This is a genomic window from Kineosporia mesophila (assembly GCF_021129235.1).
GTDB classification, from domain to species: domain Bacteria; phylum Actinomycetota; class Actinomycetes; order Actinomycetales; family Kineosporiaceae; genus Kineosporia; species Kineosporia mesophila.
The window spans coordinates 1-54499 of sequence record NZ_JAJOMA010000036.1; the positions used below are offsets into that span (position 1 = coordinate 1).

Here is a 54499-nt window from a genome sequence, read left to right on the forward strand (position 1 = left end):
CGGGGTGGACAGCCTGGCGGTGGCGATCGGTACGTACCACGGCCTGTACCCGCCGACCCTGAAGCCGGAGCTGAAGCTTGACCTGCTGAAGAAGATCAAGGCGGCGGTCGGGATCCCGCTGGTGCTGCACGGTGGCTCGGGCAATCCCGACGACGAGATCGCGCAGGCCGTGAAGCTGGGCGTCAACAAGATCAACATCTCCAGCGACATCAAGGTCGTCTACCACAACAAGATGCGGGAAGTGCTGCTGGAGAAGGGGCTTCGGGAGCCCAACAGCATCCAGCCGCCGTGCATCGACGCCCTGAAGGAGGTGGCCGCGCACAAGATCGAGCTGTTCGACGCGGCCGGCAAGGCGAAGCTGTACTGAGATGACCTCCCGAGTCGTTCTGGGCCTGGGGGGCTGTGTGGACTACGAGATCAGGCTCACCTCCCGTGGCCTGGAGCGGCTCGTGCGGGAGCACGGGGTGCGGGTCGCGGACCTGGAGCATCAGGGGTATCCGGAGCATCAGGATCAGGGGACGCCGGTGGTCGCCTCGATCACGGATGAGCGGGACCTGCTGGTGTCGGTGCTGCGGTACCTCCGGCGTGGCGGCGGAGGGGAGCACTTCGTGGCCTCACCCGCGGCGCTGGAGAGTTTCGCGGCCCGTTTCCCCCGCTGTGTGGCGCTGGGCGGCACGTCGGTGCGGGCCGGGTTCACCCTCGATCGTCTGGGCCTGGCCTCGACGCTGCACCTGGTGACGATGAACGAGCATTTCCGCCGGCTGTTGCCGGCGAGCACCGATTACGTGTGCAGTTCCCCGCACGACAGCCTCTACCCGCACCTGATCGTGCAGTACGAGGCCGGGCTGCGGGTGCGGGCCGGGGACATCGACCTGGTGGCGCCGTTCCCGAACCGGCTGATCTACGTGAACGACGTGGCCAACGAGGAACTGCTGCTCAGCGACGAGCTCGGGGCGTTGCTGGCCGATGCGCGGTTGTTCCTCATCAGCGGGTTCAACGCGGTGCGCGAGGCCGATCTGCTGGATGCGCGCCTGGGCACGATGCACCGGGACATGGAACGGCTGCCGACCGGCGCGTTCGTCTACTACGAGGACGCCGCGTTCCACGAGCCGGTGTTCCGGGCCCGGGTGCGGGAGGCGGTACTGGGCCGGGTCGACGTGTACGGCCTGAACGAGGACGAGATGCAGGCCTACCTGGGGCGTGCGGTGGATCTGCAGTCCGCGCCCGAGGTCGGTGCCGCGCTGGGCGAGCTGCACCGGCTGATCCCGGCACCGGTGCTGGTGGTGCACACGAAGTACTGGTCGGCGGCGCTGGGGTCACAGGCCCCGCAGTACGTGGGCGCGCTGGAGGCCGGGATGCTGATGGCCAGTGTGCGCTACCTGCACGGTGACACGTTCACCGACGAGCAGATGTCGGCCGTGGCCGCACTGCCCCGGCGGGAACGGTCGGCCTCGTTCGCGAATGAGCTGGAGGCGCTGGCGGCCCTGTCGGGTGCGGTGCTGCGCTGTCGTGCCGCCTGGGCGCTGGAGACCGGGGTGCCGACCACGGTCGGTCTGGGCGACACTTTCGTGGGTGGGTTCCTGTCGGCGGTTCTCCGGGAGAGAGCGAACGTATGGACGTCGTAGAGCTTCCCTCGAACCGGCCCCCCGAGCGCTTCTACCGCGGCGGGGCGGGCATCGTCTCCTTCCGGGGTGAGCCCGGCCCCGCCCCCGCGCGCGAACCGGAAGACTGGGTGGCCTCCACCACCACGTTGTTCGGGGAACCCGCCCTGGGCCGCAGCACGCTGCCGGACGGGCGCTCGCTGGCGGGGGCGGTGGCGGCCGACCCGCTCGGATGGCTGGGCCCGGCGCACGTGCAGGCGTTCGGTGCCGACACGAAACTGCTGGTCAAGCTTTTGGACGCCGGTCAGCGGCTCCCGGTGCACGCCCACCCTCACGGGTCGTTCGCGGCCGGTCATCTGGGACGCGCGCACGGCAAGGCGGAGGCCTGGTACATCCTGACCGGCGGCGTGGTGCACCTGGGACTGCGCGAGGACATCGGCGCCGACGAGCTGGCCGCGCTGGTGCGGGGACAGGACACCGAGGCCCTGCTGGAATTGCTGCACCGGGTCGAGGTGCACCGCGGGGACGTGGTGTATGTGCCGCCGGGAGTGCTGCACGCGATCGGTGAGGGCGTGTTCCTGGTCGAGGTCCAGGAACCCGAAGACCTGTCGATCCTGCTGGAATGGAAGGGTTTCGAGCTCGACGGTGCTCGCGACGGGCATCTGGGCCTGGGCTTTGCGGTGGCTCTGCGGGCGGTGGAACGCACGGCCCGCACGATCGAGGAGATCGCGCTGCTGGTGGGTCCGGCCGGGGTCGGTGAGCAGGTGCTGCCGGAGGCGGCGGGGGAGTACTTCGTCATCGAGCGCGTGCGGGTGGCGGGTTCGGCCGTGCTGAGCCCGGGATTCGCGGTGCTGGTGGTGCTGTCGGGGGCGGTGGATCTCTCGGCCGGGACGATGACGCGACTGGTGGCGGGCAGCACCACGGTCGTGCCGTACGCGGCGGGGGAGCTGCGGGTGCAGGGCGAGGCCGAGCTCCTGGTGTGCCGGCCCCCGTCCTGAGGTCATCGTGGGCAGGCCGTGCCGTCCTGGCGCACGGCCTGCCCACGATGGTGAGGGCAGACGAGGGCCATGGCCGCGATCCGGACGGGTCGACCGCCTCGGTGCCCACCGCGGGACCGGGCGGTCGGGCGTCCACCATTCGCTGTCTGACACCATGTCCGGCGTGGCTGAACTGGTGATATCGCTGGACGACCTCTCCGATCCGCAGGTGATCGCACTGCTGGAGGGGCATGTGGCGCAGATGCGGGAGGTGTCACCGCCCGAGAGCGTGCACGCGCTGGACGTCGAGGCGTTGCGGGCGCCCGCGATCTCGTTCTGGGCAGCGCGGGACGGCGACGAGGTGGTCGGGTGCGTGGCGCTGAAGCGCCTGGACGACGACCACGTGGAGCTGAAGTCGATGCGAACGCTGCCGGCACGCTTGCGGCAGGGGATTGCCGGGCAGCTGCTGCGGCACGCCGTGAACGAGGCGCGGGAGGCCGGGTACAAGCGCATCAGCCTCGAGACCGGCAGCGAGGACTTCTTCGAGCCGGCCCGCAGCCTGTACGCGCGGTACGGGTTCGTGCAGGCCGACCCGTTCGCCGACTACACGAACGACCCGAACAGCGCGTACTTCAGCCTGCAACTCTAGACAGCCGGAAGCGCGCAAGAGCCCCGGCCGTCCCTGGAGGGTAGGGACGACCGGGGCCTACGGTGCGAGGGGTCAGCTCGCGAGTTCGTAGTTCTGGTTCAGCGCCGCGCCGCGCTCGGGCTTGTAGAGGTCGAAACCGCGCGGGTCGCACTGCAGTCCACCGTTGATGCAGTGCTTGACCAGGGCGGACAGGGTGGGGGCGTCCCAGCCGTTGAAGAAGTCGTAGTGCCAGCTCCAGTCGGTGCCGCTGGACAGGTGCACCTTACTCATGTCACCGGAGACATTGAAGGCCATCTTGAACTCGACCATCGGCACGGCGACCGGGTGCGAGGACGGGCAGACCTTGCGGTAGTTCTCGTACACCGGGTAGGCCATGTGGCTCTTGTGGTCGGCCGAATCCAGGTGCACGCCGTCCCAGCAGCTGGGGGCCTGCATCCGGATGTTCAGATAGCTGCCCTCGGCGCAGTGGTCAGGAATCTCGAAGTTGTCGGCGCTGTCGCCGCACTCCCAGCCCTCCACCGTGCCCGGGTGGTTCTCGAACTCTTCCCTGGTCTGGGTCGGGCTGCCCACCACGTACCGCAGGCCCCGGGGAAACGCCTGCACCGTGCGGTAGTCCGAGACCCCGGACTTGTAGTAGATCGTCTGCTTGTACGCGGTCGTCACGAGCTTGTCGCCGTTGAGGACCGAGGGGTGCCAGTACCCGGACTTGTCGCCCGGGGTGATGCAGCTGGTCTTGCCCGACTGCAGCGACGTCGTCGTGGTGTCCGCGTCCGTGGTGCTGGAACCCATGAACGTGTGCAGGTGCGAGGCCCCGGTCATCCCCGGGAACACGATCGGGTCGTTGGCCGCGTGATGACTCATGTAGCAGTTGGCCTGGAACTCGTGGTGCGTGGAGACATCCGGGCCCGGATTGAAGCTCTGCTGCGGCGCGATGCCCTTCACCGCCGGGGAGACCGTGTCGGACTCACCCGGGTCGAGGTTCGGCCCGTACGCCGGCTGCGCGGTCATACCGGGCATGTTGTGGTCGTTCGGGGCATCCGGCGTCGCCGTGGGCGCGGACGGGTCGGCGCTCGCCGTCGCGTCCGGCCCGTCGTCATCACTCACGCCGGGGGGAGCCTGGTCGGCGGGCTTCGTCGCGGTGGGCTCCGTCGCGGTGGGCTCCGCCGGGACCGGGGCGGCGGAGGTCGTGGCGGTCGCCGCGCTGTGGTGGCCCTTCATCCCGGCCATGCCGTTCACCGAGTGGTGCCCGGAGGTGTTCTGGGCGCTGAACGCGGGAACGCCGCTGGACACGGCGACCAGCACTCCCACGAGCGCGGCCCCGGCCACACTCCCCGCCACCGTATAGCGTCGTTTCACTGTTCGCGGTTCCCTTCGAGACGCCTTCGTGCGGACGCTCCGAAGTCTGGCTGTGCAGCAGCTGCGCGCTCGCCGGTCCCGGGTCCCACATGAAGGACGACCCGGGCCCAGTTCCGTAGGCCCCCTCAGACCTCTCCCTGCCAGCGGGCCACGGCCTCGGTACGGTGCCGCACCCCGAGCTTCGCGTACACATGGTTCAGATGGTTCTTCACCGTCTTCTCCGACAGCACCAGGTACGCGGCGATCTCCCCGTTCGTCATGCCCTTGATCAGCAGGTCCATCAGCTCGCGCTCGCGGCGGGTGAGATCGAAGCGGATGCGGGCGGCGGACTCCCGTTCGGCGCGCCCGCGCAGCTGGCGCACGGCGACGGCGGCCGCGACCGGGGCCAGCCAGCCCTCACCGGCGGCCACGGCGCGCACGGCGCGCAGGAGTTCGTCGCCGCCCAGGGAGTTGTGGCTGAGGAACCCGCTGGCGCCCTGGGCCAGGGCCGCTGCGATGACGGCGTCGCTGTCGTCGGAGGTCAGCAGCAGCACCCGGGTCAGGTCAGCCAGGTGGGAGAGCACCTGCAGGCCGTCGGCGACCGGCATCCGGTGATCCAGCAGGGTGACGTCGGGCCGGTAACGGGTCACGACCTCCACCGCGGCACGCCCGTCACCGGCCTCCGCGATCACGTCGAGGCCGCCGAGCTCGAGCATGGCCCGCAGGCCCGCGCGCACCATCGGGTTGTCGTCGACCACCGCGACCCGGATCGTCATGTGCGGACCCTGTCAGACATCGGTGCCATCGCTCCAGCCGGTGCCCACAACACCACCTGAGTACCACCGACGGCCCCCAGGTCGTCGCCGGAGAAGACCCGCAGGCGCCCACCGATCTGCCGGGCCCGCTCCGCCATGCCGACCACGCCGTAGTGCCCGGCGGCCGACAGATGGTTCAGATCACCGGGAACGGTGAACCCGTGACCGTCGTCGCGAATCGTCAGACGCAGAGTGCTGCCCTCCCGCACCAGGTCGATCCAGGCGTGGGCGGCACCGGAGTGGCGGGCCACATTGCCCAGGGCCTCCCGCACGATCCGCAGCACCTCGTGCCGCACCGGCAGGGCCGCCTCGACGTCAGCCAGATCGGTGTCGGCCCGCAGACCGGTCCTGACCGCCCACTCCTGACAGGCCCGCTCGATGGCCTGAGCCAGGCTGGCGTCCAGATCGTCGGCGCGCAGCATGCCCAGCAGCTCCCGCGCCTCGTCCGCCGCCGTGCGCGCCCCCTCGGCCACCGTCCGGGCCAGCTCCGCGGCCAGCTGCGGACGCTGCTGCACCGCCTGGGGCAGCGACGTGGCCGCGAACGACAGCCCCCGCAGGGTCTTCTCGACCGAGTCGTGCAGTTCCCGCGCCACCCGCGTGCGCTCGGCCGCGACCGCGGAACGCTCGATCGCCTCCAGCGCCGAACGCGCCAGGTTCACGTGCCGGATCACGGCGGCCCGGGCGGTCGCAGAAGCCAGACCGACCAGGACGTAGAGCGTGGGGACGCCGGTCAGGTACACCGCCAGCGTGGCGGGAACGTCGTCGGCGCGGATGATCCAGGCCACCACCGCGTACGCGGCGACCGTCTGCACCACCCAGACCGGCCAGGCCCGCAACCCGGCAGCCACCCCGAACACGGCCGCCGACCCGCAGGAGAACGAGAAGAACACCGGCCCACCCTCCATCAGCCCGGCGATCGCCGCGCCGGCCACCAGCTCCACCAGCACGAACACCGGCCACCGCACGACCGCCACCGGGTGCCGCACCAGAACAGCCAGCTCGGCGGCGGTTACCGTGCCCGCGACCAGCGTGCCCAGCAGCAGGGTCCGCGGATCGGGCTCGATCAGGACAGCCGCCACGACCAGCATCAGCGTGGCACCCAGCCGCAGCAGCAGCACGAACTGGCAGAGCCCCGCCACACTCTCGGTCGCACCACTGACCCAGTGCTGCGGCTCCACGAGCTCACGGGCCCGGCGACGGGAGGGGGACAGGCCGTTCATGCGGGCAGCATAGGGTGACGCGCCGGTAGTGCCCCACGCCCGTGAACCCCCCTGGCCCGATCACGAACCAGCAAGGGGACGCAACGGGTCGCGACGCAGATGCGTGACACAGACGCCGGGCACTGAGCTCGAACGGGAGGAACAGGGGATGCGGGTGCCAGGTGGCTGGGGCGAATGGAGCGCGCGCCAGATGGCGATCGCGGTCGTCCTGCTGGCGATCTTCGTGGGCGTGGCCGCCGTCGTGCCCGTACTCATCCAGCCCGGACACGACCCCGCACCCCAGGCAACACCGACCCCGCAGGCGAGAAGCACGTCCACCATCTCGCCCACACCCACCACCCCGGCAACCCCCACACCGACCCCGCCCCCGACCCACACCCCCACCCCCTACCTCGTGCGCCCCGCCGTGAAGGCCCGCCCGCCACACACCCCACCCCGCGCCGTCTACCAGGAATTCCCCAGCGTCTGCGCCCCCGTACGCACCACCACCCACGCCCCCGTCACCGGACTGGCCCCCACCGGCACCCACTACGACGTGTTCGGCAGCACCGCCACAGCACCCGCAGCCCCGGGAAAGGTCCCGACAGCAGCGTCCTCGTGCCTGAACCCCGGCGACCGCTCGACCTACTGGGTACCGTCCCTGCTACAGAGCGGCCGGCGCATCGAACCGGAATCGTTCCAGGTCCTCCACAAGGGCGTGGTGCGCGACTACACCAGCGTGCAGCTCATCCCGGCCGGACTACGGATCCTCGCCGGAGGCACCGGCGCCGCCCCCTCCTCAGCGGCCGACAGCTCGGTCACCTGGGCCTGCACCGACTACGACGCACCCGCCCCACCAAAAGCCTCCACCTGCCACGACGGCGACAAACTGATCGCCTGGATCGCCGCCCCCGGATGCTGGGACGGACGCCACCTGGACGTCCCCGGACACCGCTCACACCTGGCCTGGGCCTCCGGGGAAGGATGCCCCGCCAGCCATCCCGTCGTCATCCCGACCCTGCTGGTACGCGTCGTCTACCCGATCGACGTGACCGCGCCCGTACGGATCTCAGGCGGCGACTACGGATTCGGGGTCGTCAGCGGATGGCAGCCCAAGGTCCTCAGAGCCCTCGTCCGCGACTGCATCAACGCAGGAGAGCACTGCGGGGAGAACGGCACACCGAACTGACCCCCCGCCGGCACGACCAGGCCGGCCGTGGCGAGCAGAAGGACGCGCTCGCGGTGCGCGGAGGCCCAGATCGGCCTTCCCCGAAATTGAGTGGCGATATGAGCATCACACAGTGCAATCTTTACATCGATTGCTGCAATCTCTTGATCGCTGTGGGAAATGGTCGGCCCACTGATCGTCACGACACCTCGACTGAACGGCTGAACTGGGCTTTTTCGTGGAATGGAGGCTATCTTTCGTAGCTGTCGAGAGGTGGCGGTATCCGCGTCACCGGCGCTGCGGATACTGACCGATTAACTACGAGGAGTAACGGGATGGATATCGACATCGTCACCACCACCGGGGAGCAGTCCGTCGTGACCCTTTCCCGCAGCGGTGACGGCTCGAGCGTCGATGTCTGGTACTGCGATGTGCGGCACGCGCACATCCCGGTCGAGGAACTGCGGGGCTGGCTGGCCCGCCGGGGTTCCCTACGGGAGCCGGGCCGGTGGGGACGGGTGGAATTCACCGTTCAGCAAGGGCGGACACTGCTCACCGTCCGCCCGGAGGTCGTCGACCAGCCTCTCGTACTCACAGATCTGTCGCACCTCACCCGGAACTGAATGCGCGACCGGGTGTCTTACCGCCCGGCTGTCCCGATCGACGAGAACGGGCGGCCACCAGGACCACCGATGAACCGATTGATGGGAGAGCGGTCATGTCCGCAACCGAGGTCAACCTGCTGAGTAACGACGACGATTCCCTGGACTGGAGGAAGTCCTCGTTCAGCGCCGTGAACGGCAACTGCGTCGAGATCGCGTTCCGCGCCGGCGGTGGCGTGGCCGTGCGCGACACCAAGGCCAAGGGGCTCGGGCCGGTGCTCAGCTTCGGCAACGACGAATGGTCGGCGTTCCTCGACGGCATCGCAGCCGGCGAGATGCGGGGAGCCTGAACCGCTTCCGTCGTACCCGGGGTTCTCGCGAGCCCTGGCACCACCTCAGTAGGTGACGAGTACCTGGTCTGCACGCATCGCCGGGACGGGGCGAGGCGCGGAGGCGAGGCGGACGGCCGCGTGCCCTGAACGCACACCGACCGCCCAGGCCGAGTACTCCGAACCGGAAACACCCGAACATGCACACTCACGGGGTGTGCCAAGAAGAATTTCGTGCTGCCCGCTGCCGGGCGGGAACCCGGTCTCCTGGAAGGCCACCCGCCCGGCACGGCCCACCCGGGGCGTGACGTCGAACGGGAAACCTGGCATCTGTCGAGGCTAGAAGCGTCGACGCCCGGTGTCCGGCAGTTGACCAAATCGTGACCTGGATCCAGGCATCCTTTTCCGGGTCTCAAACGTCAGAGCGGTTTCGCCGTAGGGTCGTTCCCGTGTTCACGCTCCGGAAAGCCACCCCCGACGACGTGCCCGCCCTGCTCGAGTTCTGGCGTACCGCCGCTGAGAACGCCGCCCGGCCGGACGATTCCGGCACGGCCGTGCAGAACCTCATCACCCGCGACCCGGATGCCCTGATCCTTGCCGTGGATGCCCACGACCATCTCGTCGGCACGGTCGTCGCCGGCTTCGACGGCTGGCGCTGCCACCTCTACCGCCTGGCCGTTGCTCCCACCCACCGCCGCCAGGGCCTTGCGACCGCCCTCATCGACGCGGCCGAGCAGCGCTTCCGCGCCCTGGGCGGTACCCGCTCCGACGCGATGGTGCTCGATGACAACATCCCTGCCCAGAGTGCCTGGTGGGCAAGGGGTTACCGACTGCAGGAGGAATGGTCGCGCTGGGTGCGGCCGCTCTAGCTCTCCCGCAGGTGACGGGCCGCGGCCACCCGCAGTACCTGGGCCACGAGCACCAGCCCGACCACCAGCGCCGCCAGGCCGGCCCAGCCCCCGGCGGCGAAGAACATCCCGCCGGCCCATCCGACCACGCTCGACCCCAGGTAGTAGAAGAGGTTGTACAACGAGGCCGCCTGAGCCCGCCCGGTCCGGGCCCGGGCGCCCACCCAGCCCGAGGCGATCGCGTGCGCACCGAAGAACCCACCGGTCAGCGTCACCAGCCCGACGATGATCACCGCCAGGTTCCCCGCCAGCGTCAGCAGCACTCCCACCGCCATCACCCCGGACATGAACGCCAGCACCCGGCCCCGGCCGAACCGCCCCACGATCCGCCCGGCCTGCCGCGAGCACACCGTGCCCGACAGATAGGCCAGGAACAGCAACGACGTCACCGCCGCGCTCAGCCCGAAAGGCGCCGCCTGCAACCGGAAACCCAGATAGTTGTAGACCGCGACGAACCCGCCCATCAGCAGGAACGCCTGCGCGTACAACGTCACCATCCCCGGGTCACGCAGATTCACCCGCACGTGATGCGCGACATCCCGCACCCGCGTGTGCGTGTCCCGCACGAAACCCCGCGCCGGGGGCGCCAGCACCACGAACAGCACCGACGCCAGCGCCGCCACCACCCAGGCCAGCCCCACACCCCAGCGCCATCCCCACAGCTCACCGGCCGGCCCCGAGATGATCCGCCCGCTGATGCCCCCGAGCGTCGTGCCCGAGACGTACGTGGCCGCTGCCACCGCCGCCTGCGACGGCCGGATCTCGTCGTGCAGATACGTGATCGCCAGCCCCGGGATCCCACCCAGCGCCACCCCCTGCAGCACCCGCAGCACGATCATCCCCTCGAACGAGGGAAACACCGTCCACGCCAGCCCGAACACCGCCGCCGCCAGCATCGCCACCCGCATCGCGGTCAGCCGCCCGATCCGGTCCGCCACCCACGACCAGGGCAGTACCCCGATCGCCAGACCGATCGTCCCCGACGACACCAGCAACGCCGAGCGCGCCTCCGAGATGTGCAGATCCGCCGCCACCAGCGGCAGGGCACCCTGCGGCGCGTACAACGCGGCGAAGCACGCCACCCCCGCCGACAACAGGGCCAGAAGGATGCGCCGGTACTCCCGGGAACCCTCCGCGTGACCCTCCCAGAACTCGGTGATCAGAACGCTCGACGGTCCATCCATCAGCACGCCGGCAGGAGAAGTCTTCACGCTCCGGACGCTATGGGCGGCCCTGACCTAGCTCAAATGCATGAATGAGCGCAACGCATAGCATCAATGCATGCATCATCTCGATGAGCCGCCACCCGACCCCGCGCAGCTCCGCCGGATCCTCGCCGCCCTGCCCCTGCTCACCGCCCTGGTCGACACCGGCGGCATCTCCGCGGCCGCCGACGAACTCGGCGTCCCCCAGTCCACGGTCAGCCGCGGCCTCGCCCGTCTCGAGCACCACCTCGGCTGCGCCCTCATCGACCGGGACGGGCGCGGCGTCCGCCTCACCGCCGCCGGTGCCGAATTCGCCACCACCACCCGTCGCGCCCTCGACCTCGTCACCGAAGCCGTCACCCAGATCCGCGACGACGAAGCCCGCCGCGCCAACCGCGTCTCGATCGTCTTCCAGAACTCCCTCGGTCGCGCCGTGGTCCCCGCCCTCGTCAAGACCCTCGTCGACCGCCGCCCCGGCACCCGCGTCGACCTGCGCCAGGGAGGTCGCGCCTACTGCCTCGCCGAATTCGACGCCGGAGCCGACCTCGTCCTGGTCTCCCCACCTCCCGACCCCACCGAAAACGTCCTCACCGTCAGCCTCTACACCGAACACCTCGTCCTCGCGGTCGCCCCCAACCACCGCTACGCCCACCGAAAAACCATCCGCCTGGCCGAACTCGACGGCGAAACCACCCTCGCCCTGGCCCCCGCCTACGGACTGCGCGCCATCACCGACACCCTCCTGCGCGAGGCCGGAGTGCGGGTGGCCACCGCCTTCGAAGGCGAAGACGTTCTCACCCTCCGCGGGCTCGTCGCCGCCGGCCTCGGCGTCGCCATCGTCCCCCCACTCGGACCCACCCCCGACCTCATCGAGATCCCCATCGACGACCACCGCGCCACCCGCGAACTCACCGCCTCCTGGCGCGCCACCGGCCCCCGAAGCCCCGCCCTCGCAGCCCTCATCGACGTCGTCGCCTGGGACCGCACCTGGCTGCCCGAACACCCGGCCTAGGAAAACCTTCAGAACGCAGACACGCCCCTCTGCCGCTCCCGGCGGGCCAGTGCACCGATCACCGCCGACTGACCGTGCCGGCGGGCCGCCAGACGGGCCAGCAGCTCCACCACCGGCTCGAACACCCCCGCCGTGAACTCCGGCGTCGCCACCCCGATGCTCAGCGCCAGGTCATCGGCATGTACCACCACCTCCAGCATGCGCGTCAGCAGAAATGCGTCCCGCCGCAGCGCCCACCCCTGCCACGGCAGGCCCGCCAGCTCGCCTACGGCATCGCCCGTCAGCAGGGTGGTCACCTCGCGGGCGGCGGTCGCGGTGGTCTCCCTCAAATGGTGGACGCCCCAACGCGCCTCTTCGTCGTAACTGCTGCGGTCGTTCTCGGGGTCGTCGGGAGAGGTCGTCGTCACCCACACCGCCCGCGCGTAGTGCTCATCGGCGCCACCGCTCAGTACCGGGAAGCCGGTGGGCGTGGTCAGGAGCTGATGCGCGACCGTCACCTGCCGGTTCAGGTGACAGGCCAGTGCCCCCACCGACATCTTGGCCAGCGCGCTCTCCTGGTCCCAGCGGTCGGCGAGCGCCGGCTCGGCGATCAGCTGGGCCACCGGGGGCAGGGCATCGAGGAAGGTGGTGTCGTAACGGTTCACGATGTCAGTCACGAAGCTCCATGCTGGCAGCGACGAGGGCGTGGCAACAGCCATTAATCGTTTGCCGCCACCGCTGCCGTGAACTATCCAGGAGCGTGCACATCCGTTCCGCCACCCCGGCCGACCTCGACGCCCTGCTCGCCTTTCCCCCCGATCCCGCCGTCGCCACCATCGGCCCCCAGCGTCTGCGGGACGAACTCGCCGCCGGGCGCCTGCGATGGCCCTGGATCCGGCTCGTGCTCGACCAGGACGGCACGCTGCTCGGCCGTGCCCTCTGGTGGGGACGTTCCGACAGCCCGGCACCCCTGGCCCTGGACTGCCTACACCTGCTGGAACGCGTTCCGGATCGCGCCGGTGTCGCGGCTGACCTGCTGGTATCGGCGCATCGCGAGCTCGTCGGGTCAGCCCCGCCCCCCGCTTACCAGCTGACCCTGCCCGCACACTGGCGTAATGATCCGGCTGTGCGGGACGCCGTCGACTGGCGTCTGCACGCAGCCGCCGCGGCCGCCCTGACCGAACCGGTGGAACGATTCCGCTACGTCTGGGAGCCTGCCGCCGGTCAACCCGCTCCGACTCCTCGTCTGCGCATGCGCCCCGGTACCGACCAGGAGTTCCTCGACCTCTTCGAACGGGCGGCGGTCGGCAGCCTCGACATCGGTACCCGCCGGGCGCTGGCCGTCATGACGCCGGCCGCCCAGGCCCGCGACGACTTCGAGTTCTACGTCGGGTGCCCCGGTGAACGGGACTGGTGGCGCGCTGCCACCACCGCCGCGGGGGAGCCGGTGGGCTTCATCGTGCCCTCGGCGACGCCCTACCACCGCAATGTCGGCTACCTCGGTGTGGTCCCGGCTCACCGGGGGCAGGGGTTCGTCCATGATCTGCTCGCTGAGATCACCCGGTTCCATGCGAGCCAGGGAAGCGAATACATCACCGCGACCACCGATCTGACCAACGTCCCGATGGCGCGGGCCTTTGACCGGGCCGGGTACCGGGTCACCGAGATCCGTCTGCTGCTCGAGGCGCCGAGGGCATCGGCCTGATGGGGGAGGGGAGGGGTTGGCCACCTTCCTGTTCGTGATCATGCAAAACCTCCCCGGGGAGGTTTTGCATGATCACGAACGAAGGAGCGAGAGGGCGCCCGGCGAACGGTGGTGGCCACCCCACCTAGTTCGTGATCATGCAAACCTTCCCCGTCGGCGCGGAAGCGCCCATGACACGATCTTGAAGTGATAACAGGCTATTGCTTCGCAATTCAACAACAGCGCAACCCCGCCCGGAGGCGCAGGGCTCGACGTCGTCCTCAATTACCGGCCCGGACCCGAAAGTGGGACCTGGGCTCCCTCTTCGAGGGTGAGCAGGGATCGGCGCAGGTGATCGAAGGACAGGGGCAGGTGGCTGACCGGTACGCCGTCGCGGCCGAGGGGGAGCGAGCCACGGGAGCCGGCGCGCAGTTCGGCGTTGAAGTTCTTGGCCTGGCCGACGTAGCTGCGTTCCAGTCCGCGGGGGTGGAGGGGGAGGCCGGCGGGGCGGATGGTTCCGTCGTCGGTGGGGGAGGCGCGCACCGAGACCCAGAGGGTCTTCGGGGCGGAGCCCTGCAGCTTCGACACCAGGATCTGACGGGTCTCGATCCAGCTCTCGAGCAGGTGGCCGAGGGCGGGTTCCATCAGGGCGCGGCCGGTGTACCCGGCGGGGGCGGGGACGTCGGGAGGCAGGGGGAGTGCGGGGATCGAGACGCTGCCGTCGGTGCCGATGCGGACGTCTTCGAGCGTCATGTCGCACAGGTCGATGGGGCGCAGGGGAGTGGTGATCATGATGGCGAGCATGGCGCTGAGGCGTATCGCGGCCTTGGAGGGTGGGTCGATGGCCACCAGCCCGAAGGCGACCTGGCGCAGGGCGCGTGCATTCATGGGGGTGGGGGTGCGCAGCTGAACGGCGGGTTCGGTGTGCGTGATGGGAGTACTGCCCTGTGCCAGAGCCAGAGCGCGCAGAGCTGCGGCCCGGGCACGGGAGGCGGCCTGGCTGCGGGCGGCGCCCTGAGTCTGGGCGAGGATGCCGGTGGCGGCCCAGGGAAGGAACCAGCCGGCGAAGTCCTCACCGATGATCTCGGTGACGTCGATGCGCTGACCAGCAGCGAAGACCTGCTCGGGGAGGGTGTCGCGGACCTGCTCCTCGGTGGGGACATCACCGTGGATGCGGTGCAGGGCGGCAGCGGTGAGGGCCTGGTTCAGTGCCCACTCCCGCTGCCGGCGAGTGGATCGCGATGCTCCGGAGCGTTCGAGAATGCCGAGATATGACTGGATCGCCGTCCTAGCCTGCATTCTATGGATGATAACAGGCTCGTGCTCTGAAAATAAAAATATAGAAACCCGACAAGCAATAGACGAAAGGGGCTCGGGAAGTCGGGTGGCCAAGAGGGAGTGGGTGCAACGTCGCGAAGGGCATCCGACTATCTCGTTCGTGCTCATGCGAAGTCTCCCCGGAAGACTTCGCATGAGCACGAACGAAGGTGGGGGTGGACTCGTCAATGCCTCTGGTCGGAAGGGTGCTTCGGTCTTCGGCAGCAGTGCGAACAGACGCGTGCAGCAGCCCGGCGTCTAGGCGTGCCCGTGCGGTGGGCGGGGGTGTTTGCCGGTAGGTCGTCTGGTGTAGCTTTCCTCTACTCGCTCGGCCTGCTGGTGCCGGGTCTCCAAGAGCTAGCCTGTTTTGATAACAGGCTTTGAGCGAAATTTCCCGCTGAACTTCCCATCGCCTGCGGCGACAAATTCGCACCGACGACCAAAGCTCTAGGCTTCTGGCCATGACATGGGATGCCGGGGCGTACGAGCGTATTGCACCCCAATTGCTCTCCGCAGCAAGGGAAATCGTTGCTGAACTGGCTCCTCGTGCGGGGGAGCGCGTGGTTGATGTCGGATGCGGGACCGGCACTGCGGCGCTCTTGGTGGCGGGGTCGGGAGCGAGCGTTGTCGGAGTGGATCCGTCGCCGCGGCTGCTCGAGGTTGCCCGGGCCGAGGCCGAAGCTCGTGCTCTGCCGGTGACCTTCATGGCGGGGGAGGGGGCGGACATTCCTCTGCCGGATGCGAGCGTGGATGCGGTGGTCTCTTCGTTCGGCATCATCTTCGCCCCGGACGCCGAGGCTGCCGGGCGAGAGGTGGCCCGGGTGTTGCGGCCCGGTGGCCGGCTGGTTCTGTCGGCCTGGCTGCGGGAAGGTGCGCTGGCCGGGCAGGCGAGGGTCCGGCAGGAGTTGCTGGACGCGGTTCGGGCCGACGACGTTGCGCCTGGTGACGAGGCTGAGCACGGCGGCGAGCGCGGTTGGGTCGATGGGCCGGTTCGGCGGCCGTTGGCGTTGTTCGCGTGGCACGACCGGGACGCGCTGGCCGGGCTTCTGGGACCGCTCGGGTTCTCGGTGACGACTCGGGATCATGCTCTGGCGTTCGTCGATGCGTCGGTTGAGGCGTTCGTGGACGGGGAGCTGGCGCATCATCCGATGTGGGTGCGGGCACGGCCGGCGCTGGAGGCCGGTGGGCGCTGGCCGGAGGCCCGGGATCGACTGGTGCGGTTGTTCTCGGACGCGAATGAGGATTCGACGGGGTTCCGGGTGACGGCCAGGTACGTCGTGCAGAAGGCGGTGTTTTCCGGTGCCGTGTCCGCGGCGGTTCCGCCCCAGGTCGAGTCTCGCTGAATCGTTACTCGAACAGCCTTATTTCGTCGGTGAACGGGTTGCACACTAGCGGTCATGATCTTTGTGGGGGCTCGGCGTCTTCTGGTGGCCGGTGGGCTGTTGGTGTGTCTGACGGGGTGTTCGCCGGCGGACGCTGGGTACATGGGCGTGAGCGTGGACGAGGACGGTGCTCCGGTCGCGGTGGTCGCGCTGTGCGAGGGAAGCGTCAATAAACTGCGGCTGTATCTGGACGAGGGCGAGGACGATTTCGTGACGCTGGCCCAGTTGGATGCCACGACGCCGGTGAAGGGTTCGGCGGAGGTGCCGTTGGCGTCCCCGGGGTCGGAATGGACGGTCAGGCACCCCTTCGAAGGGGTTCTGGAGGATGCCACCTACGACTTGGGCGGCTGGTCGGAGAACCAGGACTGGTCGGTCAGGGCCTCTTTCAGTCAGGAGACGCTGAACGGATTGAAGCCGGGTCAGGTGTGGTGGGAGAAGTACGACCCGAAGCGCGAGGTGGAGGTAGAGATGGTCGAAGAGACGGCGCACTTCCGGGAGCATGCCTGCGACGACTGGGAGAGCAGCGCGGGGTGGATGATCTCGTGGTGACCGGCTCACAGGGCCAGGCTCGCGAGGGCACGGCTCAGGTGCGGGTCGAAGGCGGCGGGGTCTTCGGCGCGGATCTGTGAGGGCTTCCACCAGCGGACTTCGGCGAACTCGCCGGGGTCGGGGGTCAGGTGCTGGTCGATGCGGCCGGTGAGGGCGAACCAGAGGCTGACGTCGGTGTGGCGGCGGTCGGGGGTGTCGCGGGTCTCGGTAACGGTGAGGAAGAACGGGGCCGGGCCCGTGACGGGGTCGGGGGTCGCGGTGATGCCGAGTTCTTCGGTGGTTTCGCGCCGGACGGTGTCGTAGGGGTGCTCGGCGGGTTCGACGTGGCCGCCGACAGGGAGCCAGAGGCCGGCCAGGCGGTGGTCGCAGAGCAGGACGCTGTCGGCCTGACGGTCGATGAGCAGGACGTATGTGACCAGGTGGGGTGAGGGCGTGCGGGGTTTGGCGCGGCGGTAGATGTCGTCGGTGCCGGCCAGCCATTCTCGGGTAGTGGCCTGGTGGGTGAGGCCGAGTTCGTCGTGCGGGGTCAGGGCTTCGACGAGGTCGGTGATCTGGGTCTTGAGGGCTGCCGGGTCCATGGCGAGGATCGTGCCAGGGACCACCGACAGTCTTATCCTCGCGCTGTGACGTCAGGTTTCGGGAAGCTGGACGAGCGGCAGCGCGATCTCGTGGCCTCGTGGCTGCCGGGTGCTGAGATAGTGCGGGACCTCAGTTGGGGCTTGGTGGGCACGACGGTGCTCGAGGTCGTGCACGGTGGCGAGCGCTACGTGGTGAAGGCCGGTGATGGGCTGGATCGTCAACTGGCGCGGGAGGTTCGGGCGCACGGGGAGTGGGTGGCGGTGTGGTCGGTGCGGGGGCGGGCGCCGGGTCTGGTGTGGGCGGATGCCGGGGCGAAGGTGTTGGTGACGCGGTTTCTGCCGGGTGTGCTGGTGGAGGGGACGGGGCATGAGTTCCGGGCGGGGACGTATCGGCAGGCGGGGGAGTTGCTGGCGGTTTTCCACGGTCAGTTCTCGACGGTGGATGAGGATTTCGAGGCGCGGACGAGGGCGCGGGCGTTGTGGTGGCTGGATCAGCCGCACCGTATTGACGCGGATTCTCTGGCGCGTTTGCGGGAGGTGATCGCTGGGTGGCCGGCGTCGTCCTCTGTTGTGGTGGTTCCGACGCATGGTGACTGGCAGCCGCGCAACTGGGTGGTCGAGGACGGGGTGGTGGGCGTCATCGATTTTGGTCGGGCTGATCTGCGGCCTGCGTTGACGGATTTCGCGCGGTTGTCGGCGCAGCAGTTCCGGGGACGGCCGGAGTTGGAGGTGGCGTTCTTCGAGGGGTACGGCGAGCGCCCGGGGGATTCGGGGGCGTGGGGGCGTCACTGTGTGCGGGAGGCGATCGGGACGGCGGTGTGGGCTCATCAGGTGGGAGATGAGGGGTTTGAGCGGCAGGGGTTGCGGATGATTGCGGAGGCCCTGGAGATGTAGGGCCCCCGCTGTGGGTGGTTACAGGGGTGTGATGCGGCCGAGGATGACTTCGTCGAGGTAGGTGCCGTTGACCCAGGCGTTCTGGCGCAGGGTGCCTTCCTGGGTGAAGCCGGCGGCGAGCGCGGTCTTGATCATGGCGTGGTTGTCGGCGAGCGTGTGGATCGCGAGTCGGTGCAGGCCGCGGGTGGTGAAGGCGTAGTGGCTGATGAGGCGGACGGTATCGGTGCCCAGGCCGCGACCGCGGAATGAGGGGCGTAGGACGAGGCCGACCTGGCTGTTGCGGTTGTGCAGGTCGATGCCCCAGAGGCCGACGTCTCCGGCGAGCTCTCCGGTGGCGAGGTCGATGATGGAGAAGACGACGTGGGGTGAGTCGGGTTTGAGGGGGGCGAAGGGGGAGTCGTCGGGGTTGTCGGCGGCGATCGGCGCCCAGGCCCGGCCGCTGGCGCGGGAGCGGTCGATGGGGTCGTGGTGGAGTTCGTTGTGCAGGATCAGTGCGTCGCTGGCGCGGCGGGCGCGTAGGCCGGCCTTGTCGCCGCGGAAGCTGAGGGTCTCTGGTTCGGTGTTGCTCACGGCGTTCACCTTGGCAGGAGGGCGGTGGTGGTGTCTTGCCGTTAAATCCTGAGCATGTGCCGAATACTGCTCGACCATGGACCTGGACGCGTATCAGCGTGGTGCCCTGCGGACGGCGGCGTCGCGGGAGAAGAAGAACGAGTTGCTGCACCTGGTGCTCGGTCTGGTGGGTGAGTCGGGGGAGATCGCCGAGAAGTTCAAGAAGTGGGTACGGGACCTGGACAGCGACGAGTCGCGGATCGACCGGGACGACCTGGCCAAGGAACTGGGTGACGTGCTGTGGTACGTGGCTGTGCTCGCGGACTACCTGGACCTGTCACTGGACGACATCGCGGTCGGCAATCTCGCCAAGTTGGCCGATCGCCAGAACCGGGGTGTGCTGGGTGGTGCGGGGGACAACCGGTGAGGGCGGCCTGATCCCGAACCATTGCTCGGCACCGAATTTCGGGTATCGCTGTACCTCGATGAATCCCAGTTTCGCGGCCAGTCGCATCGACCGGTCGTTGGCGGTCTGGGTGCACAACACCACCGCTTCGTCCGGGTACGCCACCGTGAACCAGTCCAGGGCGGCGGCACATGCTTCGGCCGCGTACCCGTGTCCCCAGGACGCGGGTTGGAAGAGGTAGCCGAGGTCGACCTCTCCGGGCGCCGGCCGCACGCGGTCTTCGGGACCGATCGAGCGTCTCTCCAGCATGACCAGGCCGATCATCACCCCGTCGAGATCGACGACGAACACTCCCGGGCGTCGTCCGGGGGCATCCGGTGTGCGGGCGAGTTCCTCGGGTGATTGCGGCCCGCCCAGATAAGTACCCACCTTGGGGCACGCGAAGAGCTCGATGAAGGCTGTGCGATCACGGGCCTGTGATTCCCGCAGTACCAATCGCTGCGTGCGGATCGGCGTGGGTGGCCAGAGCACCGGGTCCGCCATGGGATCACATTAATAGTGCACAGAGGACGAATCGGTGATCTTCGGATGTCGGCGGACGGGGGAGTAGGTGCCGGATCGGGTCCCCGACGATGCACCTAAGCTGTGGTCATGGCTGAACGCTGGCGCTCCTCCGCTGCTCGGGACCTGGTCAAGAAGATTAAGAAGGCGGGCGGCGAGGTGGAACGCGCCGGTGTGGGCAAGATGAAGGTCTTCGGACCGCAGGGCTCGGTGACCATCGCGGAGCCGTTGTCTGATTCGAGCAAGGACGTGGCCCGGAACAGCGCGGCCCGGCTGATTCTGGAGAAGACCGGCCTGACGATCTGAGGGTCGAGGCGTTACCCCGAGGCGATCCTTGCAGGCTCCAGCATGCTGAGGCGATGGTGGACGGGACGGGCGTCCGGTAAGGGCCGGAGCCCAGGTCAACAGAGGCCGTCTCCTCGGCGACGGCAATGTTAGTCAGGGCGCGGTGGGCGGCGAAGTTATCTGTGCCGGGCGTGCGGGGAGGTCCCCTTCTCAACTCGAAATGTCATAATGTTCATTATCGGCGTTGGGGGAGCAGGGCTCGGAAGGGGTTACGGGCAACTGTGGACCCAGGTGGTGACCTGGTCGATGTCGATGTCAGTGGGTCCGACGTGCGGGTCGGTCCCCAGCAGCAGCGCGGCCCGGCCGTGATGCTGGTCGATCCATTCCTGGTCGGCGTCGGTGAGTTCGTCGTCGGTGAGTTCGTCGTCGAGCCAGGCGCAGGCCTGGCCGGATGCTCGCTGGATGATCGTGCGGGTCTTCCAGTGCAGCCCGCAGTACCGGTCGGTGGCTGAGGGTTCCTCGCTGTCGAGTACCTCCAGGACTGGCCAGCCCAGGTACGGGCCGAACGTCTGGGCTGGCCTCGTGTATCCACGTGGTGGCCCGGACGAGCTCCGCCGGCCGGGTCACCAGGCGCCGGGCAAGGCCCCTGTTCACCCCGTCGACCAGCAGGTTCTCGCCTACCGAGGGCTCCGTGGCAGACTCCGCGCCGAACGGCAGCAGGGTGCCGTCGATATCCAGGAAGACGAGCGTCATGCCCAGAACCCAGGGCGGAAACCCTCCGGGAGAACGGGTGACGGCTCCCCCGGCGCCCCGACATCGTCCTTCATTACTGTCTGTTCTCGAAAGTGGTTGTGGGGCAACAGGTTTCGACGAATAGAGACTAGATAACTGTGATTATCTGCCACATAAGGGTTTTCGGTGCTCTCCAGGACTCGGGCCATCAGATGTGAATTGGACGTTGGGTCCCCGGGGTTCCTTCCCTACGGTGCGGGACGTGACATGGATCTTCTCCCCCGAGACCGCCCGGATCGACCGCGACCTCGTGCACGGCTGGCTGAGCAAGCAGGCGTACTGGGCGCTGGGCCGTACCCGCGCCGCACAGGACACCGCGATCGACGCCTCCCGCAACTACGGGGTGTACGACGAGCGTGGCGCTCAGGTGGCGTACGCACGGGTGGTCACCGACGGCGCCACGTTCGCCTGGCTGTGTGACGTGTTCGTGGATCCGGGTGTGCGGGGGCGCGGGGCCGGGAAGATGCTCGTAGCCGGGGTGCTGGAGGACCTGGATGCGCTGGGACTCCCCCGCACGTTCCTGGGCACCGCCGACGCGCACGGTCTCTACGCGCGGTACGGGTTCGCGCCGGCCGATCCGTCGCGATTCATGCTGCGGGTTCCCTCGGCGCCCTAGGTACCGGAGGATTCTGGGACAATGGACAGGTGTTCGAGTCCCAGCTGGTGCCGGTGGAGGCCACGTCTGTTCTGCCTGATGAGTTCGAGGTCGGGAACGGCGATGTGTGGCCGCATTTCGTGCGGGCCTGGTTGATCGCGCAGCGAGCGCAGAACACGGTGAAGACGTATATGACGGCTGAGCTGCAGTGGCGGGAGTTCTGCGGGGCGCGTTCGCTGCATCCGATCGAGGCGCGTCGTGGTGATGTGGATGACTGGCGGGTGCAGATTCAGGCGACCGGTGGGTTCCATGGGCGTCCGGCGTCGGCGAACACGGTGCGTCTGAAGCTGGCGGCGGTGTCGTCGTTGTACGCGTACCTGGTGGGTGAAGACATTCTGGTGGCCTCCCCCGCCGCTCACATCAAACGTCCGCGGGGTGGGGATTTCGCTGCGACCGCTGCGCTGGACACGCAGCAGGCGGCGCGTTTCCTGACGGCCGCGCAGGGGCTGGGTGAGCTGTCTTATGTGGCCATGCGGATTCTGCTGGGCCGGGGACTGCGCGCAACGGAACTGGTGAGCCTCGACGTGACCGACGTCCGCAATCATTTCGGTCATGTCACCCTGACCGTCACGCACAAGGGTGGGCGCCGTCAGGAGCTGCCCCTGTCCCCCGGCACCGGTCATCTGGTGTCCGGGTACATCGGCGAGCGTGCTTCGGGTGCGTTGCTGGTGAATGCGCAGGGTGGGCGGTTGAGTTACTGGGATCTGTACAACCTGACGGTGCGGGTGTCGCGGCGGGCGCGGGTGGGGCTGGATGTGACGCCGCATGTGTTGCGGGCCTCGCACGCGACGATCTATCTGGATCAGGCGGGGGCGCAGATCGATCGGCTGCAGGACGGTATGGGGCATGCGAGTTTGAACAATACGAAGGCGTATGACCGGGGTGCGGGGTCGTTGTCGCGGTTGGCGAGTGTGGCGACGGCGGTTGAGGACGCGTTCCTGCCCGGTTGATGGGCCGGTCCGGTTTTGGTCGGGTGCGTCGTAAACCAGCTGAAGATTGTCGTACCCGTGTGCTGCAATACGTTCTGTCGAAGGGTGGGGGCCCGTGCGGCGGATCGGTGAGGGGAGGCACGGATGGGGAGCAGTGGACGTCGTGTGCGGGTGATGGTGGCTGCGCTCGCGGTGGCGGGTGTGGGGGCTGCGGTGGCGTCGGTGGTGACGTCGGCTGCGGTGCTGATCGTGAGGGCCGGGGTGGAGGAGGCCGGGCGGCAGCAGTCGCCTGAGCCGGTGTGAAAGATGGCTTCAGGTAGACAGGTTCGGGTAGAGCGACCTTTTCGGCTCGGCTTTGCCCGGTTGGGTTATTCGGGGGTGGTCTCAAGGGCTGCGGTGTGGGTGGCTGCGTCGATGAGGGTGGGGGCTTCGGCCGGGACGAGTCGGTAGCCGGTGCCGCGCAGGGTGTCGATGCGGGTGCTGGTGTCGGTGGTTCCGCTGCTGGCGCCGAGTTTTCCGCGCAGGGTGGCGATGTGGACGTCCAGGGTGCGGGAGGCGCCGACCCAGGTGACGTCCCAGACCTCTTCCATCAGGTTCTGGCGGGTGACCACGCCTCCCTGGCGGCGCATGAGAGCGGTGAGGAGGTCGCATTCCTTGGCGGTCAGGGTGACGGTGCCGGCGGGTCCGTGGATCTGGCGGGTGTCAGGGTCGATGCGGATACCGAAGTCGACGACCGGTGCCGGGGCCAGGCGGTGCGGTAGCGCGCGGCGGATCACTGCGTCGATGCGGGCCAGGAGCACCGCCAGGCTGCAGGGCCTGGTCACGTAGTCGTCGATGTGGGCATCGATGTCCTGGTCCAGGGGCCGGGTGGGGTGGGTGGTCAGGGCGATGACCGGCATCCGGGTCGCCCTGGTGTGCCCGTGGACCTGGCGTAAGTGCTCGAGCAACCAGCGAGCGCCATGACCGACGTCGGGACCGGGATCGTGGCTGGCCTTGTGACCGGGATCGGGACCGGGATCGTGGCCTGCGGGGTTGCGGGCACTGGCGTGGTGACCGGCGTGGTGATCGGCAGGGCTTCGCCTCGCCGGGCTGCCTGGCGCGTGGTCTGGCCGGTGGTCGGAAGTGCTACCCGTTGTGCTGTCGGCGGTGCTGGGTGAGGTGGGCAGGCCGAGGTCGAGCAGCATGAGGTCTGCTCCCCCGGCGAGTGCTGCGGCTTCGGTGGCGGTGGGGGCGTGCAGGGTCTGGAATCCGTGGCCGCGCAGTGCCTGGGCCAGGGACCGGGCCACGTGGGGGTCGTGCTGGACCACGAGAATGCGCAGTCGAGGTCTGGTTCCCGTGTTCGGCACGTGTCCCCCACCACCCGTCGTCTAGGTGATCCCCCGGCCATCGTAGGTTGCTGGCACCGGTCGGCGGCAGTGTGTGGCGGGGTCAATGTCGGGTGGTGCCGGTCCTGGTGCGAAAACCGATGGCAGGGCGCTGTTGTGCTTGGTTACCGTGGCGTTGGACCGATTGTCTGGTGATGGGCGGACCGTTGTACACCGTTTGAGATTTCCCGAGTGCTGATTCGTCGCGCGTCGTGTCTGTGCGGCGTGCTCCTTCGTGCTGCGGTTTTCTCAGGGGAACTGGTGTATTTCTGTGCTCAGAATCTGGGTGGTTGTTCCCACCTGCCTGCCGCTGGTCGTGCGGCGTTGCCATGTGTGTGGGGGTGAGCGGTTCCGCGCGGACGGGAAGTTCCGGGTGAACGCGAACCACAAGCTGATCGAGGCGTGGCTGCTGGTGTTGTGCACCGTGTGCGGTGACACGGTGAAGCTCTCGGTCCGGGAGCGGGTGAAGGTCTCTTCGGTGAGTCCTGACCTGCTGGAACGGTTGCACGGCAATGACGTGTCCCTGGCGGCCGAGGTGCTGCAGGACCCGCTCGTGCAACGTCGTCACCGCTTCGCTCTGGACTGGGACGGTGCCTGGCGTCTGGACACCGGCGGTTTCGTGGTTCCTGAGGGGCCCGATGACGTGGTGGAGGTCTTGGTGCGGTGTGCAGCGAGGATACCGCTGCGGCCGGCGCGGCTGATCGCGCAGGGATGCGGTCTGTCGCGGGGTGAGGTCGAGCGGCTGATCACGGAAGGGAAGATCGTCTCGGCGGTCCGGTTGACCGGCCGCCTGTCGGGTGATTTCTCCTTCACACTCAAACGCTGAGTTCCTGGTCCGGCTGGGCCGGTTCGGCAGATCCGGCCGGACCGGCCCAGCCCCAGAAGGCCGGCGTCAGAACCAGTGCAGGCAGTGCGGTGCGCCGGGTGTGCGGAAGAGATCGTCGGCACGGGCGGCGGCCTGCGGGTGGTGGGCGTGGATGTGCCCGGCCTGGACCAGGGTGCTGGGCGTGGTGCCGCCCAGGTAGAGCGAGCCGAGGTCGCGCACGTCCAGGCTCAGGTCTGCTTCCCGGTCGGTCGGGAAGCACTCGGCGTTCCCCTCGCGCACGCTCAGCAGATAGCGGGCGTGCTCGTTCAGGAAGGGGTCCTGGACCTCGAGGACCAGGTCGCCGTCGCCGGACCAGCCGCGGGCCGCGAGCGCCCGGGGGATGTCGAGCAGTCGTACCCACAGCCAGTCGGTGTCGTCGATGACTTTTCCGGCGCGGAAGTCGTGCAGTTGCCAGCGCAGGGGGTGGTGGGGTGGGACGTGTTTGAGGACGACCGTGGAGACGAGGTCGTGGCCGAGGACGAAGCGGGCCAGGGCGGTGAAGGTGGCCACGGTAGAGCTGCCCGTGCTGTTGATGCTGTCGGTGGTGATGATCTCGTCGACGGTCAGGGTCTGGCCCTCGAGTGCGTAGCTGGCGTACCCGGTGGGTTCACCGTCACGGTTGCGGTGCAGGGCGATGTAGCGCGGGGCCGGGGAGATCGGGGGCTGGCCGGACTGGCGGGTCCACCAGGAGTGCGGACGGGACAGGGCGCCGGGCTGGGTGCGGCGGTAGCGGTCGTAGAGGTCTTCGATGAGGTCCTGGGCGGCGTCGCGGCGCAGGACCTGGATCGATCCGGGTTCGGGGGTGCTAGCGCGGGGTGGGGCCAGGGGGCTGTGCTGGTGGGTGATGCTCAGTTCGGTGGTGTAGGTCGCGGGACCGTAGCCGAAGCGTCCGTAGATCGGTGCCTCGGAGGCCAGCAGGACGGCCAGGAAGTCGCCGCGGGCACGTAGCTGGGTGAGCTGGTGGCGCATCAACGCGGTCAGGACGCCCTGGCGGCGGTGCGTGGGCACGACGGACACGGCGCTCACCCCGGAGACCGGCACGACGTTCTGGCCGGGCAGGGTGAGTTCGAAGGAGTACGCGGCGGCGGTCCCGACGGGCTGTGTCTGGGGTGTCAGGGCCAGGAGGGCGCGGTCCATCTCCAGTGCCGACCACCAGCGTCCGCCGGCATCGAGCGGGGTCTGCGGGAACTGCCCGAACGCGGTGTGGAGGGTGTCGATGAAGATGCCGAGGTCGTCGGCGGTGGTGGAACGAATCAGCATGAGTGCCTTCTGGGAACGCCGGGGTGCGGGGGCCACAGTGCAGCGGTTCCCGGGAACGGGGCAAGCGATTTACCGGTGCCCGGGAAGCTTCGGCCCGGGCGGTGGCCGAACTGTGATCAGGCGCCGCAGCGAGGCCTGCGCGGGGGGACCCCAGGTGGCCTTGCCACCGGGGCGGCCGTGGACGCCGGCGTCCCCGATGAGGAGACAGCCCAGCGCCCGCGTCACCGCGAGACCGCGAGTGCGGCGCCGGGTCGCGGTGTCCAGGGCCGGTTGATGGATGGGGCGATAGCTCTGGTGGAAATGCTCGAGGGTCTGCCCGGAATCGGCAGACCCGGAACCGGTAGAGGGGTCGTCGGGCAGGAGGATCCAGGCGGCGGAAAGATCGACGGCCGGGTCGCCGGCGAAGAGGTCACCGAAATCGACGACGCCGGTGAGGTTTCCGTCGCGGGTGAGGACGTTGGCCGGGTGCAGGTCGCCGTGCACCCACACGGGTGGGCCGCTCCAGGCGGGTGCGGCGAGCGCGTCGTCCCAGATGGCGCGCAGCGCGCCGGGGTCGGGGATCAAGCCCCGGTCGGTGGCGACGGCAAGGTGATGGGCGAAGCTCTCGGCGTGATCGCTCAACGGTCCGCCGCGCTCGCGGCCGGTGGGGGCGTGCGGGGGTGCGGGCCGGTGCAGGGCGCTCAGGAAGGTGGCCAGGGCTTCGGCTGCGGGTGGCCGCGGGTGAGAGGGGCACGGTCGGCGGGTTCACCGGGGACCCAGGTGGTGACGATCCAGGGGTGGGGGAACCGCGCGGAGGGCTCGCCCAGGCGCTGGGGAACGGGCACGGGCAGCGGGAGGTGTGGGGCCAGGGCGGGCACCCAGGTGTGTTCCTTGCGCAGGAGCTCGTCGGCCGCGTCGGTGGCCCAGGGCAGGCGCACCGCGAGATCTTCGCCCAGGCGCCACACCTGGTTGTCCCAGCCCCGGGCCCCCAGCTCGATGGGATGAGCGGCCAGGTCGGGGTGCTGCTCACGCAGGAGGTCGCGGATCAGGTCGGCGGTGATCTCGGCGGGAGCCATGTGAGGTAACGCTAGAGCGTGCGCCTGGGGGTCAGCCGGTGGGAGAGGGCTGGGCTCAGCAGAGGCCGGTGGGCTCGGGAGGCTGGGTGGGGTGGGCGCTCGTGAACGATGCGTCGATGACGTCCAGGAGCGGTGGGGAGGCGACGCGCAGGATCTTGCGCAGGGCGTGCTGGAGGTGCTCGAGCTCCTGCTCGGTGAGGGCGTCCACGACCAGGCGGCGCGCTTCGCGTACGTGGGCGGGGGCGGCCTCGACGATCTTGTCGTACCCGGCGTCGGTCAGGACAGCCTCGACCGAGCGCTGGGAGCCTTCCGTGCAGGTGCGGCGCTCGACCCAGCCGGCGCGTTCCATCCGGCTGACGGCGTGGGACAGACGTGATTGGGAGCCGTGGGAGAACATCGCCAGTTCGCACATCTTCATGGCACGTCCGGGGGCCTGGGACAGGCCGGACAGGACGGAGTACTCGAAGAAGTTCAGGCCGGCGTCGCGCTTGAGCTGGTGCTCGATGGCGGTGGGTAACGCGGAGCTGGCCGCGACGACGTGCATCCACTGGTAGGTCTGTTCGGGGGTCAGCCAGGGGGTGTCGTCACTCACACACCCAGACTACTGGATTGAATGTTCAACCGATCGGTGACAACATCCTGCTCGGACTTGAACATTCAATCCAACGATCGCATCTCCCCAGGAGCACTTTCCATGACCCTTCTGCGCATCGACGCGAGCATCCTCGGTCCCAACTCCGCCAGCAGCGAACTGGCCGACCTGGTGCTGGCCGCCTGGACCGCCGAGCGCCCCGACGAGCAGGTCGTCACCCGCCACCTCGGCTCCGACCCCCTGCCCTCCGAGGCCTGGGCCACCGCCATCAGCGCCGGCTACACCCCCCAGGACGCCCGCAGCGACGCCCAGAAGTCCGCCGTCGCCCTGGCCCAGGAACTGCACGCCGAGCTGGTGAACGCCGACCACGTCGTCCTGGCCTTCCCCCTCTACAACTGGGGCGTCTCCCAGCACGTCAAGACCTGGATCGACCTGGTCATCGCCGGCGCCGACCCCGGCGCCCGCCTCCTGGAGGGCAAGCCCGTCGTCCTGCTGGTCACCCGCGGCGGCAACTACTCCCCCGGCACCCCCAAGGAAGGCTGGGACCACAGCGTCGGGTACCTGACCCGCGTCCTCAAAGAGGTCTGGGGCGCCAGTCTCACCGTCGTGGAGCGCGAGTTCACCCTGGTCGGCGTCAACCCCGCCCTGGACCAGTTCGCCGAGCTCGGCGCCCAGCTGAAGAAGGACGCCCACGAGGCCGCCTCCGCCGCCGGCAAGTCCCTCGCCGCCAGCTGACCCACCCCCTCACCCCAGCCCAGCCCAGCCCAGGTGGGGAACCACCGCCGGTGCCGGTCGTTACCCGACGGGCACCGGCGGTTTCCTCGTCCATTGGCCCATACTGGCTCCGCGCACGCAGCCCACACCCTCCTCGTCCACCAAGAGGGTTGCCGGACAACAGCATTCAGGAGCCCACCATGACCGAGCCCACCGACACCCTGCAGACGCTCGCCGGTGTGACGACGCTGGTCTGCGACCCGGCCGGGCCACCCCTGAGCAGCGAGCGCGAGGCCACCGACCTGGTCGCCAACGCCGCCTGGCAGGGCGCGACCTGGGTGATCCTGCCCGCCACCCGCCTGGACGAGAACTTCTTTCACCTGCGCACCGGCCTGGCCGGCGCCATCACCCAGAAGTTCGTCACCTACCGCCTGGGTCTGGCCGTCACCGGTGACATCACCCACCACACCGCCGCCAGCCACGCCCTGAGTGACTTCGTGCGCGAGAGCAACCGCGGCCGGCAGCTGTGGTTCCTGCCCGACCTGGATGCGGTGGTGGCCCGGCTGGCCGGCGGAGAAACCCCCACTGATTGAGGACGCGTCAACGCGCGGCTCACGCGGTGGGAAAACCAGCAGCTGCGCGTCCCGGCCCTGCGCGGCCTGAGCGACCTGCGCCCGCCGGATGCATACGTCCCCCGATCCTCAGCTCACAGGCCCAGGCTCTTGGCGGCCGCGCCGTCCCACAGCGCACCCCGGCGCAGGTACCGGTCCACGGCCGCCGACCGCCAGTCGCCGTCGGCCATAATTACGTGCCGGGCCACCCCGTTCTTCGCGCTCTGCGTGGCGAAACCCGCCCGCAGCGAGTGCGCGCCCCACGTGCCCGGCAGCCCCGCCGCCTGCGCCCGCTGCGCCACGATCGTGCGGATCACCTGCGGCGTGAATGCCTTCGCCCCGACCGTGCCCCAGCGCGTCACCGGCCGGAACACCGGACCGCTCGTGATCCCCGCGACCTCCAGCCACGTCGTCAGCGCCGTCACCGGGCACGTCACCCGGGAGGCACCCCGCGGCACGGCCCGGGGATGGCGTTCGGTACCGGCCTGGTCGCGCTTGGTCCAGCGGGGCGTCAGGACCATGCCCTCCACGTCCTCGTGCAGGTCCTCGACCTCGATGCGGGCCAGCTCCGAGCGGCGCATCGCGGTGGCCAGCCCGACCAGGATCACCGCCCGGTCCCGCAGGCACACCAGTTCCGCCTTACGCAGCGCCCGCACGTCACCGACCCCACGCCGCTCCAGCGCCAGGTCGTGATCCATCGTGTCGACGATCCGCTGCACGTCACGCACCATCAGCGCCGACATCTGGCGCACCAGACGTTCCTGGTCCTGACGGGCGTACCCCTGCAACCGCAGCCGCAACTGCCCGTCCTGACGTGCCGAGGGCAGACCCAGCTCCGCATGCCGCGCCCAGATCGCCGACAGATGCTGGTTGATCGTCGGCAGGCTCGCCGGGACCTCCCGATCCCGCAGGTGCGCCACGAACGCCCGCACCGTCGAGGCGCTCGCCGGCAACGCGACCAGCGCGTTCTCACCGGCCCACCCCTCGAACGACTCCCACGCCCGCCGGTACGCCGCCCGCGTCGAGGGCGCCAGCGAGTCCTCCGCGGCCTGCTGATCGATCGCCGCCAGCCGCGCCGCGTACGCATACGCCGGATCCAGCTCACCCCCCGGCTCGGTCACGGCGAGTTCGGACGCCTCACGCCAGGTTTCGGAATCAGGAACGGTGGACGCGGTCATCTGCCCATTCTGCCCCGTTCGCACATTTCAAGACTGTCGCACCCGGCTGATACCCATATGGGCAGGCCGAACCAGACCCAGTTCTAGGAGTTGCATGCCCACCACCACGCTGTACCTCGTGCGCCACGGCGAACAGAAAATTGAGAACGACCACGAGAGCGACAGTGGCCTCTCACCCCACGGTCGCCTCCAGGCCGGGCAACTGGGCCGGCGCCTGGCCGGCCTGCAGGCCTCGGGCACATCGTTCGACGCCGTGCACCACAGCAGCCTGGTGCGGGCCGTGCAGACCACGCAGATCGTGGCCGCCCACCTGCCCGGGGTCGCCGTGCACGCGTGTGACCTGGTCCGCGACCGCACACCGGTGCCCGACACCTACCCCGCCCGCTACCGCGACTTCTTCGCGCAGGTCCCCGACGACGAACGCGACCCGGGAGCACACGTCCTGCGCACCGCCGTGGAGCGTCTGGGCGCCGTCGGCGAGCGCGACCGCACCGACCTGGTCATCACGCACAACTTCGTCATCGGCTGGTTCGTACGCCACGTGCTCGACGCCCCCGACTGGCGCTGGCTCGGCCTGAACCAGGCCAACGGCGCACTCACCGTCGTGCGCTGGACCCGGGACGAGGCACAGCCCGGGCGCCCACCGGCCCTGCTCAGCTTCAACGACACCGGGCACCTCGAACCCTCAACCCCCTGAGTCCCTGATCACCCACACCCTTGAGAACCGTCTCGAACCATCCTGGAACGGAGGCCCCGATGACCCACCACCTGCCCCACCAGCACAACGACCCGACCCTGACGCCCGCCGACTCACCCGCCACCCCGATCGTTGGTCAGCGGGCCGGCGTACCTGTGCCGGGCGTGCCGGGCGTGCCGGGCGTGCCGGGCGTGCCGGGCGTGCGGCGTATCCACCCCGCCCCGGGCCTCCCGGTACCACCCGCGGCACCGACCCTGTGGAGTCAGGTCAACCGCCTGGCCCGCGCCAACGGCCTGGAAGTTCTCGGCCCGGCCCTGCACGCCTTGCCCACCGGCGTGCCCGTTTTCGAGGTCATGCCCCACCCGGACCACTGACCCGTCCGCCACTGACCCGGCGGCCGCGGAAAAGACCTCCACCGCCACAGGGGTGTCCTTTATGACCAAACTTATAGAGAATGTCGCAGTCCCGTGCGGGACGTTCGAGAGTGACCCCTGACGAATGGATTCCCGACCATGCGAAGAGGCTCGATCCGAACGATCATGACCGCGGCCGCCACCACCGTCGCCCTCACCCTGGGCGCCGGGGTGGCCAACGCCGCCGCGACCCCGGGCGCACCCGGCGCCGGTGACGTCTACTTCCCCGACTACGGCAACGGCGGCTACGACGTCCAGCACTACGACGTGCGCGTGCGCTACCAGCCCGCGACCGACCAGCTCAGCGGCACGACCACCATCCTGGCCCGCAGCACCCAGGACCTCTCACGGTTCAACCTCGACTTCGCCCTGGACGTCTCCTCGGTGCAGGTCAACAACCGGGCCGCGACCTTCACCCGCGAGGGCGACCACGAGCTCGTCGTGACCCCCGCCCGCCAGGTCCCCCAGGGCGCGAACCTGACCGTCACGGTCAAGTACGCCGGGATCCCCTCCCAGGTCGAGGTCAACGGGTACACCGGCTGGAGCCGCACCGCCGACGGCGCCCTGGCCGTGAACGAACCCGAGAGCGCGTGGTGGTGGTTCCCCAGCAACGACCACCCCACCGACAAGGCCACCTACGACGTGTCCGTCCTGGCCCCCGACGACGTGCAGGTCATCAGCAACGGCACCCTCACCAGCGGCCCGAACCCCGAACTCAAGGGCTGGAACCGCTGGTACTGGCGCTCGGCCAAACCCCAGGCCACGTACCTGACCTACATCGCGATCGGCCGCTACGACATCGAGACCGACACCGCCGCCGACGGCTCACCCATCATCAACGCGTTCTCGACCTCCCTCGGCGACTTCGAGGGCGCCGCCCGCGCCGGCATCAACCGCACCAACGAGATCATCGAGACCGAAGAACAGTGGTTCGGTACGTACCCGTTCGAGGCCCGCGGCGGTGTGGCCGCCATCCCCGGGGCCCCCGGCTTCGCCCTGGAGACCCAGACCCGCCCCGTCTACGACGGACGATTCTGGCGCCGCGGCGGCAACACCTACGTCGTGGCCCACGAGAACGCTCACCAGTGGTTCGGCGACTCGGTCTCCCTCACCCAGTGGCGCGACATCTGGCTCAACGAAGGCTTCGCCAGCTACGCCGAATGGCTCTGGTCCGAGCACGAAGGCGAAGGCACACCCCAGGAACTGTTCGACTACACCTACGCCAGCTACCCCGCCGACGACCCGTTCTGGCAGGTCCTGCCCGGCGACCCCGGAGCCGACAAGGTCTTCGACAGCGCCGTCTACGACCGCGGCGCCCTCACCCTCCAGGCCCTGCGGGTCCAGATCGGCGACGACGCCTTCTTCGAGCTCCTGCCCACCTGGCTCCAGGAACACCAGTACGGCAACGGCACCACCGACGAATTCATCGCGCTCGCCGAGAAAATCTCCGGCCAGCAACTCGACGACCTGTTCACCACCTGGCTGTTCACCCCCGAACGCCCCGACCTGACCACAGGCACCACCCTGGCCCGCCGCAGCACCGCCGACACCGACACCACCCCGACCCGGCCCAAGTCCTGGAACAAGATCCAGCAGGTCCACACCGCCCACGCCGACCTCAAGGTCTCCTGACCTCGGCCGACCACACCACCTGACCCCACCCCCGAGGAAAGGTGGACCGGCCCCGTCATTCCACCGGGGCCGGTCCACCCCACAGACGTTCCGGCACGGACAACACGTCCGGCAGCCGTGGTCGCGAAAGCAGCACTGAACCCTCAGCCCACCCGGCCGGAACCACCACCGCGAGCGCTGCCACCCGCGTCCCCACCTGATGTGCCGGCCACATCACCCGAGGCGCTCGAGCCACGGGATGTCCGCCGGCGCCAGGGATCGGGGTTCGCAGAATGCGCCGCGCTGCACGCCAAGATCCTCAAGGCGGTGCAGCTCAACAGCCTGAACCAGATGTTCGAGACCGTCTTCTGATCGAGCCGCTCACGCGGGAGCCGAGGGCCACAGCGGCACGGCGCGGGCCGCGGCCTCGATGAACGGCCCCGCCTCCAGGTCGGTCACCGTCACCTCGATGTCCTGGTCATCCCACTGGCAGACGATCCGCAGCCGACCCGGGGGCGGTAGCGGCCACAGCCACTGCTCACGCTGGACCGAGCGGTGGCTGCCGGAGCCGCCACGGCCGTTCAGCACCGGGTGCGACGGAGTCCACCCGTCGATGGATGAGTCGGGGAAGAGGTCGTCGCGGGCGTCGACGTTGGTGGCCCGTCGTCCGTCGGCGAGCTCGAAACCCCACTTCAGCCCGCCGGCCCGCCGGTCCCGGTAAGGGTAGGGACCATCGAACACCTCAGCATTCAGGTCGCGGTCGGCCCCCAGCCGTCCCCGCACCAGCACGTTCAAGTACATCGCCAGACCGGTCGCGAAGGCCCGCACACCGGTCAGCGTGACAACGGTGCTGTCCGAGCGCCCGATCACGACCTCCAGCGGCACCACCCCGGGAAGAACGTCGACGGGCGCAGCCAGCCACTCCGGCTCGATGTGATCCTCGCGTTCCTCATCAAGGTCCTCCTCCGGCGGCGCCGGCGGCTCGGGAAAGAAGTCCATACCCACTCCTCAGCGATGGTGATCCACGGGACAGCCAACCAGAGCGGAGACCAGCCCCGCCAGGTCGACGCGTGCAGGTCCAGACCGATTGCGGCGTCCAGATTCTCATCCCACCCGGGATGCGCGCCGTCGCCGACCTCGCCGGCCAGGGTCGGCTGAAGGCCCACATCGACGCGGTCTTCTCCCTGGCCGAAGGCGCCAAGGACCACGCCCTGTCCGAAACCGGCCGCAGCACCGGAAAAATTGTCCTCGACCGGCGCGAGGACCAGCAGGCCTGAGCGCCCGCACCGCTACCGGCGAGGCACGTAGTCCCGGGTCCACTCGCGCACCAGGTCCTCGTGCACCCGGCCGTTGGACAGGATGCACCCGTTCACCGGCCGGTCGTAGCGCTGCGGCGCGCCCAGCCGGTCGGTGACGGCGCCCCCGGCCTCGGTGACCAGCAGCGCGATCGCGGCCGTATCCCACGCCGCGCTCACGCTGTAGAGCTCCGCCTCCCAGAATTCTTCGGCGACCTGACATCCGAAGAACATCGACGGCCGCGGAAAACGATGAGGGACGCTCGCCCGCCCGGTTTCTCTCTGGATCAGACCGTCGGTGTTGAGCCCGGCGGGGGTGGGCAGGCTCCCGCAACCATTCACGGTCGCCGGTACCGCCAGACCGTCCCGGACCGAGACCGCCAGCCGCGTGTCACCGCGGTACGCGCCACCGCCAAGCGCCGCCCCGTACGTCTGGCCGGTGGAGGGATTGTGCGCCACCGCGACGACCGGCACCCCGTCCACGACCAGCGCGATCGACACCATGAACAACGGGATCCCGAGGATGAACTGCTGAGTGCCGTCCACCGGACCTATCACCTAGCAACGCCCGTCCTCGCGATTCACCTAGCAACGCCCGTCCTCGCGATCACCGGGGAAGGAAGTCTCCTCCCCGAGCACGCCGTCACCGGGGAACTGCTCCCGGACCTCATCGATGAACCGGTCGTTCAGCACACGGTCGGCCGTCGTCACCGGCGACATGTCGGCCTTCACCGACACCTCGAAACCGGCCGCCACCACCTCGCGCACCATGCGCCCCGCGCGGTCGGCGAAGTCCAGGGCGAGCTCCGGTCCGGCGGCCCAGCTCTGATCCGCACCCGAGACGGCGCCCATCAGGAACGCACCCAGCCGGTGGTCAGCAGCGACACGTCGTCCAGGAGCGCACCGAACACCGCTTCGGCCGCGCCCACCAGACCCGCATCGGCGCCCAGCGCGATCTCCTGCACCGGCGGCACACCGTAACCGGCGCCGAAAAGCCCGGACCGGCCACCGCCGTCGGCCGTGATCGCCTCGCGCACGACCTGTGGGGCCGCCCTCAGCAGCTCCGCCGCGTGCCCGGACAACAGCACCAGATCCGGATCATGCACCAGCACGAGCGCACCGATACCCCGCCCCAGAGACACCGCGGCCCGGTGCACGGCATCCGCCGCACGCTGCGGATCAACCTGCACCTGCCCATCCGCAAGGTCAGCCGCCCCCGGCACAGCACTCACGGCGCCAGCGGTACGGACCGGCTCCGTATCCCCCTCAGGTGACCAGCCACCCGCAGAACGCACCTGGTCCCCGGAAGAGACGCCACCGGCTGTGGACGTCATCGCCGCAAGGACCACGTCCGCCGCGGCGCTCGCCGCACCCGGGGCAGCGGTGAGCCCGGCCTCGCGAGCCAGTGCCACCTGGTCCACCTCGGTCTCCCAGCAACCACGCGCACCGCACCGGCACACCCGATCCCGCGTACCGAAGGGCAGGTGCCCGTACTCACCGGCCAGACCCCGGCGCCCGGTCACCGCACGCCCGTCCATCAGCAACGCACCACCCAGCCCGACATCGGCATGCAGCACCAGCACCGTCCCACCCGAGCCGGAGCCGGAATCATCGGCCTGCCCGACACCGTCCGCGTCCTCGACAGCCCGCCCCCGCACCGACTCCGCAACCGCCACCAGCGTCGCGACGTTACCCACGTGCGTCCGTTGCTCGGACCGAAAACCCAGCCACCCCAGCACATCCACCGCAGGACCGGCCCAGCCCAGGCCCGGCGCCGACAGCACCTCACCGCTGACCCCGTCGACCAGACCGTGCACCGCGATCCCGACCCCGGCCACCCGCGCACCCAGCGCGTCCAGACGGGAGTCCAGCACCTCACGCACCACGGCGAGCACGTCGTCCACCGCATGCGAGCGCAGCGGACGGGTCTGCGCGTCCACCAGGCCACCGGTGAGCGGCACATGGGCCGCGCGCACCGCGTCCGTACCGATCTGCACCGCCACGACCACCGGACCGTTCGCGGAGGGGCCCAGCAAGGTACTGGGGCGCCCCCGTCCACCCGAGACGATCACGTCTTTCTGCTCGATCAGGCCCAGGCGCTCCAGGTCCGCGACCAGGGCACCGGCCGTCGCGCGCGTGCAGCCCAGCCGGCGCGCCAGATCGGCCCGGCTCAGTGCCTGGGGCGAGGAGTGGACCGCCCGCAGGGCCCGGGACAGATGGGCACCCCGTAGATCGGTGGTGGAGGAAACAGCCGGCGCAATCACACCGGACATTATGCTCAGGACGCGAACAAAGGTGTCAGACGGGCTGTCGCCAGCAGGTGGTTCAGGCCTGCGGAATCGGGTCGTCGTAGGCTCCCGCCGGCCCTCGGTACGGCTTTCCGTTGACCCGCGGCCACGCGTTCGCGGTGCATCCGTGCAGGCCCAGCGACTGTTGCTGCATCACGGGCGCCGGACGGCCCGCGCCCGGGCACTTCTCGTGGTGATGGCCCAGCCGATGCCCGGTCTCATGATTGATCATGTACGCGCGGTATCGCCCCAGGCCCGCGCCGTAGCCCGGCACCCCGTGCACCCAGCGCGCCACGTTCAGCACGACCCGATTCCCGTTGCGGCAGGAGGTGTACCGATCCGGATCGCTGCGGGTCGCATCGCCACACAGAGCGTCACGGGTCTGCGGGGTGACCAGGTAGATCGTGAAATCGGCCGCCACGGTCTTCGGTACGCGCTGCAGCCGGACCTGGCCGGTCCCGACCCAGCTGCGCCCGTCCGAGAGTGTGGCCACCACCCGCCGCGCGAACTTGCGGGCGGTGATCCCGGTGATGCCCTTCTCCAGCGCCACCCGATACCGCAGCAGCGGACCGTGCGTACCGGCGATCCTGCTGCGGCCACTGGCCACCCGGTACGCCTGCGGCCCCTTCTGCGGATACGTGATCGTCGCCTTCCGGCCCACCGGCATGCTCGCCACGCTACGAGCCCCGGCCGCCGACGCCACCGGGCACGCTGCCACGGACATCACGACCATGGCGAGCGCCAGACATGAGACAGCTACCGGGCGCAGGAGGCGGGACGTCAGGACAGGTGCCATATCGGCGAGGCTACTGACACCTCCTGCGATCCGGCATATTCAGAGAGAAAGATGTGGCCGACGTTGATGCAGGAATCAGCGCCGCCCACCGAACTGCCACCGGTACACCTCGACCACCGCATACTGACTGTCCACGTCGTTGCCGGAGCCCAGCACCCCCCGAGCCTCGGCCGCGCTCGCCGCCTGTACGAGCGCGACCGTGCCCACCCGGGTGCGCCCGTCGTCGCACAGCAGCGGCCCGTAGGTGACCAGAGCGTCCTGGGTGACCATCTCGTCCGTTGCTTCGCTGTCGGGTACGGGACCTGACCCCAGCCCCAGGACCAGGTACCCGCCGTCGTCCTCACCGACCGTGCCGCCGGGGAACTCCCACATGGTGCGGCCCAGCACGTTGCGCCAGCGTCGCAGCAGCACGTCGCGGAACACGCCCGCCTGGTAGTAGGGCTCCTCCAGCGCGAACGCCCGCCCGCCGGCCAGATCGGGCAGGTCGGCGATGTGCACGCTGCCGACCAGGTTTTCGCCGTCTGCCGTGAAGACCGGCCCGCGCGCGATCATGCCCGTCGCGAAGCGGTCCATGTACGACCAGTGCTCCTGGAGCAGGTCATCGCGCAGGGCCAGCGAACCGGGCCGGTCACGGTGAAAGACGAAGAACTCCATCCCCGCAGTGAACACGGTCATCTCACGGGACGGGCCTCCTGCCACACGTGATGCTCGGCCAGTCCCTGCGCGCGCAGCCAGCCCCGCAGATCGGCGACGTCATCGTGCGTCAGCAAAGACGCATCGACGGTCGTGCGCAGCTGGAACGCGACCCCCGCTTCCCGCAACAGCCGCAGACTCCGCAACGCCGGAACGGCACTGTTGGCGGTGCCGGTGACCTGGTCGTACAGCTGCGGGGCGGCCTTGATGTCGAAACCCACCCAGTCGAGCAGACGTGCGTCCAAAATCTGACCCAGACGCCGCGGATAGGCGCCACCGGTGTGCAAACCCACCACGAACCCCATCTCCCGCACCTGACGCACGGCCTGCGCCAGACCCGCCTGGAGAAGTGGCTCGCCACCGGAGAACACGACCCCGTCGAGCAACCCCCGCCGACGGACGAGGTGAGCGGCAACCGTCTCCCATGCCACTGTCGTGGTGGCCCGGGGATCGAGCAGATCGGGGTTGTGGCAGTAGCCGCACCGCCACGGGCAACCCTGACAGAAGACCGTGGTGACGAGGCGTCCCGGCCAGTCGCACGTGGACAGCCGCGACCAGCCACCCACCCTGATCATGCGCTCGCGGGCTCGGTGAACGGGGTGCGCTCGGCGTGCTCACCCTGCTTGCCGATGTTGAACGAGGAGACGGGCCGGTGGTAGCCCATGACCCGCGTCCATACTTCGCAGTCCCCACCGCACGAGGGGCACAAGGTCTGCTCACCGGGCAGGTACCCGTGCCCGGGACAGATCGAGAACGTCGGTGTCACCGTCAGGTACGGCAGGCGGAACCGTTCCAGGGAGCGGCGCACCAGCGACCGGCAGGCCTGCGCGCTGGAGATCTGCTCGGACATGTACAGGTGCAGCACCGTGCCGCCGGTGTACTTGCCCTGGAGTTCGTCCTGGCGTTCCAGGGCCTCGAACGGGTCGTCGGTGAAACCGGCCGGCAGCTGCGAGGAGTTCGTGTAGTACGGGTGGGCGTCGGTGCCGGCCTGCAGGATGCCGGGGAACCGGCGCCGGTCCTCCTTCGCGAACCGGTACGTGGTGCCCTCGGCCGGGGTGGCCTCCAGGTTGTACAGGTGACCGGTCTGCTCCTGGAAGGCGACCATCCGCGTCCGTACGTGATCCAGCAGCCGCACCGCGAGCGCATGCCCGTACGCGGTGGTGATGTCGTGCTCGTCGTGGGTGAAGTTGCGGATCATCTCGTTGACGCCGTTCACCCCGATCGTGGAGAAATGATTGGCTAGCGACCCCAGATACCGCTTCGTGTAAGGGAACAGGCCGCCGTCGATGAGGTCCTGCACCGTGACCCGCTTGATCTCCAGGCTGTCGCGGGCCTGGTCCAGCAGTGCGTCGAGCGCGGCGAGCAGAGCGGCTTCGTCGCCGGCGTGCCGGTACCCCAGACGCGCGCAGTTGATCGTGACGACCCCCAGCGACCCGGTTTGCTCGGCGCTGCCGAACAATCCGTTGCCGCGCTGAAGCAGCTGGGTCAGGTCCAGTTGCAGCCGGCAGCACATCGAGCGGATCTGGCCCGGTTCCAGGTCGGAGTTGATGAAGTTCTGGAAGTACGGCAGCCCGTACTTCGCGGTCATCGCGAACAGCCGGTCGGCGTTCTCGCTGTCCCAGGGAAAGTCCGCGGTGATGTTGTAGGTGGGGATGGGGAAGGTGAAGACCCGGCCGGTGGCGTCCCCAGCGCTCATCACCTCGATGTAGGCCCGGTTGATCAGGTCCATCTCCGCCTGTAGGTCGCCGTAGGTGAAGGCCATGTCCTCACCCCCGATCACCGGGATCTGTTCGCGCAGGTCGCTCGGGCAGGTCCAGTCGAAGGTCAGGTTCGTGAACGGCGTCTGCGTGCCCCACCGCGAGGGCACGTTCAGGTTGTGCACCATCTCCTGCACGCACTGGTGGACCTGCTCGTACGTCATCGTGTCGCGGCGCACGAACGGCGCCATGTACGTGTCGAACGAACTGAACGCCTGCGCGCCGGCCCACTCGTTCTGCAAAGTGCCCAGGAAGTTCACGATCTGCCCGACCGCCGAGGAGAAGTGCCGCGGCGGCGCGGAATCGATCTGCCCGGGCACGCCACTGAAACCGTCTTCCAGCAGGGTGCGCAGCGACCACCCCGCGCAGTACCCGGCCAGCATGTCCAGGTCATGGATGTGCAGATCGCCCTCGCGGTGCGCGGTGCCCACCGCCGGCGGGTACACCTGGTCCAGCCAGTAGTTCGCCACGACCTTCCCGGCCGTGTTCAGGATCAGCCCGCCCAGCGAATACCCCTGATTGGCATTGGCGTTCACCCGCCAGTCGCTGCGCTCCAGGTACTCCGTCACCGTGGCCACGGCGTCAATCTGTGTATGGGTGCCAGTCATGATCGAAAACTACATCTGCCAGTCACGGCGAATTGCAGCTACCACATGTAGTAGAGATCTTCAGGCCCGGTGATGGAGGACGTTCGTCCCGCGCGGTACGGGGGTGGTCGCCGCGGCGTGGTGGGGGTGAATCAGGGGCGCAGGCAGGTCAGGACGGCCAGGACCCGGCGGTGGCCACTCCCGATCCGAGCCGGCCACTGGTAGGTCGCGGCTTTTCGGCGGGCGGGGATTCGCGTCGGGCTCGTTTCGCGTTACCTCGGCCCCCTCGGGGTCCCCCTGGCATCAGTTCCCCATCAACTAGCTAGAAGTTTCCTTCTGGATAGCGTTGATCAAGCGGTGTTTTAACGCGTAACACGTGACGCTATTTAAATAGGCGCAACGCGTACGCGAAACTGAATAAGCGCAGATCGTGGGTGTGAAGGGGGAAGTTGGTACGCGAAGGTCAGCGTTCACTCGCGTCACACGAGGGACGCGTGATGCCTCGGGCACGCAGGTACCTCGCCTCGAGGAGGAGCGCCGGCGCCGATACGGCCAGCTCGGCGGCGGAACGCTTCCCGGCCCTATCGGCGGTTCGGTTTCACGGCGAGGACGGACCGGGGGGCAGCCGCACCGCTTTCCCTCCGCCACGAAGGAGACGCGCGCTCACCCTTTACCTGTTTACGTCGTGAACAAAAGATCCAGACCGCAGACATGAACCTGTGACGTTCCTGCATCAGATGCTGCCCTGCCCCACCTCGCCGGAGGTCGCTGCCGGGTCACGAGGTGATGATGCACCCCGGTCGCGCTGACGGACCCGCATCAGCCGGAGGCGCCGCGTTTGCTCAAGGCCTGAACGGCGTACGTAGATTTGCAGCATCTGGTCCGGCAGCTCGCTGGTGGTCAGCCGGGGGATTCCGCGGATCTCGAATAGCGCCCGCCGTGGTTGCCCCCGTCCCCCGGCGCCGTCTCAACGTCGCGTCCATCGCCTCAGACACCGGCCGGCCTCCCAGCCGATCAGTACCTGACTCCCGGCTCCGCCGCACCGCCAGCACCGTGGCTGGCATGGCAACAGGCGTCACCCGCAGAACGATAACTTCCCGCTGGCGCACCGGCAGTTGCCGCAGTGCGTTCAGCAGCACGGTGTCCAGGGCCTGGCCTTCGGTGACCGGGGCCGAGGGGTCCAGCGCGTGCGGCCAGGTCGTCTCCCGACGGTGACATCTCTACCACGACACGTGAGCATTCAGGCAGGTCCGCACCACCCAGGCCTCAGGGGCAGGATGCCGACGCACCTTCGCCCACGCACGCGCGAAGGCCTCAGCCACGAGTTCCTCGGCCGGCGCCGCATTGCCCACCGTGGCGCGAACAGCCCGCTGGCAGGCCGGCCGGGTGCTCTCATAGAACGCGGCGAGCTCGGCTTCGTCATTTCTCACAAGCACCGAACGCGCGGAAGGCCTGCGGCATGTACATCCCCGAGCAGGCATTCGCGCCCCGCCGGGGCGAACCAAGATCCACTCTGGACGAGCCCGCCACAAGCGCTTAAAGTACCTTTTCGCACTTATGGGGCTTATGGGGTTTGTGGCCGAGGGGTGGAGGAAGCGTGCGGAAGATCGTGTCAGGCGCATGGATGCGTCGCATTGCCGTGGGCGGCGCTGCTGTGGCGCTCGCGCTGGGAACAGTCGGCATCGGTTCGCCGGCACAGGCGTCGGTGGCTCAGGGCTACGTCGCCGGTGCCGGGGTGCTGACCGATGACTGGGGCGACGAAGGAACGATCTCGGCGACGACGCGTAACCACAGCAATGCCGTCTTCCTGTGGCAGGCGGTTCTTTTCGCAGACGGCTATCTGACGTCGACCAGCCAGCTGGACTGCTGGTTCGGCGACACCACCAAGGCGGCCACGAAGCGCTGGCAGGACGATCACAACCTGGCCGACGTGGACGGCATCGTCGGCCCGGCCACGTTCGGCAAAGCCGACGACAAGCTGTTCTGGTCCGGCACCGAGATCCGCTACAACGGCTCGGTCACGGACATCTACAACCTCTCGCGTGACAGCTCGGGCTACTACGAGCTCGGAAGTTCCACCCGCAAGGCCTCGTACACGAACGCGTCGGCCTGCAGCTGATCTCCTACCTGTCCGGCCCGGCCTCAACGTTGTTGAGGCCGGGCCGTTTTCCGTGGTTCCGAGATCGACGACGAGCTTGCCGTGCACAAGCCGGGCGGCGGCGAGCTGCTGAAGGGCGGCCCCCGGTTCGGTGACACATCAACGCGCTTGCTCACCACGGCGCTGCCCCGACTCGAGGCGCGTCAGCGGCAGGGTCGGCGCGGCAGGGTCAGGGGCAGGGTCAGGGGCAGGCCGGGGAGAGCACGGAGAAAGGGGGGCGGTGCAGGGACTGGGCCGTTCAGCGGCTCCGGTCGACGCGGTCGACGAAGTCGCCGACCGCGGTGGCGAAAGCGGCGGGCGCCTCCTGTGCGACGAAATGCCCGACGTCCTTGATCGTGACCGCGGTGACGTCGCCGGCGACCTGACGCATCGTCTGTTCGGTGAAGGGGGCGTTGATGCCGTCGACGGCGAGCACGGGAACGGTCAGCGGCCGGGACTCGGCCAGGGCCCGCATGCGATCGCCGCCGGTCAGGGACGAACGGTAGAGCCCTTCGGTGCCACGCCAGCCGCCCGGCCGCGCGTAGGTGCGGGCGAACTCGTCGAGGTCGGCCTCGGTCACCCCACCCGGCACCATCGTCATCGCCGAGACGGCCCAGTCGAGCATCACGCGCTCGCGGCCGGCCAGGAACAGCTCCGCAATTCCCGGGGTGGCCAGGAATCCCACGTGCCAGGAGCCGCCGTTCCTCACGTCGCCCAGCATCTCCCAGCCGTATCCCGGAAGGGTGGTCTCGACGCCGGTGACGCTGAGGATGTCGCCGGGGTGCGTGGCCGCGAACGCGAAGACCGGCCCGCCGCTGATGTCCTGGCAGGTCACGTGCACGGGCCCGACGCCGAGGTGGGCGACCAGCTGGTGCAGGTCCTCCGCCATGGTGGCCAGGTCGTGGTCGCCCTCGGCGACGCCGGAGTCACCGAAGCCGCGCAGGTCGACGGCGAAGACCCGGTGAGTGGCGGCCAGCAGCGGGATGACGTCGTGGAAGGCCCACCAGGACTCCGGCCACCCGTGCACCAGGAGGATCGGGGAGCCGGTGTCGCCCGCCGAGACGTAATGCAGCGTGGTGTCGTTGACCTCGGCGGTGTGGTGCGTGACGCCCGCCACGGCAGGTGAGGCGGTCGCGAAAAAGCCGGACATGCAAGAACTCCCAAGATTGACAACCAGGTTGACTCCAGTGTTGGTCAACCTGGTTGTCTATGTCAAGGGGAGTTCTAGACTGTGGCTATGTCCTCACGATCCGGCGCCGATCTCGCCCTGCTGCTCCTGGGCAGCTATCGCAATCTGGTGGATGAAGTGGTCCGGGAGCTGGCGACCCGGGGATACCCCGATGCCCGGCCGTCGCACGAGTACGCGATCCGGGCTATCCGGGCCGGCGCCGACAGTGCCTCGGACCTGGCCCGCAGACTTGCCATCACCAAGCAGGCCGCGGCGAAGACGATCGCCGCCCTCGTCGAGCGCGGGTACGTCACCACCGAGACCGACCCTGCCGACATCCGCCGTAAGAACATCCGGATCACCGATCACGGCATCGGGCTGATCACCGAGGGCACGGCGATCTTCGACGAGGTACGGGCCCGCTGGGAAGGGCGTCTGGGCGCCGCGGAACTCGTCGAACTGGAAACGCAGCTCGCCCAGTTCGTCGGCGACTCACCCATCAACCTCGACGCTCCGGGCTGGGCCGCGGGACAGGAACTGCGCTGACGGCCGGCCGAGGGGCGTGCTCACCGGGGTGCGGGCCTACCTACTCAAGCTCGAGCTGGCCACCCGGGCCATCCGTTTCGCCCACGCCGAGGACGGCCTGCGGTCCCTGTCCTGAGCCGTCGGACCTCACGCTCAGGTGCCGTCCTGGAGGTAGACCACCAGGGTGTGCTCGGGCTGATCGGCCACAGCGAACGCCGCGTGCGTCAGCTCAAGGATCCCTCGCTCGGGGTGACGCACCTGCTTGATCCCGGCGCGGTCGGCCCGCACGTCGTGCCGGTTCCACCACGCCCTGGCCTCGGGACTGACGTGCAGCAGGTCCTCGACCAGTCCGGTGTAGCGAGGCTCGTCCGGATGGCGCGCGGCGGCCGCCCGTAACCGGGCCAGGACGTCCTGGGCCACCGACTCCCACTGCGGGAACGTCGTCCTGGCGTCAGGGGCCTCGAACAGCCACCTGGCCAGATGAGGCCGCTCACCGTCACTGTTCGCCAGTAGGCCCGGGACCAGTTCCTCGGCCGCCCGGTTCCAGGCCAGCACCGTGAAGTCGCCGGAGGTCACGTAGGCGGGATGAGGGTGCATGGCCTGCACGACGGAGACGACCGCCGGGGCCACGGCCGGCAGCACCGCCGGTGACGGTGTTTCCGCCGCCAGGTTGAGCACGTGGCTGTGTTCGGCCGGGGTGAGCTGCAAGGTCGTGGCCAGCGCCTCGAGCACCTGACGCGAGGCCTGCACGTTGCGGCCCTGCTCCAGGTAGGTCAGCCAGGTGGTGCTGATGCCGGCGAGCATGGCCACCTCCTCGCGGCGTAGTCCCGGTGTGCGGCGCCGGCCGGTGGCCGGCAGACCGACATCGGCACAGGTCAGGCGCTCGCGGCGACTGCGCAGGAAGGATCCCAGTTCACGCCGTCGGGCGGCCCGGGGATGTGTGCGCCGGTCGTCGGCCACGGTGACACTCCTAGTACCAGGATAAGGCGATTCTGGATACCAGGCTAAGGGTGGGCGACGGTGGACTCATGCGCGCATGGGAACTCAATGATTCAGATACCGGCGGCCTCCACCTGATCGAGGCCCCCGACCCCCAGTTACGTCCCGGTGCCGCCGTGGTTGACGTGCTCGCCGTGCATGTCCCGGCCTACACGGCTGTCCTGACGACGGGATTGCGGGGGCATGTGCCGACTCCACTGATCCTGGGCACCGGTGGGGTGGGCCGGGTGCGTGCCGTGGCGCCGGACGTGTTCGGTCTGCATCTGGACGATGTGGTGCTCAACGCGGGCCTGCTGCGCTCCAGCGACATCACCGACCAGGAAGAATTCATCCTGTCCTGGACGGGCATCGGTGGGCGCGGCGAGCGCACGGCGGACATCGCCAGGATGCAGGAGGTGTGGCGCGACGGGACGTTCGCCGAGCGGGCCGTGCTGCCGGCGCAGGTCCTGGTCCGGCTTCCGGGGGCGCAGGATGACCCGCGTCCGGAACGGCTGGCTGTGCTGCCGTGGTTGTCCATCGCGGCCGAGGCTCTGGTGCGGGGCGAGCAGCAACCGGGGGACGTCGTCGCGGTGCTGGGTGCCACCGGTCAGCTGGGTGGGGCGGCGGTGCTGATGGCCTTGGCCCGGGGTGCGTCGCGGGTCGTGGCGGTGGGACGTGACCGCGTGGCGCTGGAGCGGCTCGCGGGGCTGGATCCGCGGGTGACGGTCGTGGCCCTCGGCGGTGACCGGGTCCAGGACGCCGCTGCCGTCCGGGCGGCGGGGGAACCGGATCTGGTCCTGGACACGCTCGGGGCGACGGACAGCGCCGAGCCGACCCTGACCGGTTTCGACAGTCTGCGTCCGGGCGGAACGCTCGTGCTCGTCGGTGGGGTCCGTCATGATCTGGCCCTGCCCTACGGACACCTGATGCGGCGGCGGCTGAGCGTGCGCGGATCCTGGATGGCCCGCCCCGAGACCGTGTCGGGGGTATGGCGTCTGGTGCGCTCGGGGACCGTCGACCTGGATCAGGTCACCGTGCGGACCGTCGGTCTTCACGACCCCGCGGCGGCGCTGAAACTGGCGGCCGATACCGGCGGACTGGACTTCGTCGTCCTGTTGCCCTCCGCTCTGTGACCGAGCACGGTGACGTTCGCGTCGTGAACAAAAGGGATCAGCTGTAGAGATCGACGATGTGCTCGGCGGCCCTGGCCGATGTCAGGACGGGCCAAGCCTGCCCTTCGAGTGATCGATCCGTCGATACCCGAGTCGGCCGGTCGGGGTCTTCACCTGAGAGTGTTCACGCCGCCAGGACGGTGTCCGATTTGGTGGGCGATGCAGGAAAAAGTCAGGGAGCGATGGCCTGCTGGATGAAGTCGTGCAGCGCGGCGCGGCGGCGTGTGTGCTCGGTGGCCGGTTCGTCGGCGGAGGCGGCGTAGGAACCGCCGGCCGGGGACCAGGCGCTGGCGGCGCCCAGGACCAGCAGGAGCAGGTCGGCCGGCTCCCCGGCCCTGAGCCGGCCCTCGTTCTGGGCGCGGGCGATGGCGGCCAGTTTCGGTTCGACATCGGGGGCGATCTCCAGGCGGCCGGACTCGCGGCGTTCCAGGCGGGCCCAGGTCAGCAGTCGCACCACGTGGGGGCTGTTGAGGTTCTCGTCGTACACGGCCACGGCCCAGCCGGGCAGGTCGTCGGCGTCGAAGTGCACGGCGGTGGCGGTGCGTTCCAGGACGTCGGTCAGGACCGCGTCGAACAGGCCGTCCTTGTTGCCGAAGTAGCCGTAGACCTGGGCCTTGTTGGTGCGGGCGGCCGCGGTGATGCGGTCGACGCGGGCCCCGGCGATGCCGCGTTCGGCGAACTCCTGCAGGGCGGCGTCCAGGATGCGCCGGCTCGTGGCGGCGCCCTTCGGTGAGGTCGGTAGCTCGGGCACGTCCACCAGGTTAGCAAACAGACGATTCAGTTTGTTTCTTGTCCGGGACGTGGTACTCCTTTGGCAGACCGAATGGTTTGTTTAGGAGGAAGATCATGCGCACCACCACGGGCTGGGAGTACGTCCCCAGCGACAACCCGACCAACGGCAACAGCAGTACGGCTCTGCGGCGGGGCACGTTCCAGCGCCGGGACCTGCGCGAGGACGACCTGGCGGTGCGGATCGACTACTGCGGGGTCTGTCACAGCGATCTGCACATGGTCAACGGGATGCTCAAGCAGCTCGGTACGGCTCTGGTGCCGGGGCACGAGTTCACCGGCACGGTCACCGAGGTCGGCCCGGCCGTCACCGGTTTCGCGGTCGGTGACCAGGTGGCGGTCGGCACGCTCGTGGATTCCTGCGGGCAGTGCACGATGTGCCGGGCGGGCCAGGAGAACTATTGCGCGCAGGGGCCGGTGGTCACGTACGGCGGCACCGACCGGGTGGACGGGTCGCTGACGCAGGGCGGGTACAGCCGTGAGTACGTGCTGCGGGAGAAGTTCGCCTACCGGCTGCCGGCCGGCCTGGACGCGGCCGGCGCCGCGCCGCTGATGTGCGCGGGGGTGACCATGTGGGAACCGTTGCGGGCCGCCGGGATCGGGCCGGGCAGCCAGGTCGCGGTCGCCGGGCTGGGTGGTCTGGGGCACCTGGGCGTGAAGCTCTCGGCGGCGCTGGGCGCGCAGGTCACGGTGCTCAGCCGTACCCCCGCCAAGGCCGATGACGCGGCCCGGCTGGGGGCCACCGGCCTGCTGGTCACGACCGACGAGGAACAGCTGAAGGGGGCCAGGGGCCGGTTCGACCTGGTGCTGGACTCGATCCCGGGCCCGCACGAGCTGTCCCCGCTGCTGCACCTGCTGGGGCTGGACGGGACGCTGGCGGTGGTCGGTTACCCGCGCCCGGCGCAGGTCAACTTGTTCGACCTGGTCGCCGGGCGGCGCAAGCTGACGTCCTCGGGCACCGGTGGCCGGACCGGGACCGCGGACATGCTGGCGTTCTGCGCCGAGCACGCCATCACCGCCGAGGTCCAGGTGCTGCCCTCGGCCCGGGTGAACGAGGCCCTGCAGCGCCTGGCCAAGGGCGACGTGCGCTACCGGTTCGTGCTCGACCTGGCCGACCTGGACGATCTGGACGCACCCGCTCACTGAGCGGACGGATCGGGTGCCCTGACCGCTCCGGTGGGGGACGAACGTCCTTCATCGGAGCGGTCAGGGCACGATGGCGCTCGACAGGAAACCGGGCGCGCGAGGGGGATACCGGCCCCTACTGTCGCGGTCATGACGGATGTGGAGCTGCGGCAGATCTTTGAGGACGACGTGCGCGTGTACGCGGAGATTTTCGCCTCCGCGGAGGGGACGAGTGAGTATCAGTGGTTCGGTTTCCGGGACATCCGTAAGTTCGTGCGGGACTGGGAGGAGACCGGGATGCTGACGGACGATCGCGGGTCCCTGCTGGTGGTGGCGGATCAGGAGCGGGCCGGATTCGTGGACTGGCACCGGGTGCGCACCGCGAAGGACTCGTGGTGCTGGAACGTGGGCATCGCGCTGCTGCCGGGTTGTCGGGGGCGGGGCATCGGCACGGGCGCCCAAGAGCTGCTGGTGCGGTACCTGTTCGATCACACGGCGGTGCAGCGCATCGAGGCCGGCACCGATGTGGAGAACATCGCCGAGCAGCGGGCGCTGGAGAAGGCCGGGTTCCAGCGGGAAGGCGTGATGCGCGGGCACTATTTCCGGATGGGTGCCTGGCACGACACGGTGCTGTACAGCGTGCTGCGTGACGACCTGACTGCCTGAACCTCACTGAACTGGGCTGGGGTCGGGCGCGCTCACCGCATGCGGAAGACTGCCGGGGGTGAGCACGGACAGCGTAGGAACAGATGGGGCAGTGGACGCGTCGGCGGGGGTCTGCGGGCTGGACGGCTGCCAGGAACTGCTGCCGGCGCGCCCGCGCGATGAACTGGGTCGTCCCAAAGGTGGACGACGCGCCCGGTACTGCTCGAAAGCTCACGCGGACGCGGCCTCCCGTCAACGGCGCGCCCACGACCTGGCCGCGGTCGCGGACCCGCTGGCGCTGGCCAAAGAGGCCACGCAGGGGGTACTGCCGGTCGCGCGACAGCTCAGTGAGCAGCTCACCGCTTTGATCGCCCGGTTCGAGCAGGCCGAGAGCGGGGCGTTCGCACGCGTCGCGGCCGCCGAGACCGAAGCCGAGCAGGCCCACGCCGAGGCCGCCCGGGCCGCCGAGGGGGAGCAGCAGGCCGAGCAGGCGCGGCGGGAGGCGCTCGCGGCCGCCCGGGCCGACCGGGAGGAGAAAGACCGCGCCACCCGCAGCGCACAGCAGGCCCGGCAGGAGGCCGAGCAGATCCGCGACGAGGCCTGGAAACAGGTCGCCGAGCACGAACGGGCCCGCGGCCAGGCCGAGGCCGAGCTGCAGGCGGTGCGTACGTCATTGGAGCTGCAACGCCGCGAGCACGCCGAGCTTCTGCCGACCGTCCAGGACCAGCGCGCCCGCATCACCCAGCTCGACCTTCAGGTCGCGACCACGGGCGTGGAACTGCGCCAGGCGGCAGATCGTGTCGCGGATCTGGACGCCCGCCTGGCGCAGGAACAGCAACAGCACCGGGACACGAGCGCCCGGCACGAGGAACAGACCCGCGAGGCCTCGACCCGGCACGAGGCCGGCCTCCGGCGGGTGCGAGAGCGCGCCGACGCCGAGATCGCGCAGCTCAGGAAGCAACTGGCCGAGGGGAAACCGGCCCTGAAACCGGCCGCGCGCCAGGTGGGGCGGCGCTCACGGGTGGCGGGCCGGCGCCCGCCGAACGCCTCTTCGGCCGGGGATCTGTGAGCATCGTTGGCATCAGTGTGGCCGGGGCAGCATCATGTCCCGGATGACCGGTAACCATCCAATGATCAGACTCTGTTTCAAATATCCGCCACGGGCGGGGCACGATCAGGACACCGAGGAGGTCTGGGCGGCGCCGATCAGTGGACGAACGGCGCGGGTGGCGAGCGCACCGTTCCATCAGGTGGGCGTCGCCCCCGGCGATGTGGTGCGGTTCGAGACCGACGAGTGGGGCGCGCACTGGGCCCTGGAGACGGTGGAACCCTCGGGCCACTGTGTGGTGCGGGTCTTCCCGGAGGCCTCCGGGCCACTGGGTTCCAGCGCGGACATGGTGAACGCGCAGTTCGCCGAGTTCGGCCTCCAGGGTGGGGTGCTGAGCCCGGACCTGCCGCTGGTCGCGTTCGACGTGCCGGTGGACGCGGACTTCCGCAGCATCAAGGTGCTCCTGGAGGAGGGCTCCGTGGCCGGCTGGTGGCAGTACGAGGTGGCATGCGCGAGCGACGCGTGGTGGGCCGCATAGAAAACCACTGCTCGTCATTGTTCGTCCCGCAGTAACGTCACCGGGTGAACCGAACCGCCGATACCGCGAACCTGGCCGGGCTCGTCCAGATCGCCCTGGGAACGGCCGTGCCGGTCACCGGGATCCAGCGGTTACGCGGTGGCAGCAAGAAGGGCGTGTACCGGGTTCGTCTCGGTGGGCCGCCGACGAGTGTGACGGTGTACAGCTGGGCGCAGGAGGAGAACTTCTGGCCCCGTGCGACGGACGCCCCCGACCCGGGCGATCCGTTCGCAGCCGCGACCGGCCTGCACCGCCTCCTGGCCGCCACCCGCGCACTGGAGAGCGCCGGCGTCCGCGCGCCCCGCGTCCTGTGGTCCGACGACTCCCACCAGCACTACCCGGCCGATGTCGCCGTGATCGAGGACGTGCCCGGGGGATCCCTCGAGGCACTCCTGCAATACCACCCCGCGCGCGCCGATGAAGCACTGCACGACCTGGCCCGATCCCTGACCCGCCTGCACGCTCGCACCGCCGACCGGTATGGGCCCCTGGGGCACCTGAACAACTACGGAACCTCGGGCGAGCAGATGGTGCTCGAGCGCGCCCTCGGTGACCTGGACGAAGGCGCGTCCCGCGACGAGCGCCTGGGCGCCGCCCGGTCCCGGATCCGCGAGCGCCTGCACGACCTGCACGCCCGGGTCCAGCCACGCCAGAGATACACGCTCATCCACGGTGAACTGGGCCCCGACCACGTCCTGGTCGACGCGGCCGGCCAGACAGTCCTGATCGACGTGGAAGGGCTGATGTTCTTCGACGTCGAGTGGGAGCACGTGTTCCTGGAGCTGCGCTTCCACGACCGCTACGCCGCGCTCGCAGCGGACGGCCTGGATGCGGACCGGTTGCGCCTGTACCGCCTGGCCATGCGGCTGTCGCTGGTCGCAGGCCCACTACGGCTGCTGGACGGGGACTTTCCCGACCGGGAGTTCATGCACCAGATCGCCGAGCACAACCTGCAGGTGGCGCTCGCCCTGATCGAAGAACCGGTATGAGGTCCTTCGAGGACCTGGTGGCCCAGGCCCAGGATACGGACGTGACCGGCTGGGACTTCTCCTGGCTGGACGGGCGCGCCACCGAGGAACGCCCACCCTGGGGATACGCCCGCCACCTGCAGTCGCTGTACGCGGATGCCGCCAGCGCCCTGGACCTGGACACCGGGGGCGGGGAGATCGTCGCCGCGATGCCGGTGCTGCCGGCCCGGATGGCCGTCACCGAGGCGTGGGGCCCGAACGTGCTGCGCTCGCAGGCGGCGCTGGGCCCGCGGGGCGTGGCGGTCGTGCGGGCCTCCACCGACCGGCTGCCGTTCGCGGACGCGTCGTTCGACCTGGTCACGAGCCGGCATCCGGTGAAACCGGCGTGGTCACAGATCGCCCGGGTCCTCCGCGAAGACGGCCGGTACGTGGCCCAGCACGTGGGCCCGGCATCGGCGTTCGAACTGATCGAGGTCTTCCTCGGTCCTCTCCCCCGGGCGCGCACGGCCCGCGATCCCCAGAACGAGATGAAGGACGCGGTGGCAGCCGGCCTGCAGATCACGGGTTTGCGTACGGCCCGGTGCCGGATGGAGTTCCACGACATCGGGGCCGTGGTGTGGATCCTGCGTAAATGCGTGTGGTGGGTGCCGGACTTCAGCCTCGAGCGGTACCTCCCGCAGCTGCGGGACCTGGACGCGTCGATGCGCGCCGGACAGCCGTTCGTGGCGCATTCCTCGCGCACCCTGATCCACGCGCGCCACCCCGCAGGCTGAGGTCCGGTGCGGTCGTGGGGGTGGGCCGGCTTCACTTCCGGCGGCGCAGACGACGTGAGCGCACCTGGCGGTTACGCGCGCACTCGTTCGGGCCACACGAGGCCCAGACTCTGAGTGCCCAGACGCATGATGTGAGGCCTCTGCCCGGCGAGCCCACTGGACCAGAGTGCGCCGACCCGCGCCGGCCGTCGTGACTCGTCGGACTGTCCTGGCCCGTGCTGGCCCGTGCTGGCCCGTGCTGGCCTGTGGCGACCGGCAAGGGAGGGCACGCGCCGGCGGCGTACGGCCCGCGTGACTGGACCTTCCTGTTACCGGAACCCCCATGCTGGATCCGTGTCCGAGACCTTGTTCCTGGTCGGTGAGTTCTCCCGCCTGACCCACCTCAGCGCCAAGACCTTGCGTCACTACCACGACGTCGAGCTCCTGGTGCCGGCCGTCATCGACCCGGTCACCGGCTACCGGCACTACACGCGCGATCAGATACCCGACGCCCAGCTGATCCGGCGCCTGCGTGACGTGCGCATGCCCGTGGCCCGCATCCGCGAGGTACTGGCCACCACCGACCCCAGCACCCGCACCATCGTCATCGGTGAGCACCTCGACCATCTCCAACGCGAAATGGACGCCACCGCCGCAGCGCTCGCCTCCCTGCACCTGATGCTCGAGCACGACCAGAGGGCGCTCGCGGTCACGTACCGGCCGGGTGCGCAGGAGAACGTCCTGGCGGTGACCGACGAGGTCAGTCATGACGACCTTGCTCCGTGGGCGGGGGAGATCTTCCCGAAACTGTTCACTGTGGCCCGCAAACTGCAGGTGGCGCCGGCCGGGGCCGGTGGGGCGCTGTACACGGGTGACTGGTTCACCGGTCACGACGCCGCGGTCACGGCTCTTCTCCCGGTGACGACAGCAGAAGCAGCCGACGAGGGGGTCTGCCTGGACGTGCAGGTGAGGGTGCTGCAGTCCCAGCCGTACGCGATCGCCGTACATCGCGGCCCGTACGCCGACATCGACCGCACCTACGGGGCTCTCGGCGAGCACGTCCACGCCCAGGGAATCGCCGCGCCGGGCCCAATCCGTGAGAACTACCTGGTCAGCTCGGCCGAGACCAATGACCCGGGCGCACTGCGCACCGAGGTCTGCTGGCCGGTCACGCACATCCCGGCCTGACCCACACATACCCGCACCACGTCTATCGAGGGGAAACCACCATGTCCGTCACCGCTACCCAGGTCGTGCTCGACTGCGCCAACGCCGAGAAGCTCGCCGGATTCTGGGCCGGGCTGCTGGATCGCGCAGTCACCCCGGGCGCCAACCAGTTCTTCGCGAACCTACCCGGCGCCGAAGGGGAGCTGTCGTTGATGTTCCTGGCCGTGCCCGAGGTCAAGAAGGTCAAGAACCGCATGCACATCGACCTCACCCTCGACGAGGGCTCCGACTGGGAGACCGAACTCGAGCGCATCCTGGCCCTGGGCGCCACACAGGTCTCTGAACACCAGGAGTACGGCATCCAGTGGGTATGCCTGCAAGACCCCGAAGGCAACGAGTTCGACCTGGCCGTGGGCCACGAGGAACCCGAAACCACCCCCTGACCCGAGCGCTCAGGGGGTCTCAGCGCTCGGACAGGGCCAGTTCCAGACCGAACCCGATGAGCACGGTCCCGGTGACACCGTCCAGAGACGTTGCGCGGTGCGCCTGCTCACGCGAAGACGCTTGAGCAGGGCCGCCACCCGCTCCACCCCGAAGATCAGGAGCGTGAACCAGAGCAGGCCCTCGACATCGTGTACGAACGCCAGCAGCACACCCATCGGCAGGTGCGGCACACCGGCAGGGATGAACTGTGGCAGCATCGCCATGTAGAACACGCCGATCTTCGGGTTGAGCAGGTTCGTGGTCAGGCCGCGCCGGTAAGAGTCCGAGAACCGCTGCCGCGCAACGGTGCGCACGCCAGACACGGATTTCCCTTCGGCCTGGCCTGCGGGGAATGAGCTCTGCACCAGCGAGCGCAACATCCCCACACCCATCCACAACAGGTACAGGGCCCCGGCGATCCGCAGCCCGGTATAGGCCGTGTGCGAAGCAGTGAGCAGAGCTGTAGCCCCACCAGCAGCCGCAGCACCCCAGATCAGGGCCCCGGTGTTGATACCCAGGGCAGTCACAAAAGCATGAGCACGTCCCTGAGCGGCGGCGCTACGCAGCACCAGGGCAGTATCCAGACCCGGCATGATCGTCAGCAGCCCGGCAACCACGGCGAAAGGGGCAACAGCAGAAATCGTTCCGGCACCCCCACACTCACCGATGCGCTGGTCCCGCTGATGAGAAACGGCAGCAAGCCCGTAGCCGCGTTCGGCCAGGACGGCGAGATCGACACGAAGAAGCTCAGCGCGTACAGGAGAGGTCGCGCACCTGATCCGTTGCGTTTTTTGTTCAGAAGGAAAGCAGGTTTGGCTAAAAGCCTGTT

63 protein-coding genes and 2 pseudogenes are annotated in these 54499 nt (G+C 69.2%); 38 read left to right on the top strand and 27 right to left on the bottom strand.

Annotated elements, in window-relative coordinates:
- The 4 genes from LR393_RS32240 to LR393_RS32255 all read left to right on the top strand — a co-directional run.
- Nucleotides 1-367 (top strand): class II fructose-bisphosphate aldolase (locus LR393_RS32240; protein ID WP_231488995.1); only part of this gene is annotated, 367 nt, incomplete at its 5' end.
- A gap of 1 nt (nt 368) precedes the next feature.
- Nucleotides 369-1625 carry an ADP-dependent glucokinase/phosphofructokinase gene (locus tag LR393_RS32245; protein ID WP_231488996.1) on the top strand — a complete coding sequence of 419 codons (1257 nt, stop codon included), beginning with the start codon at nt 369-371 and terminating at the stop codon, nt 1623-1625.
- Nucleotides 1613-2599, top strand: coding sequence for a class I mannose-6-phosphate isomerase (locus tag LR393_RS32250; protein ID WP_231488997.1), 987 nt, complete (start codon nt 1613-1615; stop codon nt 2597-2599). The genes LR393_RS32245 and LR393_RS32250 overlap by 13 nt, the downstream gene beginning before the upstream one ends.
- 172 nt (nt 2600-2771) lie before the next feature.
- Nucleotides 2772-3227, top strand: coding sequence for a GNAT family N-acetyltransferase (locus LR393_RS32255; protein WP_269328242.1), 456 nt, complete (start codon nt 2772-2774; stop codon nt 3225-3227).
- A 72-nt stretch (nt 3228-3299) separates the two neighbouring features.
- Here the strand turns inward: LR393_RS32255 and LR393_RS36785 are convergent, their stop codons facing one another.
- From LR393_RS36785 to LR393_RS32270, 3 genes are all read right to left on the bottom strand, one after another.
- The gene (locus LR393_RS36785) at nt 3300-4445 is read right to left on the bottom strand and encodes a DUF1996 domain-containing protein (protein WP_407937372.1); all 1146 of its coding nucleotides are present in this window, start codon (nt 4443-4445) and stop codon (nt 3300-3302) included.
- Nucleotides 4446-4708: 263 nt separating this feature from the next.
- Nucleotides 4709-5338, bottom strand: coding sequence for a response regulator (locus LR393_RS32265; RefSeq protein WP_231489000.1), 630 nt, complete (start codon nt 5336-5338; stop codon nt 4709-4711).
- Nucleotides 5335-6597 (bottom strand): sensor histidine kinase, encoded by a 1263-nt coding sequence (locus tag LR393_RS32270; RefSeq protein WP_231489001.1) that lies wholly within the window; start codon nt 6595-6597, stop codon nt 5335-5337. Before LR393_RS32270 ends, LR393_RS32265 begins: the two co-directional genes overlap by 4 nt.
- 148 nt (nt 6598-6745) lie before the next feature.
- On the opposite strand from LR393_RS32270, the gene LR393_RS35970 reads away from it, so the two are divergent.
- The 3 genes from LR393_RS35970 (at nt 6746) to LR393_RS32290 (ending at nt 8696) form a co-directional block, all read left to right on the top strand.
- Nucleotides 6746-7765 (top strand): DUF1996 domain-containing protein, encoded by a 1020-nt coding sequence (locus LR393_RS35970; protein ID WP_269328237.1) that lies wholly within the window; start codon nt 6746-6748, stop codon nt 7763-7765.
- Between the two features lie 314 nt (nt 7766-8079).
- Nucleotides 8080-8367 carry a hypothetical protein gene (locus LR393_RS32285; protein WP_231489002.1) on the top strand — a complete coding sequence of 96 codons (288 nt, stop codon included), beginning with the start codon at nt 8080-8082 and terminating at the stop codon, nt 8365-8367.
- A gap of 95 nt (nt 8368-8462) precedes the next feature.
- Complete coding sequence (locus LR393_RS32290; RefSeq protein ID WP_231489003.1) at nt 8463-8696, top strand: DUF397 domain-containing protein; 234 nt, start codon at nt 8463-8465, stop codon at nt 8694-8696.
- Nucleotides 8697-8741: 45 nt separating this feature from the next.
- On the opposite strand, the gene LR393_RS32295 is transcribed toward LR393_RS32290, so the two are convergent.
- Nucleotides 8742-9005: a hypothetical protein gene (locus tag LR393_RS32295; protein WP_231489004.1), complete on the bottom strand. Its 264-nt coding sequence runs from the start codon at nt 9003-9005 to the stop codon at nt 8742-8744.
- A 59-nt stretch (nt 9006-9064) separates the two neighbouring features.
- On the opposite strand from LR393_RS32295, the gene LR393_RS32300 reads away from it, so the two are divergent.
- Nucleotides 9065-9544 carry a GNAT family N-acetyltransferase gene (locus tag LR393_RS32300; RefSeq protein WP_345718642.1) on the top strand — a complete coding sequence of 160 codons (480 nt, stop codon included), beginning with the start codon at nt 9065-9067 and terminating at the stop codon, nt 9542-9544.
- Here the strand turns inward: LR393_RS32300 and LR393_RS32305 are convergent.
- The gene (locus tag LR393_RS32305) at nt 9541-10794 is read right to left on the bottom strand and encodes an MFS transporter (protein ID WP_231489006.1); all 1254 of its coding nucleotides are present in this window, start codon (nt 10792-10794) and stop codon (nt 9541-9543) included. The two genes, LR393_RS32300 and LR393_RS32305, sit on opposite strands and share 4 nt — an antisense overlap.
- 70 nt (nt 10795-10864) lie before the next feature.
- Between LR393_RS32305 and LR393_RS32310 the strand changes: the two genes are divergently transcribed.
- Nucleotides 10865-11800, top strand: coding sequence for a LysR family transcriptional regulator (locus LR393_RS32310; protein ID WP_231489007.1), 936 nt, complete (start codon nt 10865-10867; stop codon nt 11798-11800).
- An 8-nt stretch (nt 11801-11808) separates the two neighbouring features.
- Here LR393_RS32310 and LR393_RS32315 read toward each other — a convergent pair whose 3' ends face one another.
- A complete protein-coding gene (locus LR393_RS32315) occupies nt 11809-12456 on the bottom strand; it encodes a hypothetical protein (protein ID WP_231489008.1) in 648 nt (215 codons plus the stop codon).
- Between the two features lie 83 nt (nt 12457-12539).
- Here LR393_RS32315 and LR393_RS36790 point away from each other — a divergent pair, with 83 nt between their 5' ends.
- A complete protein-coding gene (locus tag LR393_RS36790; RefSeq protein ID WP_231489009.1) occupies nt 12540-13484 on the top strand; it encodes a GNAT family N-acetyltransferase in 945 nt (314 codons plus the stop codon).
- 264 nt (nt 13485-13748) lie between these two features.
- Here the strand turns inward: LR393_RS36790 and LR393_RS32325 are convergent, their stop codons facing one another.
- Nucleotides 13749-14762 carry a site-specific integrase gene (locus LR393_RS32325; RefSeq protein ID WP_231489010.1) on the bottom strand — a complete coding sequence of 338 codons (1014 nt, stop codon included), beginning with the start codon at nt 14760-14762 and terminating at the stop codon, nt 13749-13751.
- 479 nt (nt 14763-15241) lie between these two features.
- Here LR393_RS32325 and LR393_RS32330 point away from each other — a divergent pair, with 479 nt between their 5' ends.
- Nucleotides 15242-16123: a class I SAM-dependent methyltransferase gene (locus LR393_RS32330; protein ID WP_231489011.1), complete on the top strand. Its 882-nt coding sequence runs from the start codon at nt 15242-15244 to the stop codon at nt 16121-16123.
- 141 nt (nt 16124-16264) lie between these two features.
- A complete protein-coding gene (locus LR393_RS32335; protein ID WP_231489012.1) occupies nt 16265-16711 on the top strand; it encodes a hypothetical protein in 447 nt (148 codons plus the stop codon).
- Between the two features lie 5 nt (nt 16712-16716).
- Here LR393_RS32335 and LR393_RS32340 read toward each other — a convergent pair whose 3' ends face one another.
- Nucleotides 16717-17289: an NUDIX hydrolase gene (locus LR393_RS32340; RefSeq protein ID WP_231489013.1), complete on the bottom strand. Its 573-nt coding sequence runs from the start codon at nt 17287-17289 to the stop codon at nt 16717-16719.
- 45 nt (nt 17290-17334) lie between these two features.
- Between LR393_RS32340 and LR393_RS32345 the strand changes: the two genes are divergently transcribed.
- Nucleotides 17335-18183, top strand: coding sequence for a phosphotransferase family protein (locus LR393_RS32345; protein WP_231489014.1), 849 nt, complete (start codon nt 17335-17337; stop codon nt 18181-18183).
- Between the two features lie 18 nt (nt 18184-18201).
- Here LR393_RS32345 and LR393_RS32350 read toward each other — a convergent pair whose 3' ends face one another.
- Complete coding sequence (locus tag LR393_RS32350) at nt 18202-18753, bottom strand: GNAT family N-acetyltransferase (protein ID WP_231489015.1); 552 nt, start codon at nt 18751-18753, stop codon at nt 18202-18204.
- A 76-nt stretch (nt 18754-18829) separates the two neighbouring features.
- Here LR393_RS32350 and LR393_RS32355 point away from each other — a divergent pair, with 76 nt between their 5' ends.
- Nucleotides 18830-19159 (top strand): nucleoside triphosphate pyrophosphohydrolase family protein, encoded by a 330-nt coding sequence (locus LR393_RS32355; protein ID WP_231489016.1) that lies wholly within the window; start codon nt 18830-18832, stop codon nt 19157-19159.
- Here LR393_RS32355 and LR393_RS32360 read toward each other — a convergent pair.
- On the bottom strand, nt 19070-19681 hold the full coding sequence (locus LR393_RS32360; RefSeq protein WP_231489017.1) for a GNAT family N-acetyltransferase: 612 nt from the start codon (nt 19679-19681) through the stop codon (nt 19070-19072). The genes LR393_RS32355 and LR393_RS32360 overlap by 90 nt on opposite strands.
- A 108-nt stretch (nt 19682-19789) precedes the next feature.
- Between LR393_RS32360 and LR393_RS32365 the strand changes: the two genes are divergently transcribed.
- The 5 genes from LR393_RS32365 to LR393_RS32385 all read left to right on the top strand — a co-directional run bounded on the left by LR393_RS32365 (nt 19790) and on the right by LR393_RS32385 (nt 22663).
- Nucleotides 19790-20005, top strand: coding sequence for a hypothetical protein (locus LR393_RS32365; protein ID WP_231489018.1), 216 nt, complete (start codon nt 19790-19792; stop codon nt 20003-20005).
- Nucleotides 20006-20265: 260 nt separating this feature from the next.
- Nucleotides 20266-20496, top strand: a complete 231-nt coding sequence (locus LR393_RS32370; RefSeq protein WP_231489019.1) for a hypothetical protein — start codon at nt 20266-20268, stop codon at nt 20494-20496.
- Between the two features lie 482 nt (nt 20497-20978).
- Nucleotides 20979-21392 (top strand): GNAT family N-acetyltransferase, encoded by a 414-nt coding sequence (locus LR393_RS32375; protein WP_231489020.1) that lies wholly within the window; start codon nt 20979-20981, stop codon nt 21390-21392.
- Between the two features lie 29 nt (nt 21393-21421).
- A complete protein-coding gene (locus LR393_RS32380; RefSeq protein WP_231489021.1) occupies nt 21422-22381 on the top strand; it encodes a tyrosine-type recombinase/integrase in 960 nt (319 codons plus the stop codon).
- A gap of 123 nt (nt 22382-22504) precedes the next feature.
- Nucleotides 22505-22663: a hypothetical protein gene (locus tag LR393_RS32385; RefSeq protein ID WP_231489022.1), complete on the top strand. Its 159-nt coding sequence runs from the start codon at nt 22505-22507 to the stop codon at nt 22661-22663.
- Nucleotides 22664-22728: 65 nt separating this feature from the next.
- On the opposite strand, the gene LR393_RS36795 is transcribed toward LR393_RS32385, so the two are convergent.
- A complete protein-coding gene (locus LR393_RS36795) occupies nt 22729-23706 on the bottom strand; it encodes a response regulator transcription factor (protein WP_231489023.1) in 978 nt (325 codons plus the stop codon).
- Between the two features lie 289 nt (nt 23707-23995).
- On the opposite strand from LR393_RS36795, the gene LR393_RS32395 reads away from it, so the two are divergent.
- Nucleotides 23996-24550, top strand: a complete 555-nt coding sequence (locus tag LR393_RS32395) for a DUF1062 domain-containing protein (protein ID WP_345718609.1) — start codon at nt 23996-23998, stop codon at nt 24548-24550.
- Between the two features lie 66 nt (nt 24551-24616).
- On the opposite strand, the gene LR393_RS32400 is transcribed toward LR393_RS32395, so the two are convergent.
- The 3 genes and pseudogenes from LR393_RS32400 to LR393_RS32410 form a co-directional block, all read right to left on the bottom strand.
- Nucleotides 24617-25849, bottom strand: a complete 1233-nt coding sequence (locus LR393_RS32400; protein WP_231489025.1) for a GNAT family N-acetyltransferase — start codon at nt 25847-25849, stop codon at nt 24617-24619.
- Nucleotides 25850-25918: 69 nt separating this feature from the next.
- A pseudogene (locus LR393_RS37300) lies at nt 25919-26904 on the bottom strand (aminoglycoside phosphotransferase family protein).
- Nucleotides 26905-26959: 55 nt separating this feature from the next.
- A complete protein-coding gene (locus LR393_RS32410; protein WP_231489026.1) occupies nt 26960-27496 on the bottom strand; it encodes a MarR family winged helix-turn-helix transcriptional regulator in 537 nt (178 codons plus the stop codon).
- 102 nt (nt 27497-27598) lie between these two features.
- Between LR393_RS32410 and LR393_RS32415 the strand changes: the two genes are divergently transcribed.
- On the top strand, nt 27599-28231 hold the full coding sequence (locus tag LR393_RS32415) for an FMN-dependent NADH-azoreductase (RefSeq protein ID WP_231489027.1): 633 nt from the start codon (nt 27599-27601) through the stop codon (nt 28229-28231).
- Between the two features lie 179 nt (nt 28232-28410).
- A complete protein-coding gene (locus LR393_RS32420; RefSeq protein ID WP_231489028.1) occupies nt 28411-28803 on the top strand; it encodes a DUF4180 domain-containing protein in 393 nt (130 codons plus the stop codon).
- Nucleotides 28804-28916: 113 nt separating this feature from the next.
- Here the strand turns inward: LR393_RS32420 and LR393_RS32425 are convergent, their stop codons facing one another.
- Nucleotides 28917-29999, bottom strand: a complete 1083-nt coding sequence (locus LR393_RS32425) for a tyrosine-type recombinase/integrase (protein ID WP_231489029.1) — start codon at nt 29997-29999, stop codon at nt 28917-28919.
- A gap of 94 nt (nt 30000-30093) precedes the next feature.
- On the opposite strand from LR393_RS32425, the gene LR393_RS32430 reads away from it, so the two are divergent.
- The 4 genes from LR393_RS32430 to LR393_RS32445 all read left to right on the top strand — a co-directional run bounded on the left by LR393_RS32430 (nt 30094) and on the right by LR393_RS32445 (nt 33092).
- Nucleotides 30094-30696, top strand: a complete 603-nt coding sequence (locus tag LR393_RS32430) for a histidine phosphatase family protein (RefSeq protein ID WP_231489030.1) — start codon at nt 30094-30096, stop codon at nt 30694-30696.
- Nucleotides 30697-30755: 59 nt separating this feature from the next.
- The gene (locus LR393_RS32435; protein ID WP_231489031.1) at nt 30756-31070 is read left to right on the top strand and encodes a hypothetical protein; all 315 of its coding nucleotides are present in this window, start codon (nt 30756-30758) and stop codon (nt 31068-31070) included.
- A 165-nt stretch (nt 31071-31235) separates the two neighbouring features.
- Complete coding sequence (locus LR393_RS32440) at nt 31236-32741, top strand: M1 family metallopeptidase (protein WP_231489032.1); 1506 nt, start codon at nt 31236-31238, stop codon at nt 32739-32741.
- A 201-nt stretch (nt 32742-32942) separates the two neighbouring features.
- On the top strand, nt 32943-33092 hold the full coding sequence (locus LR393_RS32445) for a hypothetical protein (RefSeq protein ID WP_231489033.1): 150 nt from the start codon (nt 32943-32945) through the stop codon (nt 33090-33092).
- A gap of 9 nt (nt 33093-33101) precedes the next feature.
- On the opposite strand, the gene LR393_RS32450 is transcribed toward LR393_RS32445, so the two are convergent.
- Nucleotides 33102-33719, bottom strand: a complete 618-nt coding sequence (locus LR393_RS32450; RefSeq protein WP_231489034.1) for a hypothetical protein — start codon at nt 33717-33719, stop codon at nt 33102-33104.
- Between the two features lie 71 nt (nt 33720-33790).
- On the opposite strand from LR393_RS32450, the gene LR393_RS32455 reads away from it, so the two are divergent.
- Nucleotides 33791-33997 carry a zinc-binding dehydrogenase gene (locus tag LR393_RS32455; protein WP_231489035.1) on the top strand — a complete coding sequence of 69 codons (207 nt, stop codon included), beginning with the start codon at nt 33791-33793 and terminating at the stop codon, nt 33995-33997.
- A gap of 12 nt (nt 33998-34009) precedes the next feature.
- Here LR393_RS32455 and LR393_RS32460 read toward each other — a convergent pair.
- The 7 genes and pseudogenes from LR393_RS32460 to LR393_RS37305 form a co-directional block, all read right to left on the bottom strand.
- Nucleotides 34010-34867, bottom strand: a pseudogene (locus LR393_RS32460) (inositol monophosphatase family protein).
- On the bottom strand, nt 34867-36279 hold the full coding sequence (locus LR393_RS32465) for an ROK family transcriptional regulator (RefSeq protein WP_231489036.1): 1413 nt from the start codon (nt 36277-36279) through the stop codon (nt 34867-34869). Before LR393_RS32465 ends, LR393_RS32460 begins: the two are co-directional and overlap by 1 nt.
- Before the next feature lie 61 nt (nt 36280-36340).
- On the bottom strand, nt 36341-37099 hold the full coding sequence (locus tag LR393_RS32470) for a DUF3152 domain-containing protein (protein ID WP_231489037.1): 759 nt from the start codon (nt 37097-37099) through the stop codon (nt 36341-36343).
- A gap of 75 nt (nt 37100-37174) precedes the next feature.
- On the bottom strand, nt 37175-37753 hold the full coding sequence (locus LR393_RS32475) for a YciI family protein (RefSeq protein ID WP_345718643.1): 579 nt from the start codon (nt 37751-37753) through the stop codon (nt 37175-37177).
- A 17-nt stretch (nt 37754-37770) separates the two neighbouring features.
- Nucleotides 37771-38367 (bottom strand): anaerobic ribonucleoside-triphosphate reductase activating protein, encoded by a 597-nt coding sequence (locus tag LR393_RS32480; protein WP_231489039.1) that lies wholly within the window; start codon nt 38365-38367, stop codon nt 37771-37773.
- Nucleotides 38364-40157 carry a ribonucleoside triphosphate reductase gene (locus LR393_RS32485; protein WP_231489040.1) on the bottom strand — a complete coding sequence of 598 codons (1794 nt, stop codon included), beginning with the start codon at nt 40155-40157 and terminating at the stop codon, nt 38364-38366. The genes LR393_RS32480 and LR393_RS32485 overlap by 4 nt, the downstream gene beginning before the upstream one ends.
- 1199 nt (nt 40158-41356) lie before the next feature.
- On the bottom strand, nt 41357-41758 hold the full coding sequence (locus LR393_RS37305) for a sigma factor (RefSeq protein ID WP_345718610.1): 402 nt from the start codon (nt 41756-41758) through the stop codon (nt 41357-41359).
- Between the two features lie 2 nt (nt 41759-41760).
- Between LR393_RS37305 and LR393_RS32490 the strand changes: the two genes are divergently transcribed.
- Nucleotides 41761-42255, top strand: a complete 495-nt coding sequence (locus LR393_RS32490) for a peptidoglycan-binding domain-containing protein (protein ID WP_231489041.1) — start codon at nt 41761-41763, stop codon at nt 42253-42255.
- 277 nt (nt 42256-42532) lie between these two features.
- Here the strand turns inward: LR393_RS32490 and LR393_RS32495 are convergent, their stop codons facing one another.
- Nucleotides 42533-43423 carry an alpha/beta fold hydrolase gene (locus LR393_RS32495; RefSeq protein WP_231489042.1) on the bottom strand — a complete coding sequence of 297 codons (891 nt, stop codon included), beginning with the start codon at nt 43421-43423 and terminating at the stop codon, nt 42533-42535.
- Between the two features lie 87 nt (nt 43424-43510).
- Here LR393_RS32495 and LR393_RS32500 point away from each other — a divergent pair, with 87 nt between their 5' ends.
- On the top strand, nt 43511-43987 hold the full coding sequence (locus tag LR393_RS32500; protein WP_231489043.1) for a MarR family winged helix-turn-helix transcriptional regulator: 477 nt from the start codon (nt 43511-43513) through the stop codon (nt 43985-43987).
- 132 nt (nt 43988-44119) lie between these two features.
- Here LR393_RS32500 and LR393_RS32505 read toward each other — a convergent pair whose 3' ends face one another.
- Complete coding sequence (locus LR393_RS32505) at nt 44120-44926, bottom strand: helix-turn-helix transcriptional regulator (RefSeq protein WP_231489044.1); 807 nt, start codon at nt 44924-44926, stop codon at nt 44120-44122.
- A 68-nt stretch (nt 44927-44994) separates the two neighbouring features.
- Here LR393_RS32505 and LR393_RS32510 point away from each other — a divergent pair, with 68 nt between their 5' ends.
- Entirely contained in the window at nt 44995-46077 is a 1083-nt protein-coding gene (locus tag LR393_RS32510) for a zinc-binding dehydrogenase (RefSeq protein WP_231489045.1), read from the top strand.
- A gap of 211 nt (nt 46078-46288) precedes the next feature.
- On the opposite strand, the gene LR393_RS32515 is transcribed toward LR393_RS32510, so the two are convergent.
- Complete coding sequence (locus LR393_RS32515) at nt 46289-46867, bottom strand: TetR family transcriptional regulator (RefSeq protein ID WP_231489046.1); 579 nt, start codon at nt 46865-46867, stop codon at nt 46289-46291.
- Nucleotides 46868-46962: 95 nt separating this feature from the next.
- Between LR393_RS32515 and LR393_RS32520 the strand changes: the two genes are divergently transcribed.
- The 8 genes from LR393_RS32520 (at nt 46963) to LR393_RS32555 (ending at nt 53630) form a co-directional block, all read left to right on the top strand.
- A complete protein-coding gene (locus tag LR393_RS32520; RefSeq protein WP_231489047.1) occupies nt 46963-48051 on the top strand; it encodes an NAD(P)-dependent alcohol dehydrogenase in 1089 nt (362 codons plus the stop codon).
- A gap of 129 nt (nt 48052-48180) precedes the next feature.
- A complete protein-coding gene (locus LR393_RS32525; protein ID WP_231489048.1) occupies nt 48181-48696 on the top strand; it encodes a GNAT family N-acetyltransferase in 516 nt (171 codons plus the stop codon).
- 58 nt (nt 48697-48754) lie between these two features.
- Complete coding sequence (locus LR393_RS32530) at nt 48755-49744, top strand: coiled-coil domain-containing protein (RefSeq protein ID WP_231489049.1); 990 nt, start codon at nt 48755-48757, stop codon at nt 49742-49744.
- Nucleotides 49745-49805: 61 nt separating this feature from the next.
- Nucleotides 49806-50261, top strand: a complete 456-nt coding sequence (locus LR393_RS32535; RefSeq protein WP_231489059.1) for a DUF4265 domain-containing protein — start codon at nt 49806-49808, stop codon at nt 50259-50261.
- Between the two features lie 44 nt (nt 50262-50305).
- Nucleotides 50306-51289 carry a phosphotransferase family protein gene (locus LR393_RS32540; RefSeq protein ID WP_231489050.1) on the top strand — a complete coding sequence of 328 codons (984 nt, stop codon included), beginning with the start codon at nt 50306-50308 and terminating at the stop codon, nt 51287-51289.
- Complete coding sequence (locus LR393_RS32545; RefSeq protein ID WP_231489051.1) at nt 51286-52041, top strand: class I SAM-dependent methyltransferase; 756 nt, start codon at nt 51286-51288, stop codon at nt 52039-52041. Before LR393_RS32540 ends, LR393_RS32545 begins: the two co-directional genes overlap by 4 nt.
- A 333-nt stretch (nt 52042-52374) precedes the next feature.
- Entirely contained in the window at nt 52375-53208 is an 834-nt protein-coding gene (locus LR393_RS32550; RefSeq protein WP_231489052.1) for a MerR family transcriptional regulator, read from the top strand.
- Nucleotides 53209-53249: 41 nt separating this feature from the next.
- On the top strand, nt 53250-53630 hold the full coding sequence (locus LR393_RS32555; protein ID WP_231489053.1) for a VOC family protein: 381 nt from the start codon (nt 53250-53252) through the stop codon (nt 53628-53630).
- A 9-nt stretch (nt 53631-53639) separates the two neighbouring features.
- Here LR393_RS32555 and LR393_RS32560 read toward each other — a convergent pair whose 3' ends face one another.
- Nucleotides 53640-54287: a LysE family translocator gene (locus LR393_RS32560; protein WP_231489054.1), complete on the bottom strand. Its 648-nt coding sequence runs from the start codon at nt 54285-54287 to the stop codon at nt 53640-53642.
- Nucleotides 54288-54499: the final 212 nt, after the last annotated feature.

What these genes read in the sequence shown, in the direction of transcription:
- LR393_RS32245 (WP_231488996.1), top strand. Translation starts at nt 369, where the DNA reads ATGACCTCCCGAGTCGTTCTGGGCCTGGGGGGCTGTGTGGACTACGAG.
- LR393_RS32250 (WP_231488997.1), top strand. Translation starts at nt 1,613, where the DNA reads ATGGACGTCGTAGAGCTTCCCTCGAACCGGCCCCCCGAGCGCTTCTAC.
- LR393_RS36785 (WP_407937372.1), bottom strand. Translation starts at nt 4,445, where the DNA reads ATGAAGGGCCACCACAGCGCGGCGACCGCCACGACCTCCGCCGCCCCG.
- LR393_RS32265 (WP_231489000.1), bottom strand. Translation starts at nt 5,338, where the DNA reads ATGACGATCCGGGTCGCGGTGGTCGACGACAACCCGATGGTGCGCGCG.
- LR393_RS32270 (WP_231489001.1), bottom strand. Translation starts at nt 6,597, where the DNA reads ATGAACGGCCTGTCCCCCTCCCGTCGCCGGGCCCGTGAGCTCGTGGAG.
- LR393_RS35970 (WP_269328237.1), top strand. Translation starts at nt 6,746, where the DNA reads ATGCGGGTGCCAGGTGGCTGGGGCGAATGGAGCGCGCGCCAGATGGCG.
- LR393_RS32285 (WP_231489002.1), top strand. Translation starts at nt 8,080, where the DNA reads ATGGATATCGACATCGTCACCACCACCGGGGAGCAGTCCGTCGTGACC.
- LR393_RS32290 (WP_231489003.1), top strand. Translation starts at nt 8,463, where the DNA reads ATGTCCGCAACCGAGGTCAACCTGCTGAGTAACGACGACGATTCCCTG.
- LR393_RS32295 (WP_231489004.1), bottom strand. Translation starts at nt 9,005, where the DNA reads ATGCCAGGTTTCCCGTTCGACGTCACGCCCCGGGTGGGCCGTGCCGGG.
- LR393_RS32310 (WP_231489007.1), top strand. Translation starts at nt 10,865, where the DNA reads ATGCATCATCTCGATGAGCCGCCACCCGACCCCGCGCAGCTCCGCCGG.
- LR393_RS32325 (WP_231489010.1), bottom strand. Translation starts at nt 14,762, where the DNA reads ATGCAGGCTAGGACGGCGATCCAGTCATATCTCGGCATTCTCGAACGC.
- LR393_RS32330 (WP_231489011.1), top strand. Translation starts at nt 15,242, where the DNA reads ATGACATGGGATGCCGGGGCGTACGAGCGTATTGCACCCCAATTGCTC.
- LR393_RS32335 (WP_231489012.1), top strand. Translation starts at nt 16,265, where the DNA reads ATGGGCGTGAGCGTGGACGAGGACGGTGCTCCGGTCGCGGTGGTCGCG.
- LR393_RS32340 (WP_231489013.1), bottom strand. Translation starts at nt 17,289, where the DNA reads ATGGACCCGGCAGCCCTCAAGACCCAGATCACCGACCTCGTCGAAGCC.
- LR393_RS32355 (WP_231489016.1), top strand. Translation starts at nt 18,830, where the DNA reads ATGGACCTGGACGCGTATCAGCGTGGTGCCCTGCGGACGGCGGCGTCG.
- LR393_RS32360 (WP_231489017.1), bottom strand. Translation starts at nt 19,681, where the DNA reads ATGGCGGACCCGGTGCTCTGGCCACCCACGCCGATCCGCACGCAGCGA.
- LR393_RS32365 (WP_231489018.1), top strand. Translation starts at nt 19,790, where the DNA reads ATGGCTGAACGCTGGCGCTCCTCCGCTGCTCGGGACCTGGTCAAGAAG.
- LR393_RS32385 (WP_231489022.1), top strand. Translation starts at nt 22,505, where the DNA reads ATGGGGAGCAGTGGACGTCGTGTGCGGGTGATGGTGGCTGCGCTCGCG.
- LR393_RS32400 (WP_231489025.1), bottom strand. Translation starts at nt 25,849, where the DNA reads ATGCTGATTCGTTCCACCACCGCCGACGACCTCGGCATCTTCATCGAC.
- LR393_RS32415 (WP_231489027.1), top strand. Translation starts at nt 27,599, where the DNA reads ATGACCCTTCTGCGCATCGACGCGAGCATCCTCGGTCCCAACTCCGCC.
- LR393_RS32420 (WP_231489028.1), top strand. Translation starts at nt 28,411, where the DNA reads ATGACCGAGCCCACCGACACCCTGCAGACGCTCGCCGGTGTGACGACG.
- LR393_RS32425 (WP_231489029.1), bottom strand. Translation starts at nt 29,999, where the DNA reads ATGACCGCGTCCACCGTTCCTGATTCCGAAACCTGGCGTGAGGCGTCC.
- LR393_RS32430 (WP_231489030.1), top strand. Translation starts at nt 30,094, where the DNA reads ATGCCCACCACCACGCTGTACCTCGTGCGCCACGGCGAACAGAAAATT.
- LR393_RS32435 (WP_231489031.1), top strand. Translation starts at nt 30,756, where the DNA reads ATGACCCACCACCTGCCCCACCAGCACAACGACCCGACCCTGACGCCC.
- LR393_RS32440 (WP_231489032.1), top strand. Translation starts at nt 31,236, where the DNA reads ATGACCGCGGCCGCCACCACCGTCGCCCTCACCCTGGGCGCCGGGGTG.
- LR393_RS32450 (WP_231489034.1), bottom strand. Translation starts at nt 33,719, where the DNA reads ATGGACTTCTTTCCCGAGCCGCCGGCGCCGCCGGAGGAGGACCTTGAT.
- LR393_RS32470 (WP_231489037.1), bottom strand. Translation starts at nt 37,099, where the DNA reads ATGGCACCTGTCCTGACGTCCCGCCTCCTGCGCCCGGTAGCTGTCTCA.
- LR393_RS32475 (WP_345718643.1), bottom strand. Translation starts at nt 37,753, where the DNA reads ATGGAGTTCTTCGTCTTTCACCGTGACCGGCCCGGTTCGCTGGCCCTG.
- LR393_RS32480 (WP_231489039.1), bottom strand. Translation starts at nt 38,367, where the DNA reads ATGATCAGGGTGGGTGGCTGGTCGCGGCTGTCCACGTGCGACTGGCCG.
- LR393_RS32485 (WP_231489040.1), bottom strand. Translation starts at nt 40,157, where the DNA reads ATGACTGGCACCCATACACAGATTGACGCCGTGGCCACGGTGACGGAG.
- LR393_RS37305 (WP_345718610.1), bottom strand. Translation starts at nt 41,758, where the DNA reads ATGCGCCTGACACGATCTTCCGCACGCTTCCTCCACCCCTCGGCCACA.
- LR393_RS32490 (WP_231489041.1), top strand. Translation starts at nt 41,761, where the DNA reads ATGCGTCGCATTGCCGTGGGCGGCGCTGCTGTGGCGCTCGCGCTGGGA.
- LR393_RS32495 (WP_231489042.1), bottom strand. Translation starts at nt 43,423, where the DNA reads ATGTCCGGCTTTTTCGCGACCGCCTCACCTGCCGTGGCGGGCGTCACG.
- LR393_RS32500 (WP_231489043.1), top strand. Translation starts at nt 43,511, where the DNA reads ATGTCCTCACGATCCGGCGCCGATCTCGCCCTGCTGCTCCTGGGCAGC.
- LR393_RS32510 (WP_231489045.1), top strand. Translation starts at nt 44,995, where the DNA reads ATGCGCGCATGGGAACTCAATGATTCAGATACCGGCGGCCTCCACCTG.
- LR393_RS32520 (WP_231489047.1), top strand. Translation starts at nt 46,963, where the DNA reads ATGCGCACCACCACGGGCTGGGAGTACGTCCCCAGCGACAACCCGACC.
- LR393_RS32525 (WP_231489048.1), top strand. Translation starts at nt 48,181, where the DNA reads ATGACGGATGTGGAGCTGCGGCAGATCTTTGAGGACGACGTGCGCGTG.
- LR393_RS32535 (WP_231489059.1), top strand. Translation starts at nt 49,806, where the DNA reads ATGATCAGACTCTGTTTCAAATATCCGCCACGGGCGGGGCACGATCAG.
- LR393_RS32545 (WP_231489051.1), top strand. Translation starts at nt 51,286, where the DNA reads ATGAGGTCCTTCGAGGACCTGGTGGCCCAGGCCCAGGATACGGACGTG.
- LR393_RS32555 (WP_231489053.1), top strand. Translation starts at nt 53,250, where the DNA reads ATGTCCGTCACCGCTACCCAGGTCGTGCTCGACTGCGCCAACGCCGAG.